At 67.6% G+C, this 55,698-nt stretch carries 50 protein-coding genes (2 of these 50 running past the window's edge); 33 read left to right on the forward strand and 17 right to left on the reverse strand.

The genetic code is table 11. The features are described from left to right. From rnr to alr, 8 genes are all read left to right on the forward strand, one after another. Nucleotides 1-1,035 carry the final stretch of a ribonuclease R gene (gene rnr / locus HMPREF1224_RS30640; protein ID WP_010793707.1) on the forward strand. It extends 1,680 nt beyond the left edge of the window, so the window shows 1,035 of its 2,715 coding nt (coding positions 1,681-2,715); its start codon lies beyond the left edge, outside the window; its stop codon occupies nucleotides 1,033-1,035. Further along, nucleotides 1,032-1,778 (forward strand): 23S rRNA (guanosine(2251)-2'-O)-methyltransferase RlmB, encoded by a 747-nt coding sequence (gene rlmB / locus HMPREF1224_RS30645; RefSeq protein WP_003095638.1) that lies wholly within the window; start codon nucleotides 1,032-1,034, stop codon nucleotides 1,776-1,778. Before rnr ends, rlmB begins: the two co-directional genes overlap by 4 nt. A 214-nt stretch (nucleotides 1,779-1,992) precedes the next feature. After that, nucleotides 1,993-2,412 (forward strand): 30S ribosomal protein S6, encoded by a 420-nt coding sequence (gene rpsF / locus HMPREF1224_RS30650; RefSeq protein ID WP_003095636.1) that lies wholly within the window; start codon nucleotides 1,993-1,995, stop codon nucleotides 2,410-2,412. A 29-nt stretch (nucleotides 2,413-2,441) separates the two neighbouring features. Then, a complete protein-coding gene (gene rpsR, locus HMPREF1224_RS30655) occupies nucleotides 2,442-2,672 on the forward strand; it encodes a 30S ribosomal protein S18 (protein ID WP_003095634.1) in 231 nt (76 codons plus the stop codon). A 36-nt stretch (nucleotides 2,673-2,708) separates the two neighbouring features. Further along, the gene (locus tag HMPREF1224_RS30660; RefSeq protein ID WP_003095630.1) at nucleotides 2,709-3,578 is read left to right on the forward strand and encodes a hypothetical protein; all 870 of its coding nucleotides are present in this window, start codon (nucleotides 2,709-2,711) and stop codon (nucleotides 3,576-3,578) included. A gap of 21 nt (nucleotides 3,579-3,599) precedes the next feature. Further along, entirely contained in the window at nucleotides 3,600-4,046 is a 447-nt protein-coding gene (gene rplI, locus HMPREF1224_RS30665; RefSeq protein WP_003095627.1) for a 50S ribosomal protein L9, read from the forward strand. Between the two features lie 128 nt (nucleotides 4,047-4,174). Next, a complete protein-coding gene (gene dnaB, locus HMPREF1224_RS30670) occupies nucleotides 4,175-5,569 on the forward strand; it encodes a replicative DNA helicase (RefSeq protein WP_003100012.1) in 1,395 nt (464 codons plus the stop codon). A 68-nt stretch (nucleotides 5,570-5,637) separates the two neighbouring features. Next, nucleotides 5,638-6,714, forward strand: a complete 1,077-nt coding sequence (gene alr, locus HMPREF1224_RS30675) for an alanine racemase (RefSeq protein WP_003161289.1) — start codon at nucleotides 5,638-5,640, stop codon at nucleotides 6,712-6,714. 1 nt (nucleotide 6,715) lies between these two features. Here the strand turns inward: alr and HMPREF1224_RS30680 are convergent, their stop codons facing one another. Beyond that, nucleotides 6,716-8,617: a diguanylate cyclase gene (locus tag HMPREF1224_RS30680; RefSeq protein WP_010793708.1), complete on the reverse strand. Its 1,902-nt coding sequence runs from the start codon at nucleotides 8,615-8,617 to the stop codon at nucleotides 6,716-6,718. A gap of 211 nt (nucleotides 8,618-8,828) precedes the next feature. Here HMPREF1224_RS30680 and HMPREF1224_RS30685 point away from each other — a divergent pair, with 211 nt between their 5' ends. From HMPREF1224_RS30685 to HMPREF1224_RS30705, 5 genes are all read left to right on the forward strand, one after another. Continuing rightward, nucleotides 8,829-11,072: a YgiQ family radical SAM protein gene (locus HMPREF1224_RS30685; protein WP_003100007.1), complete on the forward strand. Its 2,244-nt coding sequence runs from the start codon at nucleotides 8,829-8,831 to the stop codon at nucleotides 11,070-11,072. A 261-nt stretch (nucleotides 11,073-11,333) separates the two neighbouring features. Then, complete coding sequence (locus HMPREF1224_RS30690) at nucleotides 11,334-13,832, forward strand: circularly permuted type 2 ATP-grasp protein (protein WP_003116170.1); 2,499 nt, start codon at nucleotides 11,334-11,336, stop codon at nucleotides 13,830-13,832. After that, nucleotides 13,832-14,767 carry a transglutaminase family protein gene (locus HMPREF1224_RS30695; RefSeq protein ID WP_003100003.1) on the forward strand — a complete coding sequence of 312 codons (936 nt, stop codon included), beginning with the start codon at nucleotides 13,832-13,834 and terminating at the stop codon, nucleotides 14,765-14,767. Before HMPREF1224_RS30690 ends, HMPREF1224_RS30695 begins: the two co-directional genes overlap by 1 nt. Before the next feature lie 250 nt (nucleotides 14,768-15,017). Next, a complete protein-coding gene (locus HMPREF1224_RS30700; RefSeq protein ID WP_003095599.1) occupies nucleotides 15,018-15,869 on the forward strand; it encodes a mechanosensitive ion channel family protein in 852 nt (283 codons plus the stop codon). 186 nt (nucleotides 15,870-16,055) lie between these two features. Continuing rightward, on the forward strand, nucleotides 16,056-16,757 hold the full coding sequence (locus tag HMPREF1224_RS30705) for a peptidoglycan DD-metalloendopeptidase family protein (protein WP_010793709.1): 702 nt from the start codon (nucleotides 16,056-16,058) through the stop codon (nucleotides 16,755-16,757). A 12-nt stretch (nucleotides 16,758-16,769) separates the two neighbouring features. Here HMPREF1224_RS30705 and HMPREF1224_RS30710 read toward each other — a convergent pair whose 3' ends face one another. Then, nucleotides 16,770-17,357, reverse strand: a complete 588-nt coding sequence (locus HMPREF1224_RS30710) for an LOG family protein (RefSeq protein ID WP_003109460.1) — start codon at nucleotides 17,355-17,357, stop codon at nucleotides 16,770-16,772. 275 nt (nucleotides 17,358-17,632) lie between these two features. On the opposite strand from HMPREF1224_RS30710, the gene azu reads away from it, so the two are divergent. Continuing rightward, nucleotides 17,633-18,079: an azurin gene (azu, locus tag HMPREF1224_RS30715; protein WP_003095591.1), complete on the forward strand. Its 447-nt coding sequence runs from the start codon at nucleotides 17,633-17,635 to the stop codon at nucleotides 18,077-18,079. 68 nt (nucleotides 18,080-18,147) lie between these two features. Here azu and choE read toward each other — a convergent pair whose 3' ends face one another. The 4 genes from choE to HMPREF1224_RS30735 all read right to left on the reverse strand — a co-directional run bounded on the left by choE (nucleotide 18,148) and on the right by HMPREF1224_RS30735 (nucleotide 21,922). Continuing rightward, nucleotides 18,148-19,071: a cholinesterase ChoE gene (gene choE, locus HMPREF1224_RS30720; RefSeq protein ID WP_003100000.1), complete on the reverse strand. Its 924-nt coding sequence runs from the start codon at nucleotides 19,069-19,071 to the stop codon at nucleotides 18,148-18,150. 133 nt (nucleotides 19,072-19,204) lie between these two features. Beyond that, complete coding sequence (gene nadE / locus HMPREF1224_RS30725) at nucleotides 19,205-20,032, reverse strand: ammonia-dependent NAD(+) synthetase (protein ID WP_003099998.1); 828 nt, start codon at nucleotides 20,030-20,032, stop codon at nucleotides 19,205-19,207. A 28-nt stretch (nucleotides 20,033-20,060) separates the two neighbouring features. Continuing rightward, entirely contained in the window at nucleotides 20,061-21,260 is a 1,200-nt protein-coding gene (gene pncB, locus HMPREF1224_RS30730) for a nicotinate phosphoribosyltransferase (protein ID WP_003099996.1), read from the reverse strand. Between the two features lie 2 nt (nucleotides 21,261-21,262). After that, complete coding sequence (locus HMPREF1224_RS30735; protein WP_010793710.1) at nucleotides 21,263-21,922, reverse strand: nicotinamidase; 660 nt, start codon at nucleotides 21,920-21,922, stop codon at nucleotides 21,263-21,265. Between the two features lie 109 nt (nucleotides 21,923-22,031). Between HMPREF1224_RS30735 and HMPREF1224_RS30740 the strand changes: the two genes are divergently transcribed. Further along, nucleotides 22,032-22,634, forward strand: a complete 603-nt coding sequence (locus tag HMPREF1224_RS30740; RefSeq protein ID WP_003123559.1) for an adenylyltransferase/cytidyltransferase family protein — start codon at nucleotides 22,032-22,034, stop codon at nucleotides 22,632-22,634. Nucleotides 22,635-22,648: 14 nt separating this feature from the next. Further along, nucleotides 22,649-23,344, forward strand: a complete 696-nt coding sequence (locus HMPREF1224_RS30745) for an NUDIX domain-containing protein (protein WP_003095579.1) — start codon at nucleotides 22,649-22,651, stop codon at nucleotides 23,342-23,344. 46 nt (nucleotides 23,345-23,390) lie between these two features. Here the strand turns inward: HMPREF1224_RS30745 and HMPREF1224_RS30750 are convergent, their stop codons facing one another. Together HMPREF1224_RS30750 and HMPREF1224_RS30755 are read right to left on the reverse strand one after the other, a co-directional pair. Continuing rightward, on the reverse strand, nucleotides 23,391-25,016 hold the full coding sequence (locus HMPREF1224_RS30750) for a methyl-accepting chemotaxis protein (protein ID WP_003099990.1): 1,626 nt from the start codon (nucleotides 25,014-25,016) through the stop codon (nucleotides 23,391-23,393). Between the two features lie 56 nt (nucleotides 25,017-25,072). Next, nucleotides 25,073-26,011 (reverse strand): LysR substrate-binding domain-containing protein, encoded by a 939-nt coding sequence (locus HMPREF1224_RS30755; protein ID WP_003099987.1) that lies wholly within the window; start codon nucleotides 26,009-26,011, stop codon nucleotides 25,073-25,075. A 619-nt stretch (nucleotides 26,012-26,630) separates the two neighbouring features. Between HMPREF1224_RS30755 and HMPREF1224_RS30760 the strand changes: the two genes are divergently transcribed. From HMPREF1224_RS30760 to HMPREF1224_RS30795, 8 genes are all read left to right on the forward strand, one after another. Beyond that, on the forward strand, nucleotides 26,631-27,755 hold the full coding sequence (locus HMPREF1224_RS30760) for a branched-chain amino acid ABC transporter substrate-binding protein (RefSeq protein WP_003099985.1): 1,125 nt from the start codon (nucleotides 26,631-26,633) through the stop codon (nucleotides 27,753-27,755). A gap of 234 nt (nucleotides 27,756-27,989) precedes the next feature. Beyond that, nucleotides 27,990-28,904: an ABC transporter permease subunit gene (locus HMPREF1224_RS30765; RefSeq protein WP_003095571.1), complete on the forward strand. Its 915-nt coding sequence runs from the start codon at nucleotides 27,990-27,992 to the stop codon at nucleotides 28,902-28,904. A gap of 10 nt (nucleotides 28,905-28,914) precedes the next feature. Further along, nucleotides 28,915-30,192 carry a high-affinity branched-chain amino acid ABC transporter permease LivM gene (gene livM, locus HMPREF1224_RS30770; RefSeq protein WP_003161297.1) on the forward strand — a complete coding sequence of 426 codons (1,278 nt, stop codon included), beginning with the start codon at nucleotides 28,915-28,917 and terminating at the stop codon, nucleotides 30,190-30,192. Beyond that, nucleotides 30,189-31,061 (forward strand): ATP-binding cassette domain-containing protein, encoded by an 873-nt coding sequence (locus HMPREF1224_RS30775; RefSeq protein WP_003095566.1) that lies wholly within the window; start codon nucleotides 30,189-30,191, stop codon nucleotides 31,059-31,061. Before livM ends, HMPREF1224_RS30775 begins: the two co-directional genes overlap by 4 nt. Next, nucleotides 31,058-31,774 (forward strand): ABC transporter ATP-binding protein, encoded by a 717-nt coding sequence (locus tag HMPREF1224_RS30780; protein ID WP_003095563.1) that lies wholly within the window; start codon nucleotides 31,058-31,060, stop codon nucleotides 31,772-31,774. Before HMPREF1224_RS30775 ends, HMPREF1224_RS30780 begins: the two co-directional genes overlap by 4 nt. Nucleotides 31,775-31,844: 70 nt before the next feature. Further along, complete coding sequence (locus HMPREF1224_RS30785; RefSeq protein ID WP_003116180.1) at nucleotides 31,845-32,777, forward strand: bifunctional Delta(1)-pyrroline-2-carboxylate/Delta(1)-piperideine-2-carboxylate reductase; 933 nt, start codon at nucleotides 31,845-31,847, stop codon at nucleotides 32,775-32,777. 356 nt (nucleotides 32,778-33,133) lie between these two features. Beyond that, a complete protein-coding gene (locus tag HMPREF1224_RS30790; protein WP_003095557.1) occupies nucleotides 33,134-33,895 on the forward strand; it encodes an SDR family oxidoreductase in 762 nt (253 codons plus the stop codon). A 63-nt stretch (nucleotides 33,896-33,958) separates the two neighbouring features. Further along, nucleotides 33,959-34,672: a GntR family transcriptional regulator gene (locus HMPREF1224_RS30795; protein ID WP_003099978.1), complete on the forward strand. Its 714-nt coding sequence runs from the start codon at nucleotides 33,959-33,961 to the stop codon at nucleotides 34,670-34,672. Here the strand turns inward: HMPREF1224_RS30795 and HMPREF1224_RS30800 are convergent. After that, nucleotides 34,669-35,622 (reverse strand): PDR/VanB family oxidoreductase, encoded by a 954-nt coding sequence (locus tag HMPREF1224_RS30800; RefSeq protein WP_010793711.1) that lies wholly within the window; start codon nucleotides 35,620-35,622, stop codon nucleotides 34,669-34,671. The genes HMPREF1224_RS30795 and HMPREF1224_RS30800 overlap by 4 nt on opposite strands. A 14-nt stretch (nucleotides 35,623-35,636) precedes the next feature. Then, a complete protein-coding gene (locus HMPREF1224_RS30805) occupies nucleotides 35,637-36,692 on the reverse strand; it encodes an aromatic ring-hydroxylating dioxygenase subunit alpha (RefSeq protein ID WP_003099966.1) in 1,056 nt (351 codons plus the stop codon). 378 nt (nucleotides 36,693-37,070) lie between these two features. Here HMPREF1224_RS30805 and HMPREF1224_RS30810 point away from each other — a divergent pair, with 378 nt between their 5' ends. Further along, nucleotides 37,071-38,405: an MFS transporter gene (locus HMPREF1224_RS30810; protein WP_003112297.1), complete on the forward strand. Its 1,335-nt coding sequence runs from the start codon at nucleotides 37,071-37,073 to the stop codon at nucleotides 38,403-38,405. A 14-nt stretch (nucleotides 38,406-38,419) separates the two neighbouring features. Here HMPREF1224_RS30810 and HMPREF1224_RS30815 read toward each other — a convergent pair whose 3' ends face one another. Next, nucleotides 38,420-39,316, reverse strand: a complete 897-nt coding sequence (locus HMPREF1224_RS30815) for a LysR family transcriptional regulator (protein WP_003095545.1) — start codon at nucleotides 39,314-39,316, stop codon at nucleotides 38,420-38,422. A 100-nt stretch (nucleotides 39,317-39,416) separates the two neighbouring features. On the opposite strand from HMPREF1224_RS30815, the gene mdlC reads away from it, so the two are divergent. The 4 genes from mdlC to HMPREF1224_RS30835 all read left to right on the forward strand — a co-directional run bounded on the left by mdlC (nucleotide 39,417) and on the right by HMPREF1224_RS30835 (nucleotide 45,283). Then, nucleotides 39,417-41,003, forward strand: a complete 1,587-nt coding sequence (gene mdlC, locus HMPREF1224_RS30820; protein ID WP_010793712.1) for a benzoylformate decarboxylase — start codon at nucleotides 39,417-39,419, stop codon at nucleotides 41,001-41,003. Between the two features lie 86 nt (nucleotides 41,004-41,089). Beyond that, nucleotides 41,090-42,430, forward strand: coding sequence for an MFS transporter (locus HMPREF1224_RS30825; protein WP_003112299.1), 1,341 nt, complete (start codon nucleotides 41,090-41,092; stop codon nucleotides 42,428-42,430). A 22-nt stretch (nucleotides 42,431-42,452) separates the two neighbouring features. Beyond that, nucleotides 42,453-43,922, forward strand: a complete 1,470-nt coding sequence (locus HMPREF1224_RS30830; protein ID WP_003107137.1) for an aldehyde dehydrogenase family protein — start codon at nucleotides 42,453-42,455, stop codon at nucleotides 43,920-43,922. 107 nt (nucleotides 43,923-44,029) lie between these two features. Continuing rightward, on the forward strand, nucleotides 44,030-45,283 hold the full coding sequence (locus HMPREF1224_RS30835; RefSeq protein WP_003121137.1) for an OprD family porin: 1,254 nt from the start codon (nucleotides 44,030-44,032) through the stop codon (nucleotides 45,281-45,283). A 144-nt stretch (nucleotides 45,284-45,427) separates the two neighbouring features. Here HMPREF1224_RS30835 and HMPREF1224_RS30840 read toward each other — a convergent pair whose 3' ends face one another. Continuing rightward, nucleotides 45,428-48,364, reverse strand: coding sequence for a TonB-dependent receptor (locus HMPREF1224_RS30840; RefSeq protein WP_023103563.1), 2,937 nt, complete (start codon nucleotides 48,362-48,364; stop codon nucleotides 45,428-45,430). 198 nt (nucleotides 48,365-48,562) lie between these two features. Between HMPREF1224_RS30840 and HMPREF1224_RS30845 the strand changes: the two genes are divergently transcribed. After that, nucleotides 48,563-49,099 (forward strand): sigma-70 family RNA polymerase sigma factor, encoded by a 537-nt coding sequence (locus HMPREF1224_RS30845; protein WP_003112302.1) that lies wholly within the window; start codon nucleotides 48,563-48,565, stop codon nucleotides 49,097-49,099. Continuing rightward, on the forward strand, nucleotides 49,092-50,114 hold the full coding sequence (locus HMPREF1224_RS30850; protein WP_003112303.1) for a FecR family protein: 1,023 nt from the start codon (nucleotides 49,092-49,094) through the stop codon (nucleotides 50,112-50,114). The genes HMPREF1224_RS30845 and HMPREF1224_RS30850 overlap by 8 nt, the downstream gene beginning before the upstream one ends. A gap of 16 nt (nucleotides 50,115-50,130) precedes the next feature. Here HMPREF1224_RS30850 and HMPREF1224_RS30855 read toward each other — a convergent pair whose 3' ends face one another. The 5 genes from HMPREF1224_RS30855 to desT all read right to left on the reverse strand — a co-directional run bounded on the left by HMPREF1224_RS30855 (nucleotide 50,131) and on the right by desT (nucleotide 53,388). After that, nucleotides 50,131-50,703 carry a HupE/UreJ family protein gene (locus HMPREF1224_RS30855; protein ID WP_003116120.1) on the reverse strand — a complete coding sequence of 191 codons (573 nt, stop codon included), beginning with the start codon at nucleotides 50,701-50,703 and terminating at the stop codon, nucleotides 50,131-50,133. Nucleotides 50,704-50,732: 29 nt separating this feature from the next. Next, nucleotides 50,733-51,347, reverse strand: coding sequence for an urease accessory protein UreG (gene ureG / locus HMPREF1224_RS30860; protein ID WP_003095530.1), 615 nt, complete (start codon nucleotides 51,345-51,347; stop codon nucleotides 50,733-50,735). A 10-nt stretch (nucleotides 51,348-51,357) separates the two neighbouring features. Further along, a complete protein-coding gene (locus HMPREF1224_RS30865; RefSeq protein ID WP_003095528.1) occupies nucleotides 51,358-52,029 on the reverse strand; it encodes an urease accessory protein UreF in 672 nt (223 codons plus the stop codon). After that, on the reverse strand, nucleotides 52,026-52,529 hold the full coding sequence (gene ureE, locus HMPREF1224_RS30870) for an urease accessory protein UreE (protein WP_003095526.1): 504 nt from the start codon (nucleotides 52,527-52,529) through the stop codon (nucleotides 52,026-52,028). Before ureE ends, HMPREF1224_RS30865 begins: the two co-directional genes overlap by 4 nt. A 229-nt stretch (nucleotides 52,530-52,758) precedes the next feature. Further along, the gene (gene desT, locus HMPREF1224_RS30875; protein WP_003107570.1) at nucleotides 52,759-53,388 is read right to left on the reverse strand and encodes a TetR family transcriptional regulator DesT; all 630 of its coding nucleotides are present in this window, start codon (nucleotides 53,386-53,388) and stop codon (nucleotides 52,759-52,761) included. 158 nt (nucleotides 53,389-53,546) lie between these two features. Between desT and HMPREF1224_RS30880 the strand changes: the two genes are divergently transcribed. Together HMPREF1224_RS30880 and desB are read left to right on the forward strand one after the other, a co-directional pair. Further along, nucleotides 53,547-54,647: a ferredoxin reductase gene (locus HMPREF1224_RS30880; RefSeq protein WP_010793714.1), complete on the forward strand. Its 1,101-nt coding sequence runs from the start codon at nucleotides 53,547-53,549 to the stop codon at nucleotides 54,645-54,647. Further along, a protein-coding gene (gene desB, locus HMPREF1224_RS30885; protein WP_074198700.1) for a fatty acid desaturase DesB crosses the window boundary here: on the forward strand, nucleotides 54,644-55,698 show its 5' portion. The gene runs 58 nt beyond the window's last position; 1,055 of the gene's 1,113 nt are visible here — the first part of the coding sequence; it begins with the start codon at nucleotides 54,644-54,646; its stop codon lies beyond the right edge, outside the window. Before HMPREF1224_RS30880 ends, desB begins: the two co-directional genes overlap by 4 nt.

A 55,698-nucleotide genomic window follows, 5' to 3' on the forward strand; every position in this document is an offset into this window, starting at 1 on the left:
GACAACAATGGCCACTTCGGCCTCAACTACGACGCCTACACCCACTTCACCTCGCCGATCCGGCGCTACCCGGACCTGCTGGTGCATCGTGCGATCCGCAGTGTGATCCGCTCCAAGGCGGAGACTCCGCACGTGCAGCGGGCCGGCGCGGCGAGCATGCCCAAGGCGCGTATCTATCCGTACGACGAATTGCGCCTGGACCAGTTGGGCGAGCAGTGCTCGATGACCGAGCGGCGTGCCGACGAGGCCACCCGCGACGTGACCAACTGGCTGAAGTGCGAATACATGCGCGAGCGGGTCGGCGAGACCTTCCCTGGCGTAATCACTGCGGTCACCGGTTTCGGTCTGTTCGTCGAGCTGACCGACATCTTCGTCGAAGGCCTGGTCCATGTGACCGCGCTGCCCGGCGACTACTATCATTTCGACGCCGTGCACCATCGCCTCAGCGGCGAACGCACCGGGCGCAGCTTCCGTCTCGGCGACACCACGGAAGTGGTAGTGGCGCGGGTCGACCTGGACGAGCGGAAGATCGATTTCGAGCTGGCCGGAAACGTGCTGAGCGCGCCGATCGGACGCAAGAAGCGCAACGGCGACAAGTCGACGAACGCCGGCAAGGCGCCGAAGGGGCGCAAGGGCGCATCCGTGCCCGAGGTCGACCTGGAGCCGGCGCTGGCCAGTCCCGACGCCGCGGTGGTGCCGCGGCGCAAGGCCGGCAAGGTGCAGGCGCTGCTGCCGGTCGCGCCGGAGCTGCTGGCGCAGGCCGCGGAGATGCTCGGCAACACCGACGTGCGCAAGAGTCGCGAGGTGAAGCAGGCGCTGCTCGCCGAGGCGCGTGTCGGCGGCAAGGACAAGGGCGGGAAGAAGGGCAAGGTCGTTCCTGCGGGCAAGAGCGCGAAGGGCAAGGCCAAGGACGGCAAGCCCGCCGCTGCCGCCAAGCCGGGCAAGCCGACCAAGCATCGCAAGGGGCCTTCCAAGCCGAAGGCCGACAACGCTCCGGCCGCCACCGGGGCGCGCAAACGTAAGGCCAAGTCATGAGTCAGTGGGAAAAGGTCTACGGCGTGCATGCCGTGGAAGCGTTGTTGCGTCATCACCCGAAGCGGGTCAAGCAGTTGTGGCTGGCCGAGGGGCGGCATGATCCGCGGGTCCAGGTGCTCACCGAGCTGGCCGCCGGGTTCCGTATTCCGGTAGGGCAGCGCGATCGGCGCGAACTCGACGAGTGGGCGGAAGGCGTCCACCAGGGCGTGGTCGCGGAAGTCAGCCCCAGCCAGGTCTGGGGCGAAAACATGCTCGAGGAACTGCTCGAGCGGAGCGAGGGCGTGCCGCTGCTGCTGGCCCTGGATGGCGTCACCGATCCGCACAACCTCGGCGCCTGCCTGCGTACCGCCGATGCGGCGGGGGTGCAGGCGGTGATCGTGCCCAAGGACAAGTCCGCGACCCTCAACGCCACCGTGCGCAAGGTCGCTTGCGGCGCCGCCGAGGTGATCCCGCTGGTGGCGGTGACCAACCTCGCGCGCACCCTGGAAAAGCTCCAGCAGCGCGGCCTGTGGGTGGTCGGCACCGCTGGCGAGGCGGACAAGACCCTCTACCAGCTCGACCTCAAGGGGCCGACCGTGCTGGTGATGGGCGCGGAAGGCAAGGGCATGCGCCGGCTGACCCGCGAGCACTGCGACTTCCTCGCCAGGTTGCCGATGGCCGGCAGCGTCAGCAGCCTGAACGTCTCGGTCGCCACCGGCGTCTGCCTGTTCGAGATCCTCCGCCAGCGCACCCCGCTGGAGTGAGCGCGTGCGGGGCCGCCGCGGCGCGGCCCCGCGCCATTCCATCCGCTGTACAAATATTCGCCAATCTTCCTTGCTTCGCCGGTTGCCCTTCTCTAGAATGTCGCCCCTTGCCGCGCGGGCAGGCGTTCGTTCGCCTCTCCACCAGGCAAGCCAAGAAAACATTCACTCCTTGCCTGACCGTTCTGCGGCAGGCTGCAACCCGTAAGGAGCATTTATGCGTCATTACGAAATCGTGTTCCTGGTTCACCCGGACCAGAGCGAACAAGTCGGTGGCATGGTCGAGCGTTACACCAAGGCCATCGAAGAAGACGGCGGCAAGATCCACCGTCTGGAAGACTGGGGCCGTCGTCAGCTGGCCTACGCCATCAACAACGTGCACAAGGCCCACTACGTTCTGATGAACGTCGAGTGCAGCGCCAAGGCCCTGGCTGAGCTGGAAGACAACTTCCGTTACAACGATGCCGTGATCCGTAACCTGGTCATGCGTCGCGACGAAGCTGTCACCGAGCAGTCCGAGATGCTCAAGGCTGAAGAAAGCCGCAACGAGCGTCGCGAGCGTCGTGAGCGTCCGAACGATAACGCTGAAGGCGCCGATGGCGACGACAACAGCGATAGCGATAACGCTGACGAGTAATTCCGGACCAGTATTGAGGAGCCAATCACATGGCACGTTTCTTCCGTCGTCGTAAGTTCTGCCGCTTCACCGCCGAAGGCGTGAAAGAGATCGATTACAAGGATCTCAACACCCTGAAGGCCTACGTTTCCGAAACCGGCAAGATCGTTCCGAGCCGTATCACCGGCACCAAGGCCAAGTACCAGCGTCAGCTGGCGACCGCTATCAAGCGCGCCCGCTACCTGGCCCTGCTTCCTTACACCGACAGCCACGGCCGTTGAGATCGGGCAGTCGAACGCTGGTAAGGGATAGATCGCATGCGCGCACTGGCTGAGTTCACCATGCGCGGCCGCATGCAGGCCACGCTCGCCGTGGCAGGCTCCGCGGTTGTTCCACTGTTGTTCTGGCTGAGTGCCGCCGCCGGTAGCCTGGTGCTGCTGCGGCGCGGATTCGGCGACGCCTTCGGCGTCCTGGCCTGGGCGGTGCTACCGGCGATGTTCTGGTGGTACCTGGGCGATCCGAGCATCCTTCTGGTCCTGCTCGGTACCCTGACGCTGGCGCAGATCCTGCGCGCCAGCACGTCCTGGAGCCATGTGCTGCTGGGCAGTGTTGCAGTTGGCGTGGTATTCGCGCTGGTGCTGGGGCATACCTCCAGCGAGCTGATCGGCGCCCTGGCGACGGAAGTCACCAAGGTCCTGACCCAGCTTCGCGGGGAGTCCCAGCTGTCGGGCGAAGAGCTGGACAAGTTGCAGGTGGCGCTGGTGCCGACCCTGACCGGGGTCATGGCTTCCTCGCTGCAGGTGACCTGCCTGCTCTGCCTGATGCTCGCGCGGTACTGGCAGGCTTCGCTGTACAACCCGGGCGGCTTCGGCCGCGAATTCCGGAGTTTGCGGCTGGCGCCGGCGGTTGCCGTGATCCTGCTGCTGGGGGCCGTCGTGGTCCCGGCGCTGGAAGTGCAGGCCGCGGTGCTCGGTCCGTTGTGCAGCGTGCCGCTGATCATCGCCGGCGTGGCGCTCGGGCATGGCCTGATCGCCCTGAAGCGCCTCGCGGGTGGTTGGCTGGTGGGCCTGTACCTGGCTGTATTGCTGCTGGGGAACCTGATCTGTCTTTTGGCGGTTGTCGACAGTCTGTTTGATTTTCGTGGACGCCTGGCCCGGCGCCAGGGTTCCACGAACGGTGAAGGTTAAAAGTTAAGAGGTAAGACTCAAATGGAAGTCATCCTGCTGGAAAAAGTCGCCAACCTGGGCAACCTGGGCGACAAGGTGAACATCAAGGGCGGTTACGCCCGTAACTTCCTGCTGCCGCAGGGCAAGGCCACCGTCGCCACCGCCGAGAACGTCGCTGCGTTCGAAGCACGCCGCGCCGAGCTGGAAAAGGCTGCCGCCGAGAAGAAGGCCGCTGCCGAAGCCCGTGCTGCCCAGCTCTCCGAGCTGGTGGTAACCCTCGGCGCCCACGCTGGCGACGAAGGCAAGCTGTTCGGTTCGATCGGCACCCGCGACATCGCCGAAGCCGTTTCCGCTGCCGGTTACCCGCTGGAAAAAGCCGAAGTTCGCCTGCCCAACGGCGCGCTGCGCAACACCGGTGAGTTCGACGTCGCCGTGCACCTGCACACCGACGTGGAAACCACTCTGAAGCTGATCATCGTCGCTGAGTAAGCGATCCGATCGGTAGGGCTGGGCGGGCATATGCGTGTCCGCGGCAGTCCGCTAACATCGGGCACGGTACCGGCAACGGCACCGTGCCCGTTGTTTTTTCCGCTGTTCCTTTTTCTTGCGTCGAGTCTATGAACGAGATCACCAGCCCCGAGCAATACGACCTGGAAACCACAGCCCTGAAGGTGCCGCCGCACTCGATCGAGGCCGAGCAGGCCGTGCTGGGTGGCCTGATGCTGGACAACAACGCCTGGGAGCGTGTGTCGGATTCGGTGTCCGACGGCGATTTCTACCGCCATGACCATCGCCTGATCTTCCGCGCCATCTACAAGCTGGCCGAGGCCAACCAGCCGATCGACGTGGTGACCCTCTCCGAGCAGTTGGAGAAGGAAGGACAACTGGCCCAGGTCGGCGGCCTGGCCTATCTCGGCGAACTGGCGAAGAACATTCCCTCGGTCGCCAACATCAAGGCCTACGCGCAGATCATCCGCGAGCGCGCCACCCTGCGCCAACTGATCGGCATCAGCAACGAGATCGCCGACAGCGCCTTCCACCCGGAAGGGCGCGGCGCCAACGAGATCCTCGACGAGGCCGAGCGGAAGATCTTCGAGATCGCCGAAGCGCGACCGAAGACCGGCGGGCCGGTAGGGATCAGCGATATCCTGGTCAAGACCATCGACCGCATCGACTACCTGTTCAACACCACCGAGGCGCTGACCGGGGTGTCCACCGGTTTCACCGACCTCGACGAGAAGACCAGCGGCCTGCAGCCGGCCGACCTGATCATCGTCGCCGGGCGTCCGTCGATGGGTAAGACCACCTTCGCCATGAACCTGGTCGAGAACGCGGTGATGCGCACCGACAAGGCCGTGTTGGTGTACTCCCTGGAGATGCCCTCCGACTCGATCGTGATGCGTATGCTCTCGTCGCTCGGGCGTATCGACCAGACCAAGGTGCGTTCCGGCAAGCTCGACGACGAGGACTGGCCGCGCCTGACTTCGGCGATCAACCTGCTCAACGACAAGAAGCTGTTCATCGACGATACCGCTGGCATCAGTCCCTCGGAAATGCGCGCGCGGACCCGTCGCCTGGTGCGCGAGCACGGCGACCTGGCGCTGATCATGATCGACTACCTGCAACTGATGCAGATACCCGGCTCCAGCGGCGACAACCGGACCAACGAGATTTCCGAGATTTCCCGCTCGCTGAAGGCCCTGGCGAAGGAATTCAACTGCCCGGTGATTGCCCTGTCGCAGCTCAACCGCTCCCTGGAGCAGCGACCCAACAAGCGCCCGGTGAACTCCGACTTGCGCGAATCCGGGGCGATCGAGCAGGACGCCGACGTGATCATGTTCGTCTACCGCGACGAGGTGTACCACCCGGAGACCGAGTTCAAGGGCGTCGCCGAAATCATCATCGGCAAGCAGCGTAACGGTCCGATCGGTACGGTGCGCCTGGCCTTCATCGGCAAATACACGCGCTTCGAGAACCTTGCCGCCGGCATGTACAACTTCGAGGACGAATGACCCGGCTTGGGTCTTGCCCGGCGGGCGCCTTACCATAGGCACCCGTTTCAGTTGCAGGACCCGATGCCATGCGTCCCCTCGTTGCCACCGTCGACCTTTCCGCCATTCGCCACAACTATGCCCTGGCCAAGCGCTGCGCGCCGCAGCGCCAGGCGTTCGCGGTGGTCAAGGCGAACGCCTATGGCCACGGTGCGCGCGAAGTGGTTACCGCGTTGCACGACGATGCCGATGGCTTCGCCGTGGCCTGCCTGGAGGAGGCCGCGGAAGTCCGCGCCTTGCACGCCAGCGCGCGCATCCTGTTGCTGGAAGGCTGCTTCGAGGCGAGCGAATACGCCCTCGCCGGGCAATTGCGCCTGGACCTGGTGATCCAGGGCGCGGAACAGGGCGAGGCGTTCCTCGCCGCCGGCCTGGATATTCCACTCAACGTCTGGCTCAAGCTCGACTCCGGCATGCACCGCCTGGGCTTCGATCCTGCCGCGCTGCGCGCCTGGCATGCGCGCCTGCGCAACCATCCTGGTGTGCGCGAGCTGAACCTGATCAGCCATTTCGCCTGCGCCGACGAACGCAACCATCCGCTCACCGAGCAGCAGCTGGAGAGTTTCCTCGGCCTGCTCGACCTGGATTTCGACCAGCGCAGCCTGGCCAATTCGGCGGCGGTGCTGACTATCCCGGCCGCCCACATGGACTGGCTGCGGCCGGGAATCATGCTCTACGGGTCGACCCCGCTGGCCGACCTGAGCGCCGCCGAACTGGGCCTGAGGCCGGCCATGAGCCTGGGCGCGCAGTTGATTTCACTGCGCGAGGTGGCCGTGGGCGAGAGCGTCGGCTACGGCGCCACCTGGATCGTCGAGCGGCCGGCGCGGATCGGCACGGTCAGTTGCGGCTACGCCGACGGCTATCCGCGTACCGCGCCAGCCGGGACTCCGGTACTGGTCGGGGGACGCCGCGCGACCCTGGCCGGGCGGGTCTCGATGGACATGCTGGCGGTCGACCTCTCCGACCTGCCGGAGGCTCGCGTTGGCGACCCGGTGGAGTTGTGGGGCGCCGGGTTGTCGGTGGACGAGGTCGCCCGTGCCTGCGGCACCCTTGGCTACGAGCTTCTGAGCAAGGTCACGGCTCGGGTTCCGCGACGCTACAGCCACTGATTCAGGAGATACGCTCCGGTGCCAGGGCGGTCGGCCAGGGGAGCGCCGGCGCGGTCTCGCGTTCATCGTCGGCAGCCATCGCATAGCCGGCGCGCCCGGCGCCCTTGACCCGGTACAGCGCCTGGTCGGCGGCCTTGTAGAGTTTGCCGAACTGCAGGGCGTCGCCGGGAAACAGGGCGACGCCGATGCTCGGTGTGATCACCAGCCACTGCTTGGCGAACTCCACCGGTTTCGCCAGTTCTCGCAGCAGGCGTTCGGCGATGTCGCGGGCATGCTGCTCGGCATTCGACCCGCCGACCAGCACGGCGAATTCGTCGCCGCCGAGGCGCGCCACGCAATCCTCGGTGCGCACGCAATGGCGCAGCCGCTGGGCCACGTTCTGCAGGACGAAGTCGCCGGCATCGTGGCCATGGGTATCGTTGATCGGCTTGAAGTGATCCAGGTCGATCAGCAGCAGCGCCATGCTGTTGCCGTGGCGGCGCGCGTCGTCCAGGGCGCTTTCGGCGAACTCCATCAGGTGCCTGCGGTTGCCAAGCCCGGTCAGCGGGTCGTGATGGGCGGCGTACTGCAGTTGCGCTTCGCGCATCTGCAACTGGCGATTGGCCTCGCTCAACTCGTTGGTACGGACTTCCACGGCGCGTGCCAGGTCGCGCTGGGCGCTGTGCAGCAGGGCCAGGCGCGCGTTCTTTTCCTGGTCGGCCTGGTCCAGGGCCAGGGCCCTTTCCTGCTTCAGATCCTGGATGCGCGAGGCGAGCGCCAGGGAGAACAGCAGGGCCTCCAGGGTCAGCGCCAGCGGGAAGACCATGGCGTTGGCCGAGGTCGGCTGGACCAGCGCGGTGGCGCGCATCACGCCAAGGCTGACGCTGCCGAGCACCAGGCCGAAGCCGACCAGGTACAGGCGCGCCGTGGCCGAACCCTGGCGCCAGCGCTGCACTGCCAGGCCGATGGCGATCGGCAGGTTGGCCAGCAGGGTCAGCGCCAGCACGCCGGCCGCCTGCCAGCGCCAGCCGGCGGCGTTGAACGCCAGGCAGGCAAGGAACAGCAGGCAACAGGCGTTCAGCAGGTGATGGGCCCAGCGTGCGTGCTGCCGGCTTTGCAGCAGGTTCTGGCTGAAGCGGATCACGCAGATGCCCCAGATCGCCAGCAGCGCCAGGCGGTCAAGCCACCAGGGCACCGCCCGCTCGGGCCAGAAATACTCGAAACCATGGCCGCTGATGTTCAGGGTCAGCACCAGCGCGCTGGCAGCGGTCAGCACGTACCAGAAATAGGCGCGATCGCGCAGGCTGGTGAAGAGGAACAGGTTGTACAGCAGCAGGGCGAGGATCAGCCCGTAGGCCATGCCGAACAGCAGGTTGCCCTGGCTGCGGTATTCCAGCAGTTCGTCGTGGCTCCAGAGCCTCAGCGGAAAGGCGTTGCCGCCGGGATCGTAGCTGCGCAGGTAGACGCGCAACGGCCCATCGCCGGGAGGGATCCGGAACAGCGGATGACGGTAGGCGTGGTCGCGGCCCTCGGCGAAGGGCACCGCTTCGCCGCTGCGATGTTCACGGAACCCGCCGCGCTCGTCGGGGAGATACAGGCGCAGGTCGTGCAGGCTGGCGCTGGCGACTTCCAGCCACCAGCCGCCGGATACCGCCTCGCGTCTCGGCAGGTCGAGGCGCAGCCACCAGGCGCTGCGGCTGAGGCCGACGCTGGTGCGGCCGGCGGCGGCGACGAAGCGGCCGGCCTGCTCCGCTTGTTCGAGGTCCTCCACCGCCAGGTTGCCATCGGGGTCTTCGAGCAGGTCCAGCGAGCCGTTCAACCAGGCGCCGCTGGCCGGGCCCGTAGGAAGCCCCGGCGCTGCGTTCGACGCGGCGCTGGCCAATAGCAGGAAGACGACCGCGAACTGGGCAAGAGGATGGCGCACGATGAATCTCCCGGGGGCCTCTGGTGGAGGCCGGGTGAGATGACGATGGATGGAGTATAGAAAGAAGGTGGCGAAATGATGGCAGTTTGCGAGGCCAGCCGACGATAGGCAATACCCAGTGAAAACGTCGGAATTGCTCATTTTTTGTGCTATATTCCGCGCCCGCGTTTACGCGACCCCCCATTCCTAGAGATACCCCCTGGTGCCCGTGATGCAAGCCGCCAAGCCGCTGTTCGACTATCCCAAGTACTGGGCCGAGTGTTTCGGTCCGGCGCCCTTCCTGCCTATGAGTAGGGAAGAGATGGATCAGCTCGGCTGGGACTCCTGCGACATCATCATCGTCACCGGCGATGCCTACGTCGACCACCCGTCCTTCGGCATGGCCATCATCGGCCGCCTGCTGGAGGCCCAGGGGTTCCGCGTCGGCATCATCGCCCAGCCGGACTGGCAGTCGAAGGACGACTTCATGAAGCTCGGCGAGCCGAACCTGTTCTTCGGCGTGGCGGCCGGCAACATGGACTCGATGATCAACCGCTATACCGCGGACAAGAAGGTCCGTTCCGACGACGCCTACACCCCCGGCGGCCTGGCCGGCAAGCGCCCGGACCGCGCCAGCCTGGTCTACAGCCAGCGCTGCAAGGAGGCCTACAGCCATGTGCCGGTGATCCTCGGCGGGATCGAGGCCTCGTTGCGGCGCATCGCCCATTACGACTACTGGCAGGACAAGGTCCGCCGCTCGATCCTGATGGACGCCACGGCCGACATCCTGCTCTACGGCAACGCCGAGCGTGCGGTGGTGGAAATCGCCCAGCGCCTGGCCCAGGGCGAACTGGTGAGCGCGATCACCGACGTGCGCGGCACCGCCTTCGTCCGTCGCGACACCCCGGAGGGCTGGTTCGAGATCGATTCCACGCGGATCGACCGGCCGGGCAAGATCGACAAGATCATCAATCCCTACGTGAACACCCAGGACACCGCCGCCTGCGCCATCGAGCAGGAAAAGGGCGCGCAGGAGGACCCGCAGGAAGCCAAGGTCGTGCAGTTGCTGGCGAACCCCAGGCTGACCCGGGAGAAGACCGTGATCCGCCTGCCGTCTTTCGAGAAGGTGCGCAACGACCCGGTGCTCTATGCCCACGCCAACCGCGTGCTGCACCTGGAGACCAACCCGGGCAACGCCCGTGCCCTGGTGCAGAAGCACGGCGAAGTGGATGTCTGGTTCAACCCGCCGCCCATTCCGATGAGCACCGAGGAAATGGACTACGTGTTCGGCATGCCCTATGCCCGCGTGCCGCACCCGGCCTACGGCAAGGCGAAGATTCCCGCCTACGAGATGATCCGCTTCTCGGTGAACATCATGCGTGGCTGCTTCGGCGGCTGCACCTTCTGCTCGATCACCGAGCATGAGGGACGGATCATCCAGAACCGCTCGCACGACTCGATCATCCGCGAGATCGAGGAGATGCGCGACAAGGTGCCCGGCTTCACCGGCGTGGTCTCCGACCTTGGCGGACCGACGGCGAACATGTACCGCATCGCCTGCAAGAGCCCGGACATCGAGCGGCACTGCCGCAAGCCATCCTGCGTGTTCCCCGGCATCTGCGAGAACCTCGATACCGACCACAGCTCGCTGATCGAGCTGTACCGCAAGGCCCGGGCGCTGCCGGGGGTGAAGAAGATCCTGATCGCCTCCGGCCTGCGCTACGACCTCGCCGTCGAGTCGCCCGAGTACGTCAAGGAACTGGTGACCCACCACGTCGGCGGCTACCTGAAGATCGCCCCGGAGCACACCGAGCGCGGTCCGCTGGACAAAATGATGAAGCCGGGGATCGGCACCTACGACCGCTTCAAGCAGATGTTCGAGAAGTTCTCGAAGGAAGCCGGCAAGGAGCAGTACCTGATCCCGTACTTCATCGCCGCCCATCCCGGGACCACCGACGAAGACATGATGAACCTGGCCCTGTGGCTCAAGCGCAACGGCTTCCGCGCCGACCAGGTCCAGGCGTTCTATCCTTCGCCGATGGCCACTGCCACCGCTATGTATCACTCGGGCAAGAACCCGCTGCGCAAGGTCACCTACAAGAGCGATGGCGTGACCATCGTCAAGAGCGACCAGCAGCGGCGCCTGCACAAGGCCTTCCTGCGCTACCACGACCCGAAAGGCTGGCCGCTGCTGCGCGAGGCGCTGGAGCGGATGGGGCGCGCCGACCTGATCGGCAATGGCAAGCACCACCTGGTCCCGACCTACCAGCCGGATACCGGCGAATACCAGAGCGCCCGGCGGAAGAACTCGACGCCGGCCGGCAGCAAGAAGGCCGGCAAGCTGCTGACCCAGCATACCGGCCTGCCGCCACGCGCCAGCGACGGCGGCAAGCCGTGGAGCAAGGGCCAGCAGAACAAGGCGACGGCCTTCGCCAAGGGTAAGAAGAAGTCGCGCCAGCCGAACATCCCGCGCTGATCGCCGGGGCGGCCCTGCCGCCCGCAAAGCGTGCGCGGCTGCAACCTTGCCTGCGGTCGCGCACCGTCGCAGTGCATTGCCGCGGCACGACCTCCTGGCCGCCCGGGCCTGACGGCGCTGGCACAAGTCTTGCGCTTCCGGGGCATCCCGGTCTTCACGAAGAACCGTCGTGGCGGACCCGGCAACGCCTCGTCGCTTCGCTCCGGCGTCGCGCCGCCGACTCCGCTACAGTGACCGCAACCCCAGCCCCGCGAGCCTTCGATGCCCGAGCTGCTTGCCCACTATCCGTTCACCGATACGGCCTACCACGAGTTGCTCGATCGCCAGGGCGGCGTGCGTCCCCATTGGCAGCGGCTGTTCCGCCAACTGGAGCGCAGCAGCCCTGAGCAATTGCGCCAGCGCCAGGCCCTGGTGGAACGGCAGATCCAGGAGAACGGCGTCACCTACAACGTTTACGCCGATCCCAAGGGCACCGACCGCCCCTGGGCGCTGGACCTTCTGCCGAACCTGCTGTCCGCCGCCGAGTGGCAGCCGATCGCCGCTGGTGTGGCGCAGCGTGCTCGGCTGCTCAATGCGCTGCTGGCCGACCTGTACGGCGACCAGCGTCTGCTCGCCGAAGGGCTGCTGCCCAGCGAACTGGTCTTCGGCCATCCGAACTTCCTCTGGCCGGCGCTCGGCATCCGGCCGCCCGGCGGGATTTTCCTGCACAGCTATGCCGTGGACCTGGCGCGCGATGCCGACGGACGCTGGCAGGTCCTTGCCGACCGCACCCAGGCGCCGTCCGGCGCGGGCTATGCGCTGGAGAACCGGCAGATCGTCTCGCGGGCCTTGCCGGAACTCTATCGCGACCTGCGCGTGCAGCATCTCGCCGGGTATTTCCGCACCCTGCAGGAGACCCTCGCCAGCCAGGCCGCCGGCGACGGCGAGACGCCGCTGGTGGTGCTGCTGACTCCCGGACGTTTCAACGAAACCTACTTCGAGCATCTCTACCTGGCGCGCCAGCTCGGTTTTCCGCTGGTCGAGGGGCACGACCTGACGGTGCGCGACGCCACCCTCTATCTCAAGACCCTCGGCGGCCTGAAACGGGTGCACGCGGTATTGCGGCGCCTCGATGACGATTTCTGCGACCCACTGGAATTACGTACCGACTCGGCGCTGGGCATTCCCGGCCTGCTCGAGGCGGTACGCCAGGGACGCGTGCTGGTGGCCAACGCACTGGGCAGCGGAGTGCTGGAGTCGCCCGGCCTGCTCGGCTTCCTGCCGCAGGCTTGTCGCCGCCTGCTTGGCGAGGAACTGGCGCTGCCCTCGCTCGACACCCGCTGGTGCGGCGAGCCGCAAGCCCTCGAGGCGATACTCGCGGCACTGCCCGACCTGGTGATCAAGCCGGCCTTTCCCGGCCAGCGCTGCGAACCTCTGTTCGGCCACGCCCTCGACAGTGCCGGCCTGGCATCCCTCGGCGAGCGCTTGCGCGAGCGCCCGCAGGCCTACGTGGCGCAACGCCTGGCGCAGTTGTCCCAGGCACCGGTCTGGCGCGACGGCAAGGCCGGCGTCGGCCTGCAGTCGCGGGCCATCGGCATGCGCGTATTCGCCGTCGCCGCCAGCGACGGCCGCTACTGGGTGATGCCCGGCGGCCTGACCCGCGTAGCCTCGGCGGCGGACGCCGAAGTGGTGTCGATGCAGCGCGGCGGGGCGAGCAAGGACACCTGGGTGCTGGCCGAGCGAGCAGTCGGCGGCGAGCCGTTGCGACCGCGCCGGCTCGGCGTGCGCGACCTGGTCCGCGAAGACCCCTACCTGCCGTCGCGGGTGGTGGAGAACCTGTTCTGGTACGGCCGCTATGCCGAGCGTTGCGACGACCATGCGCGCCTGTTGCGGGTGGTGCTGTCGCGCTACGTGGATGCCGATGGCGACGAAGAGGCGTTGCGCAGCGCCCTGGCCCTGGCCGGCGGCATCGGCCTGCTGCCCGGGGATGGCGAGCCGTTGGAAAGGTGCCTGTTGCGGGCGTTGCTCGACGAGCACTGGCCGGCGAGCCTGTGCGCCAACCTGCGGCGCCTGCACTGGGCGGCGGCGCAGGTGCGCGGGCGCTTGTCCGGGGAGAACTGGCTGGCCTTGCTGGAGCTGCAACGCGACATGCAGGCGCTCGATCCGGCACGCACCGACCTCGGCGAAGCGCTGGACTTCCTCAACCGGCTAGTGATGTCCCTGGCCGCGTTGTCCGGTTTCGCCCTCGACGACATGACCCGCGACGACGGCTGGCGTTTCCTGATGATCGGCCGGCGCATCGAGCGCGTGCGCTTCTTCGCCGAGAGCATCGCCGCCTTCCTCGACGGTGGTAGCGCCTGGGACGCCGGCGCGCTGGAGTGGCTGCTGGAGCTGGGTAACAGCGGCATCACCTACCGCTCGCGCTACCTGGCGTCGCCGCAGCTGGTCCCGGTGCTCGACCTGCTCCTGTTGCACGAGCAGAACCCGCACTCGCTGCGCTTCCAGTTGCAGGCCCTGGAGCGTTCGCTGGAGCGCCTGCACGAGGAGTTCGGCGCGCCACGCGAGCGGGAACTCAGGACCCTGGGCGAACGCCTGCGCAGCTTCGATCTGGCGGCCCTGGAAAGCCCGCTGTTCGGCGCGGCAGGACTCGACGAGGTGCTCGTCGGGCTGGCGCGACTGCTGCGCGACATCGCCGCCTGCGCCGGACAGGTCTCCGATCGGCTAGGCTTGCGCTATTTCGCCCATGTCGACGATGTCAGCCAGAGAACGGTATCCACCTGATGTCCGCACCCGCGCTTCGCTCCGTTCCGCTCCAGGGCGCCCGCTACCAGGTGCTGCACGACACCCATTACCGCTATGCGACGCCGGTCTCGCTGTCGCGGCAACTGGCGCATCTCTGGCCACGCGAATGCGCCTGGCAGGCCTGTCATGAGCGGGCACTGCTGATCGAGCCGGGGCCGAGCCGGCGCGAGGATGGCCACGACGCATTCGGCAATCCGCTGAGCCGGCTGGCCTTCGAGCGTCCCCACGAGGCGCTGCGGGTCAGCGCGCGACTGCAGGTCGAAGTGTTCGCCCATGCGCCGGCGCAACTGACCGCGTCGCCGGCATGGGAAACCGTCGCCGCCGGGCTGGCATTTTCCGGGCGGGCGCTGTCCGCCGCCGAGCTGGAAGCCTGCCGCTATCGCGTCGAGTCGCCCTATGTGCGCATCCAGCGGCGATTCGCCGAGTTCGCCGCCGACTGCTTCCCGCCCGGACGGCCGTTGCTGGTGGCGGCGGCGGCACTGATGGAGAAGATCTTCCGCGAGTTCGCCTTCGATGCGCAGGCCACCCAGGTGGCGACGCCGCTGGACGAAGTGCTGGAGCGCCGTCGCGGGGTCTGCCAGGACTTCGCCCACCTGATGCTCGCCTGCCTGCGCGCGCGCGGACTGGCGGCGCGCTACGTCAGCGGCTACCTGCTGACCCGCCCGCCGCCCGGACAGGCGCGACTGATCGGTGCCGACGCCTCGCATGCCTGGGTCTCGCTGTATTGCCCGGAGAACGGCTGGGTGGATTTCGACCCGACCAACGACCTGTTGCCCGACCTGGAGCACATCACCCTGGCCTGGGGGCGGGATTTTTCCGATGTGTCGCCGTTGCGCGGGGTGATCCTCGGTGGCGGTAGCCATGACCCGGAGGTGCGGGTGACGGTGCTGCCGCTACAGGAAACAGCCGGCTGATCAAAAAGTGATCGGTCTCGCGGAGGCCCTGCCGCCCGGGACTCCCGGACCTTTTCACCCAGGTTGTCCACAGCCTCGCCCACGCCGTTTGGGGACAACGAAGCGGTGCTCCGGCAAATTCGCGGCGCCGTGCTAGCTTTTCCAGAATCCGCTACGGACGTTGTCGGGCCAAGGGCCGGAGCCTGCCTTTCCGGTGCCAGGGGCGGTTCTCGTACGGAGCCAGACTCCTTCCTTGCGCACGGTGAGCGATATGGATGACACGACGATCGTCAACGTAGGTACCGAGAAGATCAACGCGCTCTGGGCGACGGTGTCCCAGTACGCCTTCGCCTTCGGCATCAAGATTCTCGCGGCCATCGCCTTCTGGGTGATCGGCCGCTGGCTGATCGGCTTCGCCGTCGGCATGGTGCAGAAATCCCTCGAGCGGCAAAAGGTCGATCCCACCGTGCTGCGCTACGTGGGTTCGTTCATCACGGTGACCCTGAACGTGCTGCTGGTGGTGGGCATCCTCGGTTTCTTCGGCATCCAGACCACCAGCCTGGCGGCGCTGATCGCGGCGGTCGGCCTGGCCATTGGCATGGCCTGGTCGGGATTGCTGGCGAACCTGGCGGCCGGCGGCTTCATCATCGTCCTGCGGCCGTTCAAGGTCGGCGACTTCATCTGCGCCGGCGGAGTGACCGGCACGGTCAAGGAGATCGGCCTGTTCACCACGGCGATCAACACTCCGGACAACGTGCTGACCATGGTCGGCAACAACAAGATATTCGGCGACAACATCCAGAACTTCACCCACAACCCGTTCCGCCGGGTCGAGTTGAAGGCGCAGCTTTCCGGTGCCGCCGACTACCAGGCGGCCATCGCCCTGCTCAAGCAGCGCGTCGCGGCGATTCCCAACGTGCTCGGCGAGCCGCCGGTGGACGTGGAGATCCTCGAGTTCAACCTGGTCGGGCCGGTGCTGGCGGTGCGCCCGTATTGCCACAACGACCATTACTGGCAGGTCTATTTCGATACCAACAAGGTGATCAAGGACGCCCTCGGCGCCGACTTCCCGGCACCGATGCCGGCGCAGACGGTGATCGTGCAGCAGTCCGCCGGCGCCTGACGTTTCCCGCTCGGCACCGACGCCCCGTCCTGCGGGGCGTTGGCGTTTGTGCGCGGACCGGGTGGCGGGCCGCGCGGAGAAAACGGGCCATCGGCGAGTCCAACGGGCACCCCGGCGAACAAGGTATAGTGCGGGCCTGCAACCGTCGCCGCAGCCGGCCGGGTTTCATCGGGAAAAGGATTCCGTGTGTTCTTCAGATTGCTCTTGATCGCCGTCCTGCTGGCGGTATCCGCGTGCAGCTCCAAGGCTCCCGGCCCGGGGGCGTCGGTGCCGAAGGTCATGCGCGGCGAGTATCGCGTCAAGCGCGGCGACACCCTCTATTCGATCGCCACCCGGCACGGCTGGAACTACAAGGACCTGGCGCGCGCCAACGGCATCCGCCCGCCCTACGCGGTCAAGGTCGGCCAGGTGGTGCGCTTCGACGGGCGCAAGTCGACCTACGTCGCCAGCAGCCGCTCCTCGTCTAACACCCGTGCGCGCAAGCCGCCGCCTCCGCCTCCGCCGCCGTCGGTGACCCTGCGCGGCTGGCAGTGGCCGATGAAGGGGCCGGTGATCCGCCGCTTCTCCAGTTCCGACAAGCTCAACAAGGGCATCCGCATCGCCGGCACCCTGGGCCAGCCGGTGCAGGCCTCGCTGGCCGGCAAGGTGGTGTTCGCGGTGAACAACATGCGTGGCTACGGCAACCTGGTGATCATCCAGCACGGTACCTCGTACACCAGCACCTACGCGCACAACAGCCGCTTGCTGGTGAAGGAGGGGCAGATGGTCGGCAAGGGCCAGAAGATCGCCGAGGCCGGTTCCTCGGATGCCGACCGGGTGCAGCTGTACTTCGAGATCCGCCAGAACGGCCGGCCGCTCGACCCGCTGAGCCTGCTGCCGCCGTCCTGAGAGAGGAGCGGATCACTGCGGGGTGCGGTCGACCCACTTCGGCGCCACGCTCGGCGTCCAGGCGGCGAGGGCATCGAGCAGCGCCTCCGGGCTGGCGCCGCGCTGCAGCATGCCGCGGTGTTCGGCGCGGACGAAACGTTCGTCGACCAGGTGGTCGAGGAAAGTCAGCAGCGGGTCGTAGAAACCGTTCACTTCGAGCAGGCCCAGCGGCTTGGCGTGGTAGCCCAGTTGGCCCCAGGTCCAGACCTCGAACAGCTCTTCCAGGGTGCCGAGCCCGCCAGGCAGGGCGATGAAGGCGTCGGCCAGTTCGGCCATGCGTGCCTTGCGCGCGTGCATGCCGTCTACCACTTCCAGGCGGGTCAGGCCCTTGTGGCCGATCTCGGCCTCCTGCAGGCTCTGCGGGATGATCCCGATCACTTCGCCGCCGGCGGCCAATGCGGCGTCCGCCACGGTGCCCATCAGACCGACCGCGCCGCCACCGTAGACCAGGGTCAGGCCGCGCTCGGCCAGGTGCCGGCCGAGGGCCACGGCGGCTTCCTGGTAGACCGGGGAAGCGCCGGGGCTGGCGCCACAGAATACGCAGACGGAACGCAAGGTCATGATCGACTCCTGTCGGGGGTGGAAAAAGGCGCACAGGGTAGCGGCTGGGAGCGCTTCGACCAAGCCGTGCGAAGCGTTGCCGGACGTTGCGTCGCAGGCGCGAAGCGGCACATCTGTGCTAAAACAGGAGTTCCCCGTAGTAAACGCCGGGCAGATCCCGCTCGATGCCCCGCCACGTCCGGTTCGGGTTTGACCTGAATCAGTGGAACTCGGTGCCCGATCGGGCAGTCTGCTCTTTCAGGATTCATCGCCCAACCTGCCTAGGAGGCTGCTCCATGCTACGTAAACTCGCTGCGGTATCCCTGCTGTCCCTGCTCAGTGCGCCACTGCTGGCTGCCGAGTGCTCGGTGGACATCCAGGGTAACGACCAGATGCAGTTCAACACCAATGCCATCACCGTCGACAAGAGCTGCAAGCAGTTCACCGTCAACCTGTCCCACCCCGGCAACCTGCCGAAGAACGTCATGGGCCACAACTGGGTACTGAGCACCGCCGCCGACATGCAGGGCGTGGTCACCGACGGCATGGCTTCCGGCCTGGACAAGGATTACCTGAAGCCCGACGACAGCCGTGTCATCGCCCACACCAAGCTGATCGGCTCGGGCGAGAAGGACTCGGTGACCTTCGACGTCTCCAAGCTGAAGGAAGGCGAGCAGTACATGTTCTTCTGCACCTTCCCGGGCCACTCCGCGCTGATGAAGGGCACCCTGACCCTGAAGTGATGCGCGAGCGATCCGCTGCATGAAAAAGCCCGGCCGCTGCCGGGCTTTTTCATGGGCGCGCGCCGGGCTCAGCGCGCGTAGCGTGCCGCCATCGCCTCGCCGGCCAGTTGGTGCACGCGCCGGGTCGGATGCCACTCGTCCCAGAAGTAGTACTGGTCCGGGTTGGCGCAGGCCGGGCGGACGCTGGGCTGGGTCGGCTGGCAGGGCGCGTCCAGCTCCACCAGGCCATAGCGCGCCGGGTTGCGCCGCAAGTGGCGGCTGAAGGTGAGATGGTCGAACCAGCTCAGCTCCAGGCCGCGGGTCTTGCGCAGGGCGGCGAGCTGGATCGGCAGGCTGGCGTTGACTGCCTGCAGGTAGCGCTGCGCCCGCTCGACCCGGTTACCGGCGACCACCGCCGGGACCACGCTCAGGTCGGTCGAACTGACCACCAGGAAGCGTCGTGCGCCGGCCTCTCCGAGACGCTGCACCGCGGCGCGGATGTTCGCCACGCTGCTGCCGGCCAGTTGTTCCAGGGGCTGCTCGCCGGCGAAATCCTCGTGCTCGAAGAAATCGTTGGCGGAGACGAAGATGAAGTGCAGCGCCTGGCCATCGACCGGCTTGCCGTCCAGCGTGGCGAGGTAGGCGTCGACCTGGCCGGCGAGGCCGGTATGGCGGTAGGCGCTCATCCAGCCGTAGTAGTTGTCCGCTCCGCTCTTGGCGCCGCCCACCGCATGGTCGGCCAGTTGCGCACCAAGCTGGCGGGCGAGCACCTCGACGGCGGTCGGGCCGTTGCTCCAGCGGCCCTGCCAGTAGACTTCGCCGGGCAATGCCTGGGCGCCGGCGATGCCCTTGGCGAGCATCTCGCGGGTCAGTCGCTGGCTTTCGCCGTTGTCCGAATAGCTGTCGCCGAAGGCGTGGATCTGCCGTACCGGCGCGAGCAGCGGGGATGTGTGTCCGCAGGCCTGGCCGGCCAGCAGGACACCGAGGAGCAGGGCGGGGAGACGGGTGCGCATGGCTGGCCTTCGCAGGGATACAGCTTCCTTCTAGCGCGCCGCCGCGCGGACTTGAAGACCTGGTTGCGACAGGCACATTCCCGCCCGCGACAAAGGCCCGTCGACGACGGGCCTGCCGCACGGACCGGGAGGCTCAGGGCGCCTTCGGCAGTTCGCGCTTGTGCTGGGTCTTGTGGTAGGTGTCGACGATCACCCGCGCAGCTTCCTCGCGCAGCGGCTGGCCGTGCAGGAAGGCGTCGATCTCGGCATAGGTGACGCCGTGGGAAGCCTCGTCCGGATGGCCGGGGCGCAGGTCCTCGAGGTCGGCGGTGGGGATCTTCTCCACCAGGTTCTCCGGAGCGCCGAGGGCGCGGGCGAGGGCGCGCACCTGATGCTTGGCCAGGCCGCTGAGCGGAGCCAGGTCGCAGGCGCCGTCGCCGAACTTGGTGAAGAACCCCATGACCGCCTCGGCGGCATGGTCGGTGCCGATCACCAGGCCGCCGCGGGCGCCGGCGATGGCGTACTGGGCGACCATGCGGATGCGCGCCTTGATATTGCCGATGACGAAGTCGCTCTTCGCCGGCTCGAGTCCTTCCAGGGCTTCCAGCTGTTCCGCCAGGGCTTTCACCGACGGACCGATGTTGACGGTCTGCTCTTCGTCGGCGCGGATGGTCGCCAGCGAGGCCTGGGCATCGGCCTCGTCCTGCTGCACCTGGTAGGGCAGGCGCACGGCGATGAAGCGGTAGGCCTGGTCGCCGGTCTGCTCGCGCAGTTGCTCGACGGCGCGCTGGGCCAGCAGGCCGGCGGTGAGCGAGTCGACGCCGCCGCTGATCCCCAGCACCAGGGTCTTCAGCCCGGAATCCTTCAGGCACTGCTGGATGAAGGCGATGCGCCGGGCGATCTGCGCCTGCACGTCGGCCTCCGACTGGAACGGCGGCTGGACCTGCAGGGCTTGGGCGATGTCGCGTTGGATCTGTTGCATGTTCGGGCTCCCGTTAGGTGCGAAAGGATTAGGCCGGCACGTTGAAGACGTGGCGGAGGTAGGCGACGAAGTTCTCGTCGCGGCATTGGGTCTTGCCCGGGGCGTCGGATATCTTCGCCACCGGATGGCCGTTGCAGGCCGTCATCTTCAGGACGATGTTCATCGGCTCGACCCCCGGGATGTCGCAGGTCAGGTTGGTGCCGATGCCGAAGCTGACGTTGATCTTGCCACGTAGCGCGCGGAACAGCTGCAACGCCTTGGGCATGTCCAGCCCGTCGGAGAACACCAGGGTCTTGCTCAGCGGGTCGATACCCAGGCGGCGGTAGTGGGCGATGGCTTTCTCCGCCCAGGCCAGCGGGTCGCCCGAATCGTGGCGCAGGCCGTCGAAGAGCTTGGCGAAGTACAGGTCGAAGTCGTCGAGGAAGGCATCCATGGTAATGCAGTCGGTCAGGGCTATGCCGAGCTGTCCGCGGTACTCGCGGACCCAGCAGTCCAGCGCCGCTTGCTGGCTGTCGACCAGCCGCGGGCCGAGTTGCTGGTGGGCCATCAGCCATTCGTGGGCCATGGTGCCGATCGGCTTGAGGTCGTACTCGCGGGCCAGGTGCACGTTGCTGGTGCCGACGAAGCGCCCGGGGAAGTCGCGCTTGAGGATATGCACCACTTCCTCCTGGGTGCGGTAGGAGAAGCGCCGGCGGGTGCCGAAGTCGGCGACCTGGAATTCCGCGAGTTCCTCGCTGCTGGCCTGGGCGGAGAGCCAGTCGAGCTTGCGATAGAGCTGCTCGCCGACCTGTTCCAGGACCACCTCGCGGTAGCGATAACGGTTGCGCACCTCGCTGACGATGGCCAGCAGCGGCACCTCGAAGAGGATCACGTGCAGCCATGGGCCGCGCAGGCGGATTGCCAGTTGGCCATCCTCGATGCCGGTGTGCACGTAGCGCAGGTTGAAGCGGAACAGGCTGAGGAAGCGGATGAAGTCCGGCTTCATGAACGGGATGCGTTCGAGGAAGGCGAGCTGGTCGGCGGTTACCTCGACTTCGGCGAGGCGCTCGATCTGGTAGCGGATCTCCGCCAGGTACGGACGCAGGTCCTCGGCGTTGCGGCAGCGGAATTCCCACTCCACTTCGGCGTTGGGGTAGTTGTGCAGCACCGCCTGCATCATGGTCAGCTTGTAGAAATCGGTATCGAGCAGGTTCTGCACGATGCGCTCGGCAAAGACGCTTTCGGCCATGTTCACTTCTCCTTGTCGGCGCCGGCGAGGGCGCTATCCAGTCGTTCCAGGTCGGCGCAGAGGATCACCCCGGCGTCGCGCATCTCGTCGCAGGCCCGCTGCGCGGTGTCCTCGGCGATGGCCCGGCAGGCGGGCAGGTAGAGCAGCACCTCGAAACCGGCGCGGCGCAGTTGCAGGGCGGTGTTCTTCACGCAGTAGTCCAGCGCCAGGCCACCCACCAGCACATGGCTCACGCCATTCTGCCTCAGGTATTCGATGACCCCGGTGCTGCGGCGTTCCGCCAGATCGTGGTAGCAGGCGCCGTAGGGATGCAGGTCCGGCTCCACGCCCTTCCAGACGAAGAAGTCGTAGTCGATCGGCCGCGGCAGTTCGTCGAGCAGCTCGAAACCCGGCGTACCCGGTACGCAGTGGCTCACCCAGGTCAGGTCGGCATCCGGATAGGCCAGCGGCCGCAGCATCTGCTCGGCGCGTTCCACTACCCAGGCAGCCTTCGGGCTGTGCGCGTCCTTGCTGCCCAGGCGCAGCGCGGCGCGGCTGGCCAGTTGGTTGAGGGCGGCGCCGATGGCGTCGCCGCCGGGCACCGGCAGTTCGTCCGGGCACAGCGGGGTGAAGCCTTTCTGGGCGTCGACATCGAAGCTGGCGATCTTGCTGGGACGATTCATGGAAGCCTCCGCTTGACGGGTTGGGGCTGAATGTGGGTACATAATTCATCACGTGAAATAAGTCGTCAAGCACTTGTACTACAAAATTTCGCAGTGGAAGGTATTTTCTATGCGTGATGAAATAAGTTCCCGGATTCGCCGACTGCCTGCCGGGATGAGCGGCGGACGCGCCCCCGACTTCGCCCTCGCGGTCTACGGTGGGGCGTTCGACCCGCCGCACCCCGGCCATGAGTCGGTGATCCGCCGGGCGCTGCTTTGCGCCGAACGGGTCGCCCTGGTGCCGAGCCACCGCCACGCCTTCGGCAAGCGCATGGGCGATTTCGAGCTGCGCTGCCGCTGGCTGGCGCGGCTGGCCCGGCGGATCGATCCGCGGCGGGTGTATTGCGAACCGATCGAAGCAGGATTGATGCCTGATCGTCCGGCGGTCTACAGCATCGACCTGCTGGAAGCGCTGGCCGCGCGTAGCGGCCTGGCGTCACCGCGGATCGCCCTGCTGATCGGCGCCGACAACGAGGCGGAGCTGCCGCGCTTCGAACGCGCCGCCGAATTGTGCTGGCGCTTCGGCCGGCTGGTGGCGGAGGAGCGGCTGCCGCTGCACAGCTCGATGATCCGCCAGCGCCTGCGTGAAGGGCTGGCGGTACCGGAGGCCTGGTGCCTGCCGGAAGTGAAGGACGAACTGCACTGCTATGGCGGCGAACGCCAGGCGGGCTGAAGAGAGGAGTGACGATGAGTTCAGCGGAAGTATTGGCCAGCGTGGATATCGTGGCGTTGCGCCTGAACCCCGGGCACGGACTGGAGCTGTTGCTGATCCGCCGCGCCCAGGCGCCTTTCGCCGGCCAGTGGGCCTTGCCCGGCGTGCTGGTCAACGGCCGCAGCGCCGACCACAGCCTCGACGACGCGGCGGTGCGCGCCCTGCGCGACAAGGCGCGGCTGGAGCCGGCCTACATCGAGCAGGTGGCCACGGTCGGCAACGCGGTACGCGACCCGCGCGGCTGGTCGCTGAGCGTGTTCTACCTGGTGCTGGTCGGTCCGGACACCCGGGTGGAGGACGACGACCTCGACTTCGTGCCGCTGCGCGACGTTCGCAGCGAGCGCTTCGCCCTGCCGTTCGACCACGCCCAACTGGTACAGCAGGCCTGCGAGCGCCTGGCGAGCAAGTCGGTGTACAGCGCCCTGCCGCTGTTCCTGCTGGCGCCGCGCTTCACCGTGGCCGAGGCGCTGAAGGCCTTCGAGTGCGCCATCGGCCAGGAAGTCCAGCATTCCAGCCTGCGCGGGCGCCTGGAGCGGATGAAGGAGGCTGGCTGGGTCGAGGACACCGGCGAACGCCAGCGTCCGCCCATGGGGCGCCCGCAACACGTCCTGCATTTCACCCCGAAGCCGGGCGGCGCCTTCGTTTTCGACCGCAGCCTGCTGGCGTCCTGACAAACGGGTGCGGCAGGGCCGGTGAGGCCGCTCCCTGCCGCGCTTGCTAGACGGTGAAGCGCTGGATCTGCTGCTCCAGTCCGTTTGCCAGCTTCGCCAGCTCGACACTGGAGGTGGAGGTCTTCACCGCGCCCTCGGCGACTTCGCCGATGCTGGCATTGAGCGAGTCGATGTTCTGGCTGACCTCGCTCGCGGTGGCGGTCTGTTCTTCCGTCGCCGTGGATATCTGCGCGTTGCTCTGGGCGATACCTTCGACCGCCTGGGCGATGAGACCGAGCGCCTTTCCCGCCTCGTGGGCGCGCTGGACGCTGACCTGGGCCTGCTCGCGTGACTGCTGCATCACGCTGACCGCGCTGCTGGCGCCTGCCTGCAGGGCTTCGATCATCTCGCGGATGGTTTCGGTGGCCTTGTGCGTATTGGTGGCCAGGCTGCGCACTTCATCGGCGACCACCGCGAACCCGCGTCCGGCCTCGCCCGCCCGTGCGGCTTCTATCGCGGCATTGAGGGCGAGCAGGTTGGTTTGCTGGGCGATGTTCTGGATGACTTCCAGAACGGTGCTGATTTCCTCGGTCTTGTTGCGTAGCGTGTCGATGACGGCTCCCGCCTCTCCGACCATGACCGACAGGCCCTGGATGGCGTCGAGGTTCGCATGCACGAGTCCGGTTCCGGTGTGCGCCTCGCTGTTCGCCGATTCCGCGCTGGCTGCGGCGGCCTGGGCGTTCCGCGCCACGTCCTGGACCGCCATGCTCATCTGGTGTACCGCCGTGGCGACCATGTCGGTCTGGTCGCCCTGGGACGTGGCGACATGGCTGACCTGGTTGCTGATGGCACTCATCTCGTCCGAGGTGATGGTGAGCTTCCTGGCTGTCTCGGCGAGATGCCGAAGCAGCGCCTGCTGGCTTTCCAGCATCATATTGAAGGCGCGCGCCGTATCGGACACTTCGTCGCGCCCGCGCGCATCGGCGCGGAGCGTGAGATTCGAGGAGTCCTGCACGCGGCGGATCACCCCGCGCAGATCGGAAAGCGGGCGCATGATCGACAGGCTGATGAACCAGGCCGCGGCGACGATGAGGACCAGGGCTGCGGCGCCGATGAGCAGGAAGGTGGTGCGCATGGAGTCGTAGCGTTTCTCCATCTGCTCGTTGAGCTTGGCGCCTTCACTGAGCTGCAGGTCGATCAGCGTCGACAGCGCGGTTCCCAGCGGATCGAACGCACCATACATCTCGCGATTGAACGTGCCGGCCTCGACGTTTCGCAGGCTTCCGGCCCTGGCCTGCTCGCCGTATGCCAGGGTCATCCGCTTGACCCGTTCCAGGGTGGGGACCAGCGACTCGATGATTTCCTTCTCGGCGGCAGTCCGGTGGTCTGCGGAATAGTCGGCCCACGACTTCTCGATGCGCGACAGCGCCCCACTCAACTCCTGCTGCAGGCGCTCTTCATCGAAGACCCCCGCACGGTACTTGTGCAGGGCGTCGACCACGCTGACCGCAACGGCGTCGGCGACGATCTTGAGCTGGCTGATGGGCTTCATCCGGTTGTTGAAAAGGTCCTGGAAGCTGGCATCGAGTCGACTGGCGTTGGCCAGCGCCATCGCGATGACCGTGACGAGCATCGTCAGCGGTAGCAGCGCCAGGACCAGCAGGCGGATTCGAACCGTGACGCCAGTGAGCATGGGACGTTCCGAGGTGAACCGAGTGAGAGTAAAGATGGTTCCACGCAGCGAAAACGTCAAACCGGGCCGTGGCGCGTCTGGCCGGGAGCCGCTGAGGGTTGCTCCTGCTCCAGGCGCTCTACCATCCACTCGATGAAATGGCGCACCTTGGGGACTTCCGCGGCATGCTCGGGATAGGCCAGGTAGTAGGCCTCCTGGCTGGGCAGGGCGTGCGGCCAGGCGATCGCCAGCTTGCCTTCGGCGAGTTCCTCCTCGACCAGGAAGCGCGGTAGCAGGGCTACCCCGCAACCGGCCTGGGCGGCGCGGATGCACATGTAGAAGGTGTCGAAGCGTGGACCGTGGTAGCAACCCTGGCAATTTCGCTCCAGGCTGGCGAACCAGTCGTGCCAGGCCTCCGCGCGGCTGGCGTTCTGCAGCAGCACCAGCCCCGCCAGTTGGGTCGGTTCGTCCAGTCCGCCGGCCGGCAGCAGGGATGGCGCGCAGACCGCCACCAGTTGTTCGCCGAACAGGCGGATGCACTCGGCGCCCGGCAGGGTGCCGGGGCCGAAGAAGAACGCCAGGTCGCAATGGCCCTGGCGCAGGTCGTCCGGTTCCAGTTCCTGGCGCAGGTCGAGGTGGATGTTCGGGTGGCGGTGGCGCCAGCCGTTCAGTTGCGGGATCAGCCAGCGCGCGCCGAAGGTCGGCGGGGTCGCCACTCGCAGCACTTCGGTCTCGCCGCCGTAGGAAAGCAGGAAGCGGGTGGACAGCTCTACCTGTTGCAGGATGCGTCGTACCTCGGCCAGGTACAGCTCGCCGGCCGGGGTCAGTTGCAAGCGCTTGCGCACCCGGCGGAACAGGGCGTGCTGCAGTTGCTCCTCGAGTTGCGCGACCTGCTTGCTCATGGCGCTCTGGGTCAGGCTCAACTCTTCGGCGGCGCGGGTGAAGCTCAGGTGCCGGGCTACCGCTTCGAAGCATTGCAGGGCGGTCATCGACGGCAGGCGGCGTTTGTTCAGCATGGCGGGTTTCCTGGCGCGGGTGGAGCGGGCGGAACGCGTTATATGAATAAACGGAATGACGTAGGGAGGAAAGCTCGCTTGCCGGAGTGCCGGGCGACGCTTATTACTGCCGGCAAGTCTCGCGATAGAGCATTCGCTGGCTTATGACGAATCCGTCACAGGGTTTTGCGCCGAACGTGGCGTCGCTAACGGATATGTTCATGTCGTATTCGAATCGACTTTTTCCGCCAAGTACCGAATTCCGGGAAGTTCATGTTCATATTAATTTTAAAAACCGCTCTGTCCTGCACTTTCATTGAAAAAGAGGACCTCAATTAGTGCGTGGAACGCACCAGTGACGTGCAGTTTCTAACCGCTTCAATATCGTTGTAGAGTTATTCCTAGGAACGGTTCAGGCCTTGTGAAGCCTGGGCTGTAGCTCTCCGAAGGGGATTCGGAGAAATGCCTAAATGACTGATTTCCAATAACAAAGATAAAAACGGAAAGGAGGGCTAAAGTTCTTGTGGCCGGCCACTCAGGAAAAAAACGAATGGCACGCCGCTTGCTCTGCCTGTTGAGCGAAACACAACAACAACATCGTAGTTACGAGCGCCAACATCATCCTCAGGAGCAACACCCCATGTCCAAGAAGCTGTTCAGAAAAGGCATCCTGGCTCTCGCGGTTTCATCCGTGATGGGTCTTTCCACGCATGCGCTGGCCGACGTCGTGATCGGCGTGGCCGGACCGCATACCGGCGCCAACGCCTCCTTCGGCGAGCAATACTGGCGCGGCGCGTCCCAGGCGGCGGAAGACATCAACGCGGCGGGTGGGATCAACGGCGAGAAGATCAAGCTGGTCAAGGCCGACGACGCCTGCGAACCGAAGCAGGCCGTGGCCGTGGCCAACCGCCTGGTGGACCAGGACAAGGCCATCGCCGTGGTCGGCCATTTCTGCTCTTCTTCGACCATCCCCGCATCCGAGGTCTACGACGAGGCCGGGATCATCGCCATCACCCCCGGTTCCACCAACCCGCAGGTCACCGAGCGCGGACTCTCCGGGATGTTCCGCATGTGCGGCCGCGACGACCAGCAGGGCGTGGTCGCCGGCGACTATATCGTCAACGTGCTCAAGGCCAAGAAGGTCGCGGTGATCCATGACAAGGACACCTACGGCCAGGGCCTGGCGGACGCCACCAGGGCGCAACTGAACAAGCTCGGCGTGAAAGAGGTTCTCTACGAGGGCCTGACCCGCGGCGAGAAGGACTTCAACGCGCTGGTCACCAAGATCCGCGCCTCCGGTGCCGAGGTCGTCTACTTCGGCGGCCTGCATCCGGAAGCCGGTCCGCTGGTACGGCAGATGCGCGAACAGGGACTGACCGCCAGGTTCATGTCCGACGACGGCGTGGTCACCGACGAACTGGCGACCACCGCCGGCGGTCCGCAGTACGTCAAGGGCGTGCTGATGACCTTCGGCGCCGACCCGCGGCTGATCCCCGACGGCAAGGCGGTGGTGGAGAAGTTCCGTGCCGGCGGTTTCGAGCCGGAAGGCTACACCCTCTACTCCTACGCCTCGATCCAGTCCCTGGCGGCGGCCTTCAACGGCGCCGGCGCCAACGATCCGGCCAAGGCCGCCGAGTGGCTGAAGTCGCATCCGGTGCAGACCGTGATGGGCAAGAAGGAATGGGACAAGAAGGGCGACCTGAAAGTCTCCGACTACGTGGTCTACGAGTGGGACGACAAGGGCAAGTACCACCAGTTGCCCTGATCGCGCTCGACCGCCATGCGCCGGGCACAGGCCCGGCGCATGGGTAAGTCCGGGAGCTGCTGAAGTGCTCGCCCGTGCTTGCCGCCGTAGTGCGGATTCACCGAAGACGTCTGCGTGTGGTCGGTCTGGAGTCCCGCGATCCGGGGCCGTTTCAGTAGCACCCGTCCGCTTTCACCGGCGAGCGCCGGCGCGCCTTACAAAGGCCGTCGCGATTCGCCCTGAAGAGACTGAAAAATGGACGGCATCTTCCTCCAGCAAATGATCAACGGGCTGACCCTCGGCTCGGTCTACGGCCTCATCGCCATCGGCTACACCATGGTCTACGGCATCATCGGCATGATCAACTTCGCCCACGGCGAGGTGTACATGATCTCCGCCTACCTGTCGGCCATCGCCCTTGCCCTGCTGGCCTTCTTCGGCCTGCAGAACTTCCCGCTGCTGATCCTCGGCACCTTGCTGTTCACCGTGCTGGTGACCTGCACCTACGGCTGGGTGATCGAGCGCATCGCCTACAAGCCGCTGCGCAACTCCACGCGCCTGGCGCCGCTGATCTCGGCGATCGGCATGTCGCTGATCCTGCAGAACTACGTGCAGGTGGCGCAGGGACCGCGCCAGCAGGGGATCCCGACCCTGCTCGACGGCGCCCTGAAATTCCACGTCGGCGACGGTTTCGTCCAGCTCACCTACACCAAGCTGTTCATCCTGATCGCTTCGCTGATCGGCATGGCGGTGCTGACCTACGTGATCCGCTACACCAAGCTCGGGCGCATGTGCCGGGCGACCCAGCAGGACCGCAAGATGGCTTCGATCCTGGGGATCAACACCGACCGGGTGATCTCCTACGTGTTCGTCATCGGCGCGGCGATGGCCGCCCTGGCCGGGGTGCTGATCACCATGAACTACGGCACCTTCGACTTCTACGCCGGCTTCATCATCGGCATCAAGGCGTTCACCGCGGCGGTGCTCGGCGGCATCGGCTCGCTGCCCGGGGCGATGCTCGGCGGCCTGGTGCTGGGAGTGGCCGAGGCGCAGTTCTCGGGGATGGTCAACACCGACTACAAGGACGTGTTCGCCTTCTCGTTGCTGGTACTGATCCTGATCTTCCGTCCCCAGGGCCTGCTCGGCCGCCCGCAGATCGCCAAGGTGTAAGGGGACGACGATGAGCAACGAGACTTCCATCGATCTCAAGCAGTGCGTCGTCGATGCCGTGCTCTCCGGGTTGATCGCCCTGGTGGTGTTCGGCCCCATCGTCGGCGTGGTCCTCGACGGCTACGGCTTCAACCTGCATTACGAGCGGGTCGGCTGGATCATCGCGATCGTGATGGCCGGGCGCTTCCTGCTCAGCCTCTACCTGCAGACCCGCGGCGGGCGCGCCGTGCTGGAGCGCTTCGAGGGGGCTGGCAGCGGCGTCCACGTCCTGCCGCCGGGCTACAAGACCCGCTTGCGCTGGATCGTGCCGCTGATCCTGGTGGCCGCGGTGATCTTCCCGTTCTTCGCCAGCAAGTACCTGCTGGCGGTGGTCATCCTCGGCCTGATCTACGTGCTGCTGGGCCTGGGCCTGAACATCGTGGTCGGCCTCGCCGGGCTGCTCGACCTCGGCTACGTGGCCTTCTACGCCATTGGCGCCTATGGCCTGGCGCTGGGCTACCAGTACCTCGGCCTGGGCTTCTGGACCGTCCTGCCGCTGGCCGCGCTGACCGCCGCGGTGGCCGGGGCGATCCTCGGCTTCCCGGTGTTGCGCATGCATGGCGACTACCTGGCGATCGTCACCCTGGGCTTCGGCGAGATCATCCGCCTGGTACTGAACAACTGGCTGTCCTTCACCGGCGGGCCGAACGGCATGCCGGCGCCGGCGCCGACCTTCCTCGGCCTGGAGTTCGGCCGCCGGGCCAAGGATGGCGGGGTGCCGATCCACGAGTTCCTCGGCATCGCCTACAACCCCAACATGAAGTTCCTGTTCATCTACGTGGTGCTGTTCCTGGTCGTGCTGCTGGTGCTCTACATCAAGCACCGGCTGACCCGGATGCCGGTCGGGCGCGCCTGGGAGGCGCTGCGCGAGGACGAGATCGCCTGTCGCGCGATGGGCCTCAACCATGTGCTGGTGAAACTCTCGGCGTTCATGCTCGGCGCCTCCACCGCGGGACTGGCCGGGGTGTTCTTCGCCAGCTACCAGGGCTTCGTCAACCCGTCCTCGTTCAACTTCTTCGAGTCGGCGCTGATCCTCGCCATCGTCGTGCTCGGCGGCATGGGCTCGACGGTCGGGGTGGTGATCGCCGCCTTCGTCCTCACCGTGGCGCCGGAGCTGCTGCGCAGCTTCGCCGACATCCGCGTGCTGCTGCTCGGGATACTCATGGTGGTGATGATGATCTGGCGGCCGCGCGGGCTGATCCGCATCAGCCGGGTGGGCTTCGCCCCGCGCAAGGGGGTGGCGCCATGAGCGACAAGATCCTCAGCGTCGAGCACCTGATGATGCACTTCGGCGGCATCAAGGCGCTCAACGACGTCAACCTCGACGTCGAGCGCGGTTCGATCACCGCGCTGATCGGCCCCAACGGCGCCGGCAAGACCACCGTGTTCAACTGTCTCACCGGCTTCTACAAGGCCACCGGCGGCAACATCCTGCTCAACACCCAGGGGCGCACCACGGACGTCATCCAGGTGCTCGGCGAGCCGTTCCAGCTGGACGACTTCGTCAAGCCGCCGCAACTGGGCAGTCGCCTCTACTACAAGATGTTCGGCGGCACCCACCTGGTGAACCGCGCCGGGCTGGCGCGGACCTTCCAGAACATCCGCCTGTTCAAGGACATGTCGGTGGTGGAGAACCTGCTGGTGGCGCAGCACATGTTCGTCAACCGCAACCTGCTCGCCGGCATCCTCAACACTCCCGGCTATCGCCGCGCCGAGAGCGAGGCGCTGGACCACGCGTTCTACTGGCTGGAGGTGGTCGACCTGGTGGACTGCGCCAACCGCCTGGCCGGCGAGATGTCCTACGGCCAGCAGCGGCGCCTGGAGATCGCCCGGGCCATGTGCACGCGGCCGGAACTCATCTGCCTGGACGAACCGGCCGCCGGCCTCAACCCGGCCGAGACCCACGCCCTGAGCAACATCGTCCGCTACCTGCGCGACCACCACGGGATCACCGTACTGCTGATCGAGCATGACATGGGCATGGTGATGAACATCTCCGACCACATCATCGTGCTCGACCACGGCGACGTGATCGCCCGTGGCAACCCCGAACAGATCCGCCATGACGAGAAGGTGATCGCCGCCTATCTCGGTGCCGACGAAGAGGAGCTGTCATGAGCGCGGCGTTGCTGGAATTCCGTGAGGTGGACGTGTTCTACGGGCCGATCCAGGCGCTGAAGAAGGTCTCGCTGCAGGTCAACGAGGGCGAGACGGTGAGCCTGATCGGCGCCAACGGCGCGGGCAAGTCGACGCTGTTGATGTCGATCTTCGGCCAGCCGCGTGCGGCGGCCGGGCAGATCCTCTATCGCGGCCAGGACATCCGCCAGAAGTCGGCGCACTACGTGGCGTCCAACGGCATCGCGCAGTCGCCGGAAGGACGCCGGGTGTTCCCCGACATGAGCGTCGAGGAAAACCTGCTGATGGGTACCATTCCCATCGGCATGGACCACGCCGAGGAGGACATGCAGCGCATGTTCGAGCTGTTCCCGCGCCTGAAGGAGCGGCGCAACCAGCGCGCCATGACCATGTCCGGCGGCGAGCAGCAGATGCTCGCCATCGCCCGCGCGCTGATGAGCCGGCCGAAGTTGCTGTTGCTCGACGAGCCCTCCCTGGGCCTGGCGCCGATCGTGGTCAAGCAGATCTTCCAGACCCTGCGCGAGCTGGCCAGGAGCGGCATGACCATCTTCCTCGTCGAGCAGAACGCCAACCATGCGCTGAAGCTCTCCGACCGCGCCTACGTGATGGTCACCGGGGAAATCCGCATGAGCGGCAGCGGCGAAGAACTGCTCGGCAACCAGGAGGTGCGCAACGCCTATCTCGGCGGACATTGAGCACGCCCCGCCCCGGCTGCCTGGCCGCCGGGGCGGGCGCTGCCCTGGAGCCACGGAGGAAACTCGACTTATGCACAGCCTGCGCTTTTTCAGCAACGCCGAGGTCGCCGAGCGCCTGGCTTATCCACAACTGATCGAGGCGTTGCGCATCGGCCTGGCCAAGCCTTGCAGCGCGCCGCTGCGCAACTGCCATGCCTTGCCGGCGCAGGCCTCGCTGCTACAGATGCCGGTGTGGCAAGCCGGCGCGGGGATCGGCGTGAAACTGGTGACGGTGTTCCCTGGCAATGGGGCGCGTGGCCTGCCGGCGGTGGCCGCGGTGTTCGCTCTGTTCGACGGCGAAGACGGTCGCCCACTGGCGTTGCTGGAGGCTTCGGAGCTGACCGCCCGGCGTACCGCCTGCAGCTCGGCGCTGGCCGCCGACTACCTGGCGCGGGACGATGCGCGGCGCCTGCTGGTGGTCGGCTGCGGAACCCTGGCTGCGCACATGGTGCGGGCCCACGCCTGCGTGCGCGACTATCGCCACATCGACATCTGGGGCCGCGATCCGGCCAAGGCCGCCGCGCTGGCCGCCCGGCTGCGCGAGGAGGGCTACCCGGCGCGAGCGGCCGACGGGTTGCGCGCGGCGGTGGAGGCGGCCGACTGCGTCAGTTGCGTTACCACCTCCCGCGAAGCGCTGGTGCGCGGCGCATGGCTGAAGCCGGGCGTCCATCTCGACCTGGTCGGCGCCTTCCTGCCGTCCATGCGCGAGACCGACGCCCTGGCGGTGGCGCGCGCGCGGGTCGTGGTGGATACCCGCGCAGGCGCGCTGGAAGAGGCCGGCGACCTGTTGCAGGCGATCGCCGAAGGCGCCATCGGGCGCGAGGCGATATCCACCGAACTGCGCGACTTGCTGAGCGGGGCAGGGCGGCGCGGCGATCCCGGGGAAATCACCCTGTTCAAGTCGGTGGGTTATGCGCTGGAGGACCTGGTCGCCGCGCGCCGGGTTGTGGATAACGCCGCCTGAGGTTGTTCAGGATTTCTGTGCGGGGGCTTGTGGATAAGGTGGGTAAGAACCGCCATACCCCTGAATCGGCGAGGGTTATGCGTGGCTGGTCAGAAAATGAACAGCGCTCGCGCCAGGTACTTATCCCCAACGCGTGGTCATCCCGCTGCCACAGTTGTTCAGGAAAACTGTGCGACGCCCTGTGGACAAGTTGGTGGCTGTTCGCTGCGGCCCAGGCACGGTGCGGGTTCCGCGAGGTTGGTCGTTTTTTGAGCAGACGCCTCGGCAAACTCGTGCGCAACTGTATGGCCAACCGGGCACGGCGAGGCTCTAGAATCCCCGGACATCGTTTTTCCGCCCCGTACGAGGAGATGCCCATGTCGTCCACCCTGTTCATCACCGGCGCCACCTCAGGCTTCGGCGAAGCCTGCGCCCGTCGTTTCGCCGAGGCCGGCTGGTCGCTGGTGCTCACCGGCCGTCGCGAGGAGCGTCTGCAAGCCCTGGCCGGTGAGCTTTCGGCGAAGACCCGGGTGTTGCCGCTGACCCTGGACGTGCGCGACCGCGCGGCGATGAGCGCGGCCGTGGACAACCTGCCGGAAGAGTTCGCCACCCTGCGCGGCCTGATCAACAACGCCGGCCTGGCGCTGGGCACCGACCCGGCGCAGTCCTGCGACCTGGACGACTGGGACACCATGGTCGACACCAACATCAAGGGCCTGCTCTACAGCACGCGCCTGCTGCTGCCGCGGCTGATCGCCCACGGCGCCGGGGCGAGCATCGTCAACCTGGGTTCGGTGGCCGGCAAGTGGCCCTATCCGGGTAGCCATGTCTACGGCGGCACCAAGGCTTTCGTCGAGCAATTCTCCCTGAACCTGCGTTGCGACCTGCAGGGCACCGGGGTGCGCGTGACCAACCTCGAGCCGGGGTTGTGCGAGAGCGAGTTCTCCCTGGTCCGCTTCGGCGGCGACCAGGCGCGCTACGACAAGACCTACGCCGGAGCCCATCCGATCCAGCCGGAAGACATCGCCGAGACCATCTTCTGGATCATGAACCAGCCCGCCCACCTGAACATCAACAGCCTCGAGATCATGCCGGTGAGCCAGTCCTGGGCCGGCTTCGCCATCCACCGCGAAAGCTGACCGGCGGAGGCGGCCGGGGCACGCTATGATGCCCCGGTCGTCCCGATCGAATAAGCGAATTCCATGAGCAAACCGGGCCAACGCGTGCTGGCCGAGCTACGCAAGCTGATCGCTTCCGGCGAACTCGCCGCCGGCGAGCGCATCGTCGAGATTCCCACCGCCGAACGCCTGCAGGTCTCGCGCATGCCGGTGCGCATCGCCCTGCGTACCCTCGAGCAGGAAGGCCTGCTGTGCAAGACCGGGCGCGGCTACAGGGTGCGCGCGGTGACCCGCGAGGATATCGCCGGCGCGGTCGAGGTGCGCGGCGTTCTGGAAGGCCTGGCGGCACGCCAGGCGGCCGAGCGCGGGCTGTCCGCCGAGGCACGGGCGACCCTGGAGGAATGCCTGGCCGAGGGCGACCGATTGTTCGCCAACGGCCAGGTCCTGCTGGAGGAGCTGGAGCGCTACCAGCGCATGAACATGCGTTTCCACCGCACCATCATCGAGGCCAGCGGCAACCCGGCGATCGCCGTGGCGCTGGCGCGCAACGACCACCTGCCGTTCGCCTCGGTGAGCGCCCTGGCGGTGGATCGCGACAATCTCGAGCAGGAATTCCGCCGTTTCAACTTCGCCCACATGCAGCACCACGCGGTGGTCGACGCGCTGGTCAACGGCCAGGGGGCGCGCGCCGAGGCGATCATGCGCGAGCACGCCAACGCGACCCTGCGCTACGCCGACTACTTCGATCCGGCGCGGCAGGGTGTCACCGTGCTTCACGGCGACGTCGCCGCCGACTAGAGATCCAGCACCAGCCGTGGGCTGCGCGAACGCGAACAGCAGGGCGTGAAGCAATCGTTGGCGGCCTGCTCCTCTTCGCTGAGGTAGAGGTCGCGATGCTCCGGCTCGCCGTCCAGCACGCGGGTCAGGCAGGTGCCGCAGATGCCCTGCTCGCAGGAGGCCGGCAGGTCCACCCCGGCTTCGCGCAGGGCCGCCAGCACGGTCTGCCCGGCGGCGACCCGGATCAGCGCCCCGTTGCTCGCCAACTGCACTTCGAAGGTGCCGTCCGCACTGGCGTCTCGTGGCGCGGCGGCGAAGTGCTCGCGATGCAAGCGGCTTGCTTCCCAGCCCAGTTCGCGGGCGCTTTCTTCGATCCACTGCATGAAGCCCGCCGGCCCGCAAAGGTATAGCTGGGCGTCGCGCGGACTGGTCGCCAGCAGGGCGCGAAGGTCCGCGCGCCGGCTGCTTTCGCCGTGGTCGAAGTGGCAGTGCACGCGGTCGGCGAAGGCGCACCGGCCAAGGTAGTCGACGAAGGCCGCGCGCTCGGCGGAATGCGCGCAGTAGTGCAACTGGAAGTCGGCGCCATCGCGGGCCAGGCGTTCGGCCATCGCCAGCAGCGGCGTGATGCCGATGCCGCCGGCGAACAGCAGGTGCGGACCGGGCTCCGGCGACAGCGGGAAGAGATTGCGCGGCTCGCCGATGTGCAGCCGCTGGCCGACCCGCAGTTCGGCGTGCAGCGTGGCCGAGCCGCCGCGCGAATCGCGGCAGCGGAGTACGGCGATACGGTAGTGGCGCGGCCGTTCGGCGGGGCCGCAGAGGGAGTACTGGCGGACCAGGCCGTTGGGCAGGTGCAGGTCGATGTGTGCGCCCGGCTCGAAGGACGGCAGGGCCGCCCCGTCGGCCCGGAACAGTTCGAAGCTGTGGATATCCTGCGCCTCCAGGCGGATGGCGCCGACGATGACCTCGATCATGGCGAAGGCTCCCGTCAGGCCTGGGCGCGGTTGGGGGCGGCGGCCTGGCGCTCGTCCGCCAGCAGGCGCTCGATGATGCGCCGGGCCTGCACGCCGCCGGCGTCGATGTTCAGTTTCAGCAGGTCGCGCCGTGGATGGCGCAGCAGGTTGCGCTGCTGGCTTTCGAGCATTTCCAGGTCTTCGCCGAAGATCTTTCCCTGGCCTTCGCGAATGCTCTCGGTGAGCGCCTGGTCGTGGGCCTGGAAGTTGCGCGCCATGCCCCAGAAGTACCAGATGGAAGTGGCGCTCTCCGGGGTGATGAAGTCGACCACGATGCTCGCCGCCTTGCGCTCCGCCGGCGCCTGGTAGCCGCCGTGGCCGGCGTGGGCCACGCCGACCTCGATCAGCACGTGGCTGGGCGGCGTGAAGCGGCAGATCTGCCAGCGGTCCACCGCCACGTCGTCGGCCAGGCCGTTGCCGCGCAGAGCCATGCGCCAGAACGGCGGGGCCATGACATTCTGCATGTGGCGGCTGGTGATCACCTCGTCGCCTTCCACCCGCGTGGTCGGCGCGGCCTCGTCGATTTCCTTCTGGCCGATGCTGGACGCATGGACATAGGTCTCGTGGGTCAGGTCCATCAGGTTATCGATCATCAGGCGATAGTCGCAGTGGATGTGGTACAGCCCGCCGCCATAGGCCCAATCGGGGCTTTCCGCCCATTCCAGGCGGGGTATCAGCGCGGCGTCGGCCTGTTCTTCCGCGCCCGGCCAGACCCAGACGAAGCCGTGCCGTTCTTGCACCGGGAAGCGACGGATGCAGGGGAAGCCGCGGACCCGCTGGCCGGGCATCGCGCGGGTGCGACCGTCCTCGCCCATTGCCAGGCCGTGGTAGCCGCAGACCAGCACGCCGTCCTCGACGAAGCCCAGCGACAGCGGCGCGCCACGGTGCGGGCAGAAATCCTCGAGGGCCGCCACGCGGCCGTCCTCGCCTCGGTAGAAAACCATCGGCTCGTCGCAGATGCGTCGGCCGAGCGGCTTGCCGGCCAGTTCGTCGGGGGTGCAGGCCACGTACCAGGCGTTCTTCGGAAACATCGTCGGATCCTCTCGTTGTTTTTGTAATTGGATCCAATGATTCGCGAGGCAACTTTTCCAAGTCAACCGCTTCTGTACAAAAAATAATCTGTTCGATAGTCGCACATAAAAAACTTCAGGAATAAATTGCCAAATTATCTCGTTCCAGAGCCTTTCTCGGATTTCGCTGACAGTGGGATATCCGCTGGCCATCCGTTTTCTTGTCGCCAAAATGGATCCAATAGGATTGCGGCATCGACGCAACGGTGCCAGGGTGCCTGCGCTTGCCGTGCCTACAACAACAAGAAAAAGGGTCTTCCCGATGATGGATTCCTGCATTCCCGCGCCTCGCTCCCGCCTGCCGTCGCTTCTTTCCTGTCCGCTCGGGGAGGGCCGCCCATGAACCGGGACTTGCGCCGCGCTCTCGACGACGAACCGATGCGTCCGTTCCAGTGGCTGGCGGTGGCTGTGTGCATCGTGCTCAACCTGATCGATGGCTTCGACGTGCTGGTGATGGCCTTCACCGCATCCTCGGTGGCCGCCGAATGGAACCTTGGCGGCGCCGAGATCGGCCTGCTGCTCAGCGCCGGCCTCTTTGGCATGGCCGCCGGCTCGCTGTTCATCGCGCCCTGGGCCGACCGCTGGGGGCGCCGCCCGCTGATCCTCGCCTGCCTGGCGCTGTCGGGCCTGGGCATGCTCGCCTCGGCGCTGAGCCAGGCGGCCTGGCAACTGGCGTTGCTGCGCGGGCTGACCGGACTGGGTATCGGCGGCATCCTCGCCAGCAGCAACGTGATCGCCAGCGAGTACGCCTCGCGCCGCTGGCGCGGCCTGGCGGTAAGCCTGCAGTCCACCGGCTACGCGCTCGGCGCGACCCTTGGCGGACTGCTCGCGGTATGGCTGATCGGCGCCTGGGGCTGGCGCTCGGTGTTCGTCTTCGGCGCTGGCCTGACCCTGGCGGTGATCCCGCTGGTCTGCCTGTGCCTGCCGGAGTCGCTGGACTTCCTCCTGGCGCGCCGGCCGCCGCGGGCGTTGCAACGGGTCAACGCGCTGGCCCGGCGCCTGGGCCGCGCGGCGCTCGCGGAACTGCCGAGCCCGCCCGGTGGCGGAGCGGAGCACGGTAGCCGCCTCGCCCGGTTGCTTTGCGTTGCCCAGCGACGTACCACGCTGCTGCTCTGGGCGCTGTTTTTCCTGGTGATGTTCGGCTTCTACTTCATCATGAGCTGGACGCCGAAGCTGCTGGTCGCCGCCGGCCTGTCCACCGCCCAGGGCATCACCGGCGGCACCCTGCTGAGCATCGGCGGGATCTTCGGTGCCGCCTTGCTCGGCGGGCTTGCCGCGCGCTTTCGCCTGGAACGGGTGCTGGCGCTGTTCATGCTGCTTACCGCCGCTCTGCTCGCGCTGTTCTCGCTGAGCGCCGGGCTGCCCGGCGCGGCCTTGCCGCTGGGACTGCTGATCGGGCTTTGCGCCAACGCCTGCGTGGCCGGCCTGTATGCCCTGGCGCCGAGCCTCTACGACGCTTCGGTGCGCGCCACCGGGGTCGGCTGGGGGATCGGCGTCGGTCGCGGCGGGGCGATCCTCTCGCCGCTGGTGGCCGGGCTCCTGCTCGACGACGGCTGGCAGCCGCTGTCCCTCTATGGGGCGTTCGCGGCGGTGTTCGTCGTCGCGGCCGCCGTGTTGCCGCTGCTCGGTGCGCGGCGTCGCGAGCGCTCGCCGACGCTGGGAGACGCTGCGTGAGGGCCGCCGGCGTTTCAGCGTTGGGCGGCGATGATCGCCTCGGCGATGGTGGTGCGGAACCAGTTCAGCGCCGCCGAGCGTTCGCTGCTCTCGTGCCAGTGCAGGGAGACGTCGAACGGCGGCAGGGTGAAGGGCAGTTCGAGCATGCGCATGCCGCCTTCGGCGACGAAGCGATAGGCGATCTGCGCCGGCAGGATGGTCAGCAGCTCGGTACCGGGAATGATCTTCGGCAGCACCGAGAAGTGCGGCACCCGCAGGCTGATGCGGCGCTGCACCTGCATGGCCTCGAGCACGTCCTCGGCGATGCCGTGGCCGGAGGTACGGGTCACCACGATGTGCCGCTCGGCCAGGTACTGCTCCAGGCTCAGGCTGTCGCCGATCCGCGGGTGGCGGTCGCTGAGCAGGCACACGTAGCGCTCGTGCAGGACCCGCTGGCTGCGCGCGCCGGGCACCGGCTGGCGGCAAATCGCCGCGTCGACCTTGGCGCTGCTCAGCCAGGCGCCGACCTCGTCCACCTGCAGCGGCAGCACTTCCACTTCGGCGAACGGCGCGTCGCGGGTCAGGCGTTCGAGGATCAGCGAGAGGAAACCCACTTCGCCGAGATCGGTGAGGGCGATGCGGAAACGTCGCTCGGTGGTCGCCGGATCGAAGTGGCGAACGCTCTGTACCGCGCCCTCGATGCGCGTCAGCGACTCGCGGAAGGTGCCGTAGAGCTGCTCGGCGACGAAGGTCGGCTGGATGCCGTCGCGGGTGCGGGTGAACAACGCGTCGTCGAACAGTTCGCGCAGGCGCGCCAGGGCGTAGCTCACCGATGGCTGGGTGACGAACAGGCGCTCCGCGGCGAGGGTCACGCTGCCGGCTTCGTAGAGGGTGACGAAGGTGCGGATCAGGTTGAGATCGATCGGACTCATATAGACCAGTTCTATTTTTTATAGAAAGAGTATCGATTTGATTGATTATCGAGCGGCTGCAACAGTAGCGCAAATCCAGGAAACGAGCTTGAAGGCCTGCATGAAAACCGTCCATTCCGCGTCTTACGAGATCCTCCGTCGCCACGGCCTGACCACCGTCTTCGGCAACCCCGGCTCCAACGAGCTGCCGTTCCTCAAGGACTTCCCCGAGGATTTCCGCTACATCCTCGGCCTGCACGAGGGCGCGGTGGTCGGCATGGCCGATGGCTTCGCCCTGGCCAGCGGCCGCCCGGCCTTCGTCAACCTGCATGCGGCGGCTGGCACCGGCAACGGTATGGGTGCCCTGACCAACGCCTGGTACTCCCATAGCCCCCTGGTCATCACCGCCGGGCAGCAGGTGCGCTCGATGATCGGGGTCGAGGCGATGCTCGCCAACGTCGATGCCGGACAACTGCCCAAGCCGCTGGTGAAATGGAGCCACGAGCCGGCCTGCGCCCAGGATGTACCGCGCGCGCTGAGCCAGGCGATCCAGACCGCCAGCCTGCCGCCGCGGGCGCCGGTGTACCTGTCGATTCCCTACGACGACTGGGCGCAACCGGCGCCGGCCGGCGTCGAACACCTGGCTGTGCGCCAGGTCAGCGGCGCCGCGCTGCCCGCGCCGGCATTGCTGGCCGAACTCGGCGAGCGCCTGTCGCGCTCGCGCAACCCGGTGCTGGTGCTCGGTCCGGACGTCGACGGGGCGAATGCCAACGGCCTGGCCGTGGAACTGGCGGAGAAGCTGCGGATGCCGGCCTGGGTCGCGCCGTCGGCCTCGCGTTGTCCGTTCCCCACCCGCCATGCCTGCTTCCGCGGCGTGCTGCCGGCGGCCATCGCCGGGATCAGCCGGCTGCTGGACGGCCACGACCTGATCCTGGTGGTCGGCGCGCCGGTGTTCCGCTATCACCAGTTCGCCCCCGGCGATTACCTGCCGGCCGGCGCCGAGCTGGTGCAGGTCACCTGCGATCCCGGCGAAGCGGCACGGGCGCCGATGGGCGACGCGTTGGTCGGCGACATCGCGCTGACCCTCGAGGCACTGCTCGAACAGGTCCGCCCCAGTGCGCGGCCGTTGCCCGAGGCGCTGCCGCGACCGCCGGCGCTGGCCGAGGAGGGCGGACCGCTGCGTCCGGAAACCGTGTTCGACGTGATCGATGCGCTGGCGCCGCGCGACGCCATCTTCGTCAAGGAGTCGACTTCCACCGTGACCGCCTTCTGGCAGCGCGTGGAGATGCGCGAGCCGGGCAGCTACTTCTTCCCGGCCGCCGGCGGCCTCGGCTTCGGCCTGCCGGCGGCGGTCGGCGCGCAACTGGCGCAGCCGCGGCGGCAGGTGATCGGGATCATCGGCGACGGCTCGGCCAACTACGGCATCACCGCGCTCTGGAGCGCCGCGCAATACCGCGTGCCGGCGGTGTTCATCATCCTCAAGAACGGTACCTACGGCGCCCTGCGCTGGTTCGCCGGGGTGCTCGAGGTGCCCGATGCGCCGGGGCTCGACGTGCCCGGCCTGGACTTCTGCGCGATCGCCCGCGGCTATGGCGTCGAGGCGCTCCACGCAGCCACCCGCGAAGAGCTGGAAAGCGCCTTGAAGCATGCCCTGGCCGCTGATCGCCCGGTTTTGATCGAGGTGCCGACGCAAACCATCGAACCCTGATGTTCCACGGCGCCGCCCCATGCCAGAGTGGGCGGTGCCGACCGACGCCCGCGTGCGCCCATAACAAGAACAAGAGAGAGGTTGGTATGAACAGGCAATCCGCTGCGGCGGTGATCGACGCTGCCCGCTTTAACCGTACTCACTGGCTGATCCTTGGCTGGGGGTGTTTCATCATGCTGTTCGACGGCTACGACATGGTCATCTACGGCTCGGTGGTGCCACGCCTGATGCAGGAGTGGCAGCTGAGCCCGGTGCAGGCCGGCACCCTCGGCAGTTGCGCGCTGTTCGGCATGCTCTTCGGCGGCACCCTGCTGGCGCCGCTGGCGGACCGTTTCGGCCGGCGCCGCCTGGTGATCGCCACCACCCTGCTGGCGAGCCTCGCCGCCTTCCTCACCGGGCACGCCCGCGACCCGCTGGAACTGGGCGCCGGACGCTTCTTCACCGGCCTGGCACTGGGCGCGCTGGTGCCCAGCGCGATCAACCTGATCAGCGAATTCGCCCCGGCCGGGCGGCGCAGCACCCTGGTCACGGTGATGTCGGCCTTCTACTCGGTGGGCGCGGTGCTCTCGGCGCTACTGGCGATCGCCATGATCCCCGCCTGGGGCTGGCAATCGGTGTTCTACGTGGCGGTGCTGCCGGTGCTGGCGGTGCCGCTGATGTTGCGCTGGTTGCCGGAGTCGGCGGCGTTCCTCGAACTCAAGGGCCGCCGCGCCGAACTGGACGCGCTGCTGCGCAAGGTCGATCCCGACTACCGGCCCGGCGCCGAGCGGGCGAACGCTGTCGCGGCCGAAGCGCCGAGCGGACGGGTCGCCCAGTTGTTCGAGGGGCGCCAGGCAGTGGGCACCCTGCTGCTGTGGGTGGCCTTCGCCATGTGCATGCTGATGAGCTATGGGCTCAACACCTGGTTGCCGAAACTGATGGCCGGCGGCGGCTACGCCCTCGGTTCGAGCCTGGCGTTCCTCGTCACCCTGAATGTCGGGGCGACCCTCGGTGCGTTGTTCGGCGGCTGGCTGGCCGACCGCCTCGGCGCCGGCCGCACCCTGGTGCTGTTCTTCGCCCTGGCCGCGGCCTCCCTGGCGGCCCTCGGCCTGGGGCCAGGCCCCTGGCTGCTCAACGGCCTGCTGGTGGTGGCCGGCGCCACCACCATCGGCACCCTGGCGGTGATCCATGCCTACGCCGCGCAGTTCTATCCGGCCTGGGTGCGCTCCACCGGGGTCGGCTGGGCCGCCGGCGTCGGCCGCCTCGGCGCCATCGCCGGGCCGATGCTCGGCGGCAGCCTGCTGGCCCTGGAGCTGCCGTTCCAGCAGAACTTCCTGGCCTTCGCCGCGCCCGGCGTGATCGGCGCGCTGGCGATCGCCTGCATCCACCTGCGGCCGCGCGTGCCGGCGGAAGCGTCCGTCGACGCGACGGCGAAGAAACCCCTGTGATTTTCGAAAGAGGAGAAGAGCGATGAGCGATTCCCGTTATACCGACCTCGGTCTCCAGCCCCTGGCCGGCGAGTGGCGCCACGGCCGGGCCGGCCGCCGGCTGAAGGTGAGCAACCCGTTCGACGGCAGCCTGCTGCTGGAGATCGAGCAGGCCGACCGCGACGACCTCGATGCCGCCTACGCCAAGGCCGCCGAGGTCCAGCCGGCATGGGCCGCGCTCGGGCCCTCGGCACGCGCGGCGGTACTGTACAAGGCGGTGGAGGTGTTCGACCGCCGCCACGAGGAGATCGTCGACTGGATCATCCGCGAGTCCGGCAGCACCCGCCTGAAGGCCGAGATCGAATGGGGCGCGGCGCGCGCGATCACCCTGGAGTCGGCGTCGTTCCCGGCACGGGTGCACGGGCGCATCGTCGAGTCCGACGTGCCGGGCAAGGAAAGCCGGGTCTACCGCAGCGCCATCGGCGTGGTCGGGGTGATCAGCCCGTGGAACTTCCCGCTGCACCTGACCCAGCGTTCCATCGCCCCGGCCCTGGCGCTGGGCAACGCGGTGGTGGTCAAGCCGGCCAGCGACACGCCGGTCTGCGGCGGACTGCTGCTGGCGCGGATCTTCGAAGAGGCCGGGCTGCCGGCCGGGCTGTTCAGCGTGGTGGTCGGCCCCGGCAGCGAGATCGGCGACGCCTTCGTCGAGCACCCGGTGCCGGGCCTGGTGACCTTCACCGGATCGACCCCGGTGGGCCGCAACATCGGCCGCATCGCCAGCGGCGGCGCGCACCTCAAGCACGTGGCGCTGGAGCTGGGCGGCAACAGTCCGTTCGTGGTGCTCGGCGACGCCGATCTGGAGCAGGCGGTGAATGCCGCGGTGTTCGGCAAGTTCCTCCACCAGGGGCAGATCTGCATGGCGATCAACCGCATCATCGTCGAGGACAGCCTCTACGACGCTTTCGCCGCGCGCTTCGTCGAGCGGGTCAAGGGTCTCCGGGTCGGCGATCCGCAGCGCGCCGATACCGCGGTCGGGCCGATCGTCAACGCGCGCCAGCTCGAAGGCCTGCTGGAAAAGATCCGCCTGGCCCGCCAGGAAGGCGCCAAGCCGCTGTACGAGGGCGGCGTCGATGGGCAGTTGCTGGCTCCGCACGTATTCGGCGAGGTCACCGCGACGATGGAGATCGCCCGCGATGAAATCTTCGGCCCGCTGGTCGGCCTGCTCCGCGCGCGCGACGAGGCGCATGCGCTGGAGTTGGCCAACGCCAGCGAATACGGGCTGTCCAGCGCGGTGTTCAGCCGCGACCTGGAACGCGCGGTGCGCTTTGCCCGCCAGCTTCGCGCGGGGATGACCCACGTCAACGACATTCCGGTGAACGACGAGGCCAACGCGCCCTTCGGCGGCGAGAAGAACTCCGGACTTGGCCGCTTCAACGGCGACTGGGCCATCGAGGAATTCACCACGGACCACTGGATCAGCGTGCAGCACGCGCCGCGCCAGTACCCGTTCTGACCCTGGCGGCGGGGCCCGCGCCCCGCTGCTGACCCGACCGTCGTCGCCAGGTGGCCCGCAGAGGCTGCCGGGGCTCGGTCGTCCCTGAAAAACGGAGCACAATAACAATGAAAATCCGTCGTAAAACCGCAGTCCCGCGCAATGCAGGGGCGGTCCTGCCGATGCTCGCCTGTCTTGCCGCGCAAGCTGCCGAGGGCGGCTTCCTGGAGGATGCGAAGACCGACCTGGTCCTGCGCAACTATTACTTCAACCGCGATTTCCGCGACCACGATGCCGGCAAGAGCCTGGTGGACGAGTGGGCGCAGGGCTTCATCCTCAAGTTCAGTTCCGGCTATACCCCGGGCACGGTCGGCGTCGGCCTCGACGCCATCGGCCTGTTCGGCGTGAAGCTGAACAGCGGACGTGGCACCAGCAATTCCGAGCTTCTTCCGTTGCACGATGACGGTCGCGCGGCGGACAACTATGGGCGTGTCGGCGTGGCCGCCAAGCTGCGCGTTTCGGCCAGCGAACTGAAGATCGGCGAGATGCTCCCGGACATTCCGCTGTTGCGCTACGACGACGGACGCCTGCTGCCGCAGACGTTCCGCGGCTTCGCCGTGGTTTCCCGCGAGCTGCCGGGCCTGGCTCTGCAGGCCGGACGCTTCGACGCGGTGAGCCTGCGCAATTCGGCGGACATGCAGGACCTGTCGGCCTGGAGCGCGCCGACGCAGAAATCGGACGGTTTCAACTACGCCGGCGCCGAGTACCGCTTCAACCGCGAGCGCACCCAACTGGGCCTGTGGCACGGGCAACTGGAGGACGTCTACCGGCAGAGCTACGCCAACCTGCTGCACAAGCAGCGTGTCGGCGACTGGACCCTGGGCGCCAACCTCGGCCTGTTCGTCGACCGCGACGACGGCGCCGCGCGCGCCGGAGAGATCGACAGCCATACCGTCTACGGCCTGTTTTCCGCCGGCATCGGCCTGCACACCTTCTACCTTGGCCTGCAGAAGGTCGGCGGCGACAGCGGCTGGCAATCGGTCTACGGCAGCAGTGGGCGGAGCATGGGCAACGACATGTTCAACGGCAACTTCACCAACGCCGACGAACGCTCCTGGCAGGTGCGCTACGACTACGATTTCGTCGGCCTCGGCTGGCCCGGCCTGATCGGCATGGTCCGCTACGGCCATGGCTCGAACGCCACCACCAAGGCCGGTAGCGGCGGCAAGGAATGGGAGCGCGATGTCGAGCTCGGCTACACCGTGCAGAGCGGTCCGCTGGCGCGGCTCAACGTGCGCCTCAACCACGCCAGCAACCGACGCAGCTTCAACAGCGACTTCGACCAGACGCGGCTGGTGGTGAGTTATCCGTTGTCGTGGTGACGGACGCTGTCTCGCCGCTCCTCCGGACAGTTCCGGAGGGACGGGGAGCGGGAGGCCCGGTGCTTCGGCGGATAACCGCTGGGCGGTTATCCGCCCTACCGGAGCGGCGCTCCGCCGACAACGCCTGGAGGGGGAGAGGGCGGCTCAGAACTTCGCCTGCATCCCCACCCGCAGGGTACGCCCGGGCGCGGGCATGAAACTCTGTGCCAGCGGGTCAAGGTAATAGCGGTCGGTGAGGTTCTGCAGCGAGGCATTCAGTTCGGTGTGCTCGAACAGCTTGTACTTGAGGAACAGGTCGAACAGCTGCACCGAGCGGTACTCGATCTGCGGTGTGGTGGCGCCGACCTGCCAGGGCTTGTCCGCCGTGGCGGTGGGGCCGGAGGTATAGGTCATGCGTCCGCCCAGGGTCAGGGCCTGGTCGAAGAAGCGCAGGCCGGCGGTCAGGTTGGTCGCCAGCCGCGGCGGGTTCTGCGTGTTGGTATAGGAGCCCATGAAGCTGCCCGGCGTGCAGTTCGGCGTGTTCTCGGTGCGCTGGTAGCGGTTGGCGCCGGCGCGCAGCCTGGCGGCGAAGGCGGCGTCGCAGGTCTCGGTCTTCAGGTAGTAGGTCGCCGACAGGTCGGCGAACACCCGCCCTGCGTCGTAGTGCGATTGCAGTTCGAGACCGCTGGTGCGGTAGCTGTCGGTGTTGCTGAAGGTCATCAGGCCCATCTGGCCCGGATCGTAATAGCGGGTGATGTAGTTCTTGATGGTGTTGTTGAAGTAGGCCAGCTTGATCGCCGCCGAGTCGCCGTCGGCCAACAGGCTGTCGCGCAGCGCGCTGGCACCGATCTCCCAGCTGCGCGAACGCTCGGGCTTGAGGTCCTTGCCCGGCTCGACCTGGAGGGTACCCTGGCTGGTCTCGAACAGCGACGGCAGACGCAGGCCTTCGGTATAGGAGGCGTAGACGAAGGTATCCGGGGCCAGCTCGAAATTGATCCCGAATGCCGGCGAGAAACCGCCGCCGCGGCTGCTGCCCTTCTTGCTGTAGTTGTAGCCGGTGACCACGTTGGTGACCCGCGAGGGATGGACCGTCACGTTGGCCGGGCCGAACTCGTCGAAGGGAATGCCTTCGAACGGATTGTTGGTGTTGTTGGTGACGATGCCGTTGTTGAGGCGGGGATCGGTGGCGTCGGTGTACTGGCCGTTCTGGTCGGGGAACCACATCATCGAGCCGTAGTAGCCGGGCCTGCTCACCGTGATGAAGCGCATGTCGCGATCCTCGCGCCGCGGCGAGGCGGAGATGCCGTTGTCCTTGCTGTTGAAGTGGCTGTAGCGGCCGCCGCCCCATAGCGTCAGGCGCTCGACCGGCTTGAACTCGAGCTTGCCGTTGAGGCCGTATTCCTGGCGGGTGGCGTCCCTCAGGGTGCGGTTGGCGTTGATGTCGTGGAGGGTGGTGACCACGCTTTTCTGCGGCTGGATGTCTTCGACCTGGAACGAGCCGCCGAGGTCGAGCTTGAAATCGCCGAAGTCGGTTTCGAAGCGCGCCACGTTGTTCAGGTCGCCGCCGATGCGCCGGTTGTCCTGGCGCGTCCAGTTGCGGTCGGAGCGATAGGCCTGGGAGCGCGGCGCCAGCACCGAGGTCAGCATGTCGCTCTTCGCCTCGGTCATCCACAGTCCGGTGCTGAGGTCCACCAGCGGATTGTTCTCGGGCAGGTAACGGTAGCGTGCGGTGTAGGTGTCGATCTTCACTTCGCTCAATGGGTACTGGTAGATGCCGGCGGTGCCGAAACGGAAGATGTCCGACGGCATGATCTCCCCGGTGCGCCCGTCGTAGCGACGATAGCCGAGGTCCAGGGTGTGCTCGTCGGCGATGCGCCAGGTCGCCTTGAGCAGGTAGGACTCGGTCTCCGACGACGAGTTGAGCACTTCCTCTCCCGCGTTGTAGACCTTGGCTACGCTGCTTTCCTCGCGACCGTAGCGGTTGTAGACGCGATAGCGGTCCTGGCCTTTCTTGCCGGAAAAGTAGTTGCCCTGGTTGCGCTGCGCATAGGCGGCGACCAGGTCCAGATGCTCGTTGCGGTAGGCGAAGGCGGCGCTGCCGGACTTGGCCTGGGAGCCGAACAGGCTGCCGCGGTCATCGTGCGGCACGCTGCTGAGATTCTCGGTCTTCGAACTGGCGCTGCGGTGCTGCGGGGCGACGCCGTTGTTCCAGACGTCGCCGGTGAAGCGCACGCCGAGGTCCTTGCCGGCGACCAGGATGTCCTTGACGCCGATGGTGCGCATTTCCACGCTGCCGCCGATCGCGCCCGAGCGGGTCGAGGGACCCTTGTCGACGGTCACGCTGCTGACCAGGTCGGGATCGATGTAGCTGCGCTGCTGGGTGCCGGCGTAGCCGCGGTAGACGTCCAGCGCCTGCTCCGCGCCGTCGACCCGCACCGCCACCCGGCTCTGCCCCTGGATGCCGCGGATGTTGACGTCCAGCGCGCCACCGTTGCGGCTGTCGCCGACCTGTACGCCCGGGATGCCCTGGAGCAGGTCACCCACGGAAACCCGGCCGAAGCGGTCGATGTCTTCGCTGGAGAGGTACACCGACGAGCGTGGCGCGGTATAGGTTTCCTTCTGCGGATCGGCCAGCTCGGCGGCCGAGACCACCACCGGCGACAGGTCGGCCGGGGTTTCTCCGGACATGCGCGGCTCGACCAGCAGGTAGGCGCCGGAGGTTCCCGCCGCGACCTGCAGGCCGGTGTTCGACAGGACTCGCTGCAAGCCTTCCAGTACGCTGTAGCGACCCTTGAGCGCCGGCGCCGTGCGGCCGCGGGTCAGCTCGGGGTCGAAGGACAGCAGCAGGCCCGACTGGCTGGCGAAGGCGCCCAGGGAGGCGCCCAGCGAACCCGCCGGGATGTCGTAGCTGCGCGGCGTGGCGTCGTCCAGGCGGGTAGCCGCGCTGTGCTGGCCGACGCTCTGCGCGTGGGCCAGGCCGCCGCCGAGCAGGCCGGCGCCGACCGCCGACAGGCCGAGCAGGGCCCAGCGCAGGGCAAGGGTGAGCGGGGAGACGCGCGACAAGGGACGCGCCAGGCTGGGGATAGGGCGTTGTAGGGACATGACTTCTTCGCTCGCAGGGGTGGCGCCCGTCATTGCGGGCTCTCATTCCCTCTGTCGCACGAGATCGGAAAAGGGATATTTCGGGTTCGGCGGGGCCGGTCGAGGAAGGGCGTCGGCATTGTGGTCAGCGGAAAATTAGTGATAATAGTTTTCATTTGCGATTGAAGCCAGCTGACTATTCCGATGAATGCGCCTCCGATGAATGCGCCGAGTTCCTGCCTGTCCGCGGACCGCGACGGCGTCGCCACGCTCTACCGTGAAAACCATGCCTGGCTGCGCAACTGGCTGGCCTACCGACTCCGCTCCTGGGGACGCGGCGTGGCCGACGACCTGGCCCATGACACCTTCCTGCGCATTCTCGCCAGCCGCGACGGCGGCCAGCGTGAAGCGATCCGTCAGCCGCGCGCCTATCTCACCCGTATCGCCAACTGCGTGCTGGTCAGTTGGCGCCGTCGCCAATCGCTGGAACTTGCCTGGCTGGAGGCCCTGGCCACGCTGCCCGAGCCGTTGCAGCCGTCGCCGGAACAACAGAGTGTGATCGTCGAGACCCTGCACGAGATCGACGCGCTGCTCGACACCCTGCGCCCGCGGGTGAAACAGGCATTCCTGATGGCGACGCTGGACGGCATGAAGCAGAAGGACATCGCCCAGGCGCTGGGCGTTGCGCTGCCGACGGTGAAGAAGTTCATCCACCAGGCCTACGTGACCTGCCTGAGCCTGATGCCCGATGAATGACCGCGCTTCCCGCCGGGCGCCGCAGGCGGGCGATACGGAGCTTTCCGGGCCGCCGGCCGCCGAGGCGATCGCCCCGCAGGTGCTCAGGGAGACCGCCTCCTGGCTGCTGCTGATGCAGGAGGGGCCGCTGGCTCCGGCGCAACAGGCCGAGCTGGAGTCCTGGCGCTCGCGCAGCCCCGAGCACCAGCGCGCCTGGCGGCGCGCCGAGCGTCTGCTGGCGAATATCGGTTCGCTGCCGCCGGCGCTGGCCCGGCGTGCGCTCGAGCGTCCGTCCGGCAGCGGCCGGCGCGCGGTCCTGCGCGGCCTCGCCCTGCTGCTCGGCGGCGCACCGCTGGTCTGGTGGGGATGGCGCGCCCAGGTCTGGCGCGACGGCTTCGGCGCCGACTACCTCACTGCCGTCGGCGAGCGGCGCGACCTGGTGCTGGAGGACGGCAGCCAGGTCGAGATGAACACCGACAGCGCGCTGGACGTGCGCTACGACGCCGGCCAGCGCCTGCTGCGCCTGTATCGCGGAGAGATCTACCTCCGCACCGCGGCGGATCGGCGCGAGCCGCCGCGGCCGTTCCTGGTGCGCACCGAACAGGGCCTGATGCGCGCGCTGGGTACCGCCTTCAGCGTCCGACGCGAGGGCGCAGAGACAGTGCTGGCGGTGTACGAAGGCGCGGTCCAGGTGCGTCCGGAGGGCGCCGCGAGCGCGGCGGATGGCCGGGTGATCGAGGCTGGCCAGCGGGTGCGCTTCGATCGCCAGCGGATCGGCCCCGTCGAGTCCGCCAGCGAGGCCGCGCTGGCCTGGCGCCAGGGCCTGCTGGTGGCCGACGACATGCCGCTGCGGCAGTGGGCGGGAGAACTGATGCGCTACGGCGGCGAGAGCATCGAGTGCGAGCCGTCGCTGGACCCGCTTCGTGTCTCCGGCACCTTTCCCGTCGACGACCTGCCGCTGGCCCTGGCGATGCTGGCACAGACCCATGGCCTGCGCCTCGTGCACCAAGGCCGACGGGTGCTGATCAGGCGCTGAGGGGAGGCGCGGCGGCTCAGCCGGCCAGCAACCAGACCCCGGCGCCCGCCGAGGCCAGCCCGGCGAGACGTACCAGGGGCGCGGCCGCCTGCGGCAGGAAGCGCACCAGCGCGTAGCCGGCGGCGTGCAGCGCGGCGGTGGCGGCGACGAAACCGAGCGCGTACAGCCAGGGGCTGGAGAGGGCCGGCAGCTCCAGGCCGTGGGCGACCCCGTGGGCCAGGGCGAACAGCGCGGTGGCGGCCATCGCCAGCGGCAGCGGCGGGCGCACGGCGAGGGCCACGCAGAGGCCGAGGGCGAGCACCGAGGCGGCGATGCCGGTCTCCATGAACGGCAGTTGCAGGCCCTCGAAGCCGAGCAGCCCGCCGACCAGCATGGTGCCGACGAAGGTGCAGGGCAGGGCGAGACGCGCGGCTCCCTGTTGCTGGGCGGCCCAGAGGCCGACGGCGAACATCGCCAGCAGGTGGTCGAGGCCGGTGAGCGGATGGGCGAGGCCGGCGACCAGGCCGTGTTCGCCGTGGCCGGGGTGGGCGAAGGCCAGCGCCGGAGCGGCGAGCAGGGCGAGGGCGGCGAGCAGCTTGGGCAGTTTCATTGGTGGTTCCTTGTCGTTGCGAAGTGGCGTCAGGCGGCGGTCAGCAGGCCCTGGCGCTCGATGAAGGCGATGATTTCGTCCAGCCCCTGGCCGGTCTTCTGGTTGCTGAACACGAACGGCTTGTCGCCGCGCATGCGCCGGGCGTCCCGGTCCATCACATCGAGGGAGGCGCCGACCAGCGGCGCCAGGTCGATCTTGTTGATCACCAGCAGGTCCGACTTGCAGATGCCGGGGCCGCCCTTGCGCGGGATCTTGTCGCCGGCGGAAACGTCGATCACGTAGAGGGTCAGGTCGGACAGCTCGGGGCTGAAGGTGGCCGACAGGTTGTCGCCGCCGGATTCCACCAGGATCAGTTCGAGGCCGGGGAAGCGCCGGTTGAGCTGGTCCACCGCCTCCAGGTTGATCGAGGCGTCCTCGCGGATCGCCGTGTGCGGGCAGCCGCCGGTTTCCACGCCGATGATCCGCTCGGGGGCGAGGGCCTCGTTGCGCACCAGGAACTCCGCGTCTTCCTGGGTATAGATGTCGTTGGTGACCACCGCGAGGTTGTAGCGCTCGCGCAGTTCGCGACACAGGGCCAGGGTCAGGGCGGTCTTGCCGGAGCCCACCGGACCGCCGATGCCGACACGCAGGGGTTGGGATGTCATGGGGTTTCTCCTAGGAACGGAACAGACGGCTGTACTGGGTTTCGTGGGTCATGCTGGCCAGCGCCAGACCGAACGCGGCGCTGCCCTCGACGGCGGGCCGCCGCAGCGCCTCGGCGCAGGCGCGGTCGAGTTCCGGCAGTAGGCTGGAAGCAAGTTTCTGCGCGGCCAGTTGGCCGAGCGGCAGGGTTTTCATCAGCACCGCCAACTGGTTTTCCAGCCAGCTCCAGAACCAGGCACTCAGCGCCTCCTCGGCGTCCAGGCGCCAGGCGCGCGCGGCCATCGCCCAGGCGGCGGCGAGATTGGGCGGGTCCTGGCGCGCCAGCCAGGCGCGGCCGGGAGCGTCGAGCTCGGGCAGGGCTTCCAGCAATTGGTGCAGGGAAAAGCCCATCTGCCGGCTCTCCTGGGCCAGCTCGCGGGTCTCGCGGCTGGCCCTATGGCGTTCGCTGGCCGCATCGCAGGCGGCCCAGTCGCCGATCAGCGCGGCGCGCAGCAGGCCGGCCAGCAGCGGCGCCTCGAAGCGCGCCAGGTTCAGTTGCAGCTGGTCGACCAGCCAGGTCCGCGCGCTCTCGGCGTCGCGCACCCAGCCATTGTCGAGGGCCGCCTCCAGGCCCTGGGAATAGCTGTATCCGCCGATCGGCAACTGCGAGCTGGCCAGGCGCAGGCGCGCCCAGATGCTGTTCACCGGCGCACGCCGAACTGGTGCAGGCGCGGCGCGTAGTTGAACTCCGCCTCGCCATGGTGCGAGTGGTGGTGGCCTCCGCCGTAGGCACCGTGCTCCGGCTGGAACGGCGCCTCGATGGCCTCCACCGTGGCGCCGAGCTGTTCGAGCATGGCTTTCAGCACGTAGTCGTCGAGCAGGCGCAGCCAGCCGTCGCCGACCTGCAGGGCGACGTGACGGTTGCCCAGGTGGTAGGCGGCTCGGGTCAGTTCCAGCGGGCTGGCGCAGGTGACGTGGAGCAGACGTTCGGAGCGGGCGACGACCCGCACCAGGCGACCGTCGCGGGCCTCCAGGCAGTCGCCGTCGGCCAGCGGAGGCTGGCCGCGCTCGAGGAACAGGCCGACCTCCTCGCCGCTCGCCGCGAAGCAGCGCAGGCGGCTCTTGCTGCGCGCCTCGTAGGTCAGGTGGAGTTCTTCGTCCCAGCGGGGCGAGCGGGCGGGCAGGCGTTGGTGGATGACCAGCATGGGCAGTTTCCGCAATGCGACAGGAAAGGGATCACAACAAGCACCAGCAAGGGCCTTGCCAGGTCGATGCGGGACGCCTGTACCGGGAAAACGGGGCCATAGGGGTGTAACAAAATATTGCAGCGCGCCAGGTTGGTGCGCAACGACTTTTTTGCCGCACCGGAAAGGTGCGCGCGCGTCTAGTCCGCGGACGAACGCCGAGCCGGAGGTCCGCAGGGGAGGTGCGGGGTCAGCCGGGCAGGCCGTGCCAGTGCTTGCCGCCGATCATGATGAAACGCAGCTGGTGGGTGATCTTCGCGGCCGGCATCAGGTGCGGCGGCAGATCGGCGGCGGGTGGGTCGATCAGCTCCGGAAGGGTGGCGAAGACGGTCTTCACCACCAGGTCGGCGAACACGTCGAGGGCCGCGCCGTCGAGGTGCGGCATCTTGTTCAGCAGCGCCAGGTCGGCGGCCAGATCGTCGGTGATGCGCTGGCGCAGGCTGGCGATGGCCTGGCGGATCGGCAACGAGCCGCCGTATTGCTCGCGGGCGAGGAAGAGGAACTGCGAGCGGTTGGCGCCGACCGCGTCGAGGAAGATGCGCACCGAGGCGTCGATCAGCCCGCCCAGTTCGAACTCGTTGCGGCGCACCGCGCGCAGGGTGGCGCGGAAGGTCTCGTCGACTTCGGCGACCAGCGCCAGGCCGAGCTGGTCCATGTCGCTGAAGTGCCGGTAGAAGCCGGCCGGGACGATGCCGGCGGCGCGCGTCACTTCGCGCAGGCTGAGGCTGCCGAAGCCGCGCCCGCTTTCCATCAGGTGGCGCGCGGCGCTCATCAGCGCGTGGCGGGTCTGCTGTTTCTGTTCGGCGCGGGGTGAGGACATACGGCTTCCTTTGGCGGACCGGCGACTGTAGCAAAAGCCCTGCGACCCGGTCGAACCGGGGACGGCAGCGGTCGAAGGATACATCAGTGAACGCTTGTTGACTCGATTGCGCGGAACGGGCAAAGTTTTGTGAACGATCGTTCACTGAAATATTTTCCATGGCCTTGCTTCCCCTCGCGCTCCTGACCCCTTTGCTCGCACCCCTGCGCCGTCTCGCCGCCCGTGGCTGGCTGCGTGAGGCCGATGTCGACGGCCTGCTGCGCCACGCCCATCCGCTGGCGTCGTTGAACCGCCACTATGCGCGGGTCGAGGCACGCTACTGGGTGGCCGACGATATGCTCGCCCTGGCCCTGCGTACCGCCCCCGGCTGGCCGCCGGCGCGGCCGGGCCAGCACATCCAGCTGCTGGCGGAGCGCGACGGGGTGCGGGTCGGGCGCAGCTACAGCCTGACCCGGGTGGTCGGCGAGCGCCTGGAAATCGCCGTCAAGCGTCACCCGGACGGGCTGCTCTCGCCCTGGTTGTGCGAACACCTGGCGGTCGGCCAGCGTGTCGAGTTGCAACCCGCGCAAGGCGATCTGCGCTGGCCGATGCAGGCCGAGGCGGTCTGCCTGCTGGCCGCCGGCAGCGGCCTGACGCCCTTGCTCGGCCTGCTCCGCGAGGCGCTGGAGAACGGCTATCGCGGTCCCGTGCTGTGGCTGCACTACGTCCGTCATCCCGGCCAGCGCGCCTGGCTCGGCGAGCTGGAGGCGCTGGCGGCGCGCCACCCGAACCTGGAGTTGCGCTGGAGCCTGACCCGCGGGGCGCGGGCCGATGGCTGCCTGGAGGGGCATTTCCAGCCGCGCCACCTGGACGGCTGGGCAACCGACCTGGCGCGCAGCCAGGCCCTGGCCTGCGGGCCGGCGGCTTTCGTCGAGGCGGTGGGCGAGCAACTGGGGGCGCGCTTCGCCGGCTTGCAGACGGAATCCTTCAGCGTCCCGCGCTGGCGCAGCGGGGAGGCGCCGCGCGAAGTGCGCCTGCGCTTCGCCCGGTCGCAGCGGGAAGTCTCCGGCGACAGCGCCGCCAGCCTGCTGGAACAGGCCGAGGCCCACGGCCTGCGCCCGGCCCACGGTTGCCGCCAGGGCATCTGCGCCAGTTGCACCTGCGTCCTGCTCAGCGGCTGCGTGCGCGACCTGCGCAGCGGCGCGCTGTGCAGCGAGCCCGGCCAGCCTATCCGCCTCTGCGTCAGCGCCGCCCACGGCGACCTGGCGCTGGACCTGTGAACCGACCTGCGAGCCCTGCGATGCGCGACGACCGCGAACTGACCCCGGAACAACTGGCGGCCTTCGGCGCCGAACTCGATGCCCTGCGCCTGCGTACCCTGGCCGATCTCGGCGCGGACGACGCGCGCTACATCCGCCGGGTCCGCGCGGCGGTGCGCGTCTGCTGCTGGAGCGGCAGGGCGCTGCTGATGTTCGGCTGGCTGCCGCCGACCTGGCTGCTCGGCAGCCTGCTTCTCGGCCTGGGCAAGATCCTCGAGAACATGGAGCTGGGCCACAACGTCATGCACGGCCAGTACGACTGGATGAACGATCCGGAATTCGCCGGCCGCGCCTACGAGTGGGACATCGCCGGGCCGTCCGACTTCTGGCGGCACACCCACAACCATATCCACCATGCCTACACCAACGTGCTGGGCAAGGACGACGACGTCGGCTACGGGGTCGTGCGCCTGTTCCCGGAGCAGCGCTGGAAGCCGTTCTACCGCTGGCAACCGCTGTGGGTGACGCTGCAGGCGCTGCTGTTCCAGTACGCGGTGGCGATCCAGCATCTGCGCCTGGACAAGTACGCCAAGGGGCGCCTGGACAAGGCCGAACTCATGCCGCTGCTACGCCGCCTGCGTGCCAAGCTGGGTCGCCAGTGGACCAAGGACTACCTGCTGTTCCCGCTTCTCGGCCTGTTCGCCGGCGGCTTCGGCGCGGTGTTCGTCGGTAACCTGCTGGCCAACGTGCTGCGCAACCTGTGGACCTTCACGGTGATCTTCTGCGGCCACTTCACCGAGAAGGCGGTGGTCTTCCCGCCCTCGGTGCTGGAGGGAGAGACCCGTGGCCACTGGTACCTGCGCCAGTTGCGCGGTTCCAGCAACCTGGAGGGCGGGCCGCTGTTCCACATCCTGACCGGCAACCTCAGCCACCAGATCGAGCACCACCTCTACCCGGACCTGCCGGCGCGTCGCTACGCCGCGTTGTCCCGCGAGGTCCGCGAAATCGCCCGGCGCTACGGGCAGACCTACAACAGCGGACGCCTGGGACGGCAATTCCTCACTGTCTTGCG

This window comes from Pseudomonas sp. P179 (assembly GCF_000478485.2).
Classification (GTDB): Bacteria; Pseudomonadota; Gammaproteobacteria; order Pseudomonadales; family Pseudomonadaceae; genus Pseudomonas; species Pseudomonas aeruginosa.

Bases quoted from the DNA above. Each gene is read 5' to 3' on its own strand.
- livM (WP_003161297.1), top strand. From the start codon at position 28,915: ATGAGCAACGAGACTTCCATCGATCTCAAGCAGTGCGTCGTCGATGCC.
- rpsR (WP_003095634.1), top strand. From the start codon at position 2,442: ATGGCACGTTTCTTCCGTCGTCGTAAGTTCTGCCGCTTCACCGCCGAA.
- azu (WP_003095591.1), top strand. From the start codon at position 17,633: ATGCTACGTAAACTCGCTGCGGTATCCCTGCTGTCCCTGCTCAGTGCG.
- ureG (WP_003095530.1), bottom strand. From the start codon at position 51,347: ATGACATCCCAACCCCTGCGTGTCGGCATCGGCGGTCCGGTGGGCTCC.
- HMPREF1224_RS30840 (WP_023103563.1), bottom strand. From the start codon at position 48,364: ATGTCCCTACAACGCCCTATCCCCAGCCTGGCGCGTCCCTTGTCGCGC.
- HMPREF1224_RS30855 (WP_003116120.1), bottom strand. From the start codon at position 50,703: ATGAAACTGCCCAAGCTGCTCGCCGCCCTCGCCCTGCTCGCCGCTCCG.
- HMPREF1224_RS30850 (WP_003112303.1), top strand. From the start codon at position 49,092: ATGAATGACCGCGCTTCCCGCCGGGCGCCGCAGGCGGGCGATACGGAG.
- rplI (WP_003095627.1), top strand. From the start codon at position 3,600: ATGGAAGTCATCCTGCTGGAAAAAGTCGCCAACCTGGGCAACCTGGGC.
- HMPREF1224_RS30765 (WP_003095571.1), top strand. From the start codon at position 27,990: ATGGACGGCATCTTCCTCCAGCAAATGATCAACGGGCTGACCCTCGGC.
- ureE (WP_003095526.1), bottom strand. From the start codon at position 52,529: ATGCTGGTCATCCACCAACGCCTGCCCGCCCGCTCGCCCCGCTGGGAC.
- HMPREF1224_RS30805 (WP_003099966.1), bottom strand. From the start codon at position 36,692: ATGTTTCCGAAGAACGCCTGGTACGTGGCCTGCACCCCCGACGAACTG.
- HMPREF1224_RS30690 (WP_003116170.1), top strand. From the start codon at position 11,334: ATGCCCGAGCTGCTTGCCCACTATCCGTTCACCGATACGGCCTACCAC.
- HMPREF1224_RS30695 (WP_003100003.1), top strand. From the start codon at position 13,832: ATGTCCGCACCCGCGCTTCGCTCCGTTCCGCTCCAGGGCGCCCGCTAC.
- pncB (WP_003099996.1), bottom strand. From the start codon at position 21,260: ATGGCCGAAAGCGTCTTTGCCGAGCGCATCGTGCAGAACCTGCTCGAT.
- HMPREF1224_RS30825 (WP_003112299.1), top strand. From the start codon at position 41,090: ATGAACAGGCAATCCGCTGCGGCGGTGATCGACGCTGCCCGCTTTAAC.
- HMPREF1224_RS30735 (WP_010793710.1), bottom strand. From the start codon at position 21,922: ATGAATCGTCCCAGCAAGATCGCCAGCTTCGATGTCGACGCCCAGAAA.
- desT (WP_003107570.1), bottom strand. From the start codon at position 53,388: ATGTCCTCACCCCGCGCCGAACAGAAACAGCAGACCCGCCACGCGCTG.
- HMPREF1224_RS30685 (WP_003100007.1), top strand. From the start codon at position 8,829: ATGCAAGCCGCCAAGCCGCTGTTCGACTATCCCAAGTACTGGGCCGAG.
- HMPREF1224_RS30800 (WP_010793711.1), bottom strand. From the start codon at position 35,622: ATGATCGAGGTCATCGTCGGCGCCATCCGCCTGGAGGCGCAGGATATC.
- HMPREF1224_RS30790 (WP_003095557.1), top strand. From the start codon at position 33,134: ATGTCGTCCACCCTGTTCATCACCGGCGCCACCTCAGGCTTCGGCGAA.
- HMPREF1224_RS30710 (WP_003109460.1), bottom strand. From the start codon at position 17,357: ATGACCTTGCGTTCCGTCTGCGTATTCTGTGGCGCCAGCCCCGGCGCT.
- HMPREF1224_RS30755 (WP_003099987.1), bottom strand. From the start codon at position 26,011: ATGCTGAACAAACGCCGCCTGCCGTCGATGACCGCCCTGCAATGCTTC.
- rlmB (WP_003095638.1), top strand. From the start codon at position 1,032: ATGAGTCAGTGGGAAAAGGTCTACGGCGTGCATGCCGTGGAAGCGTTG.
- HMPREF1224_RS30700 (WP_003095599.1), top strand. From the start codon at position 15,018: ATGGATGACACGACGATCGTCAACGTAGGTACCGAGAAGATCAACGCG.
- HMPREF1224_RS30815 (WP_003095545.1), bottom strand. From the start codon at position 39,316: ATGAGTCCGATCGATCTCAACCTGATCCGCACCTTCGTCACCCTCTAC.
- HMPREF1224_RS30740 (WP_003123559.1), top strand. From the start codon at position 22,032: ATGCGTGATGAAATAAGTTCCCGGATTCGCCGACTGCCTGCCGGGATG.
- HMPREF1224_RS30795 (WP_003099978.1), top strand. From the start codon at position 33,959: ATGAGCAAACCGGGCCAACGCGTGCTGGCCGAGCTACGCAAGCTGATC.
- alr (WP_003161289.1), top strand. From the start codon at position 5,638: ATGCGTCCCCTCGTTGCCACCGTCGACCTTTCCGCCATTCGCCACAAC.
- HMPREF1224_RS30775 (WP_003095566.1), top strand. From the start codon at position 30,189: ATGAGCGACAAGATCCTCAGCGTCGAGCACCTGATGATGCACTTCGGC.
- HMPREF1224_RS30810 (WP_003112297.1), top strand. From the start codon at position 37,071: ATGAACCGGGACTTGCGCCGCGCTCTCGACGACGAACCGATGCGTCCG.
- HMPREF1224_RS30845 (WP_003112302.1), top strand. From the start codon at position 48,563: ATGAATGCGCCGAGTTCCTGCCTGTCCGCGGACCGCGACGGCGTCGCC.
- nadE (WP_003099998.1), bottom strand. From the start codon at position 20,032: ATGCAACAGATCCAACGCGACATCGCCCAAGCCCTGCAGGTCCAGCCG.
- HMPREF1224_RS30780 (WP_003095563.1), top strand. From the start codon at position 31,058: ATGAGCGCGGCGTTGCTGGAATTCCGTGAGGTGGACGTGTTCTACGGG.
- dnaB (WP_003100012.1), top strand. From the start codon at position 4,175: ATGAACGAGATCACCAGCCCCGAGCAATACGACCTGGAAACCACAGCC.
- HMPREF1224_RS30660 (WP_003095630.1), top strand. From the start codon at position 2,709: ATGCGCGCACTGGCTGAGTTCACCATGCGCGGCCGCATGCAGGCCACG.
- HMPREF1224_RS30880 (WP_010793714.1), top strand. From the start codon at position 53,547: ATGGCCTTGCTTCCCCTCGCGCTCCTGACCCCTTTGCTCGCACCCCTG.
- HMPREF1224_RS30835 (WP_003121137.1), top strand. From the start codon at position 44,030: ATGAAAATCCGTCGTAAAACCGCAGTCCCGCGCAATGCAGGGGCGGTC.
- HMPREF1224_RS30745 (WP_003095579.1), top strand. From the start codon at position 22,649: ATGAGTTCAGCGGAAGTATTGGCCAGCGTGGATATCGTGGCGTTGCGC.
- HMPREF1224_RS30785 (WP_003116180.1), top strand. From the start codon at position 31,845: ATGCACAGCCTGCGCTTTTTCAGCAACGCCGAGGTCGCCGAGCGCCTG.
- HMPREF1224_RS30750 (WP_003099990.1), bottom strand. From the start codon at position 25,016: ATGCTCACTGGCGTCACGGTTCGAATCCGCCTGCTGGTCCTGGCGCTG.
- HMPREF1224_RS30760 (WP_003099985.1), top strand. From the start codon at position 26,631: ATGTCCAAGAAGCTGTTCAGAAAAGGCATCCTGGCTCTCGCGGTTTCA.
- rpsF (WP_003095636.1), top strand. From the start codon at position 1,993: ATGCGTCATTACGAAATCGTGTTCCTGGTTCACCCGGACCAGAGCGAA.
- mdlC (WP_010793712.1), top strand. From the start codon at position 39,417: ATGAAAACCGTCCATTCCGCGTCTTACGAGATCCTCCGTCGCCACGGC.
- HMPREF1224_RS30830 (WP_003107137.1), top strand. From the start codon at position 42,453: ATGAGCGATTCCCGTTATACCGACCTCGGTCTCCAGCCCCTGGCCGGC.
- choE (WP_003100000.1), bottom strand. From the start codon at position 19,071: ATGCGCACCCGTCTCCCCGCCCTGCTCCTCGGTGTCCTGCTGGCCGGC.